Source organism: Corynebacterium mycetoides (assembly GCF_900103625.1).
In the GTDB taxonomy this organism is placed as follows: Bacteria; Actinomycetota; Actinomycetes; order Mycobacteriales; family Mycobacteriaceae; genus Corynebacterium; species Corynebacterium mycetoides.
Window position 1 is genome coordinate 339,014 of record NZ_LT629700.1, and the last position, 55,350, is coordinate 394,363.

53 protein-coding genes (1 of these 53 running past the window's edge) are annotated in these 55,350 nt (G+C 67.4%); 36 read left to right on the top strand and 17 right to left on the bottom strand.

Annotated features, from left to right (window positions below; genetic code table 11):
* From BLS40_RS01725 to BLS40_RS01780, 12 genes are all read left to right on the top strand, one after another.
* The gene (locus tag BLS40_RS01725) at positions 1-243 is read left to right on the top strand and encodes an ATP synthase F0 subunit C (protein ID WP_092147940.1); all 243 of its coding nucleotides are present in this window, start codon (positions 1-3) and stop codon (positions 241-243) included.
* 48 nt (positions 244-291) lie between these two features.
* On the top strand, positions 292-858 hold the full coding sequence (locus tag BLS40_RS01730) for a F0F1 ATP synthase subunit B (RefSeq protein WP_092147943.1): 567 nt from the start codon (positions 292-294) through the stop codon (positions 856-858).
* Between the two features lie 5 nt (positions 859-863).
* Entirely contained in the window at positions 864-1,697 is an 834-nt protein-coding gene (locus tag BLS40_RS01735; RefSeq protein WP_092147946.1) for a F0F1 ATP synthase subunit delta, read from the top strand.
* 9 nt (positions 1,698-1,706) lie between these two features.
* Entirely contained in the window at positions 1,707-3,374 is a 1,668-nt protein-coding gene (gene atpA, locus BLS40_RS01740; protein ID WP_092147949.1) for a F0F1 ATP synthase subunit alpha, read from the top strand.
* Positions 3,375-3,421: 47 nt separating this feature from the next.
* Entirely contained in the window at positions 3,422-4,396 is a 975-nt protein-coding gene (locus BLS40_RS01745) for a F0F1 ATP synthase subunit gamma (RefSeq protein ID WP_092147952.1), read from the top strand.
* Between the two features lie 3 nt (positions 4,397-4,399).
* Positions 4,400-5,908: a F0F1 ATP synthase subunit beta gene (gene atpD, locus BLS40_RS01750; RefSeq protein ID WP_231908487.1), complete on the top strand. Its 1,509-nt coding sequence runs from the start codon at positions 4,400-4,402 to the stop codon at positions 5,906-5,908.
* A 10-nt stretch (positions 5,909-5,918) separates the two neighbouring features.
* Entirely contained in the window at positions 5,919-6,290 is a 372-nt protein-coding gene (locus BLS40_RS01755) for a F0F1 ATP synthase subunit epsilon (RefSeq protein ID WP_092147954.1), read from the top strand.
* Positions 6,291-6,456: 166 nt separating this feature from the next.
* Positions 6,457-6,924, top strand: coding sequence for a DUF2550 domain-containing protein (locus BLS40_RS01760; RefSeq protein WP_092147957.1), 468 nt, complete (start codon positions 6,457-6,459; stop codon positions 6,922-6,924).
* Between the two features lie 38 nt (positions 6,925-6,962).
* On the top strand, positions 6,963-7,655 hold the full coding sequence (nucS, locus tag BLS40_RS01765; RefSeq protein ID WP_092147960.1) for an endonuclease NucS: 693 nt from the start codon (positions 6,963-6,965) through the stop codon (positions 7,653-7,655).
* Between the two features lie 14 nt (positions 7,656-7,669).
* On the top strand, positions 7,670-7,957 hold the full coding sequence (locus BLS40_RS01770; protein ID WP_092147963.1) for a hypothetical protein: 288 nt from the start codon (positions 7,670-7,672) through the stop codon (positions 7,955-7,957).
* Between the two features lie 22 nt (positions 7,958-7,979).
* Positions 7,980-8,288, top strand: coding sequence for a thiamine-binding protein (locus tag BLS40_RS01775; RefSeq protein WP_092147966.1), 309 nt, complete (start codon positions 7,980-7,982; stop codon positions 8,286-8,288).
* Positions 8,288-9,139 (top strand): tetratricopeptide repeat protein, encoded by an 852-nt coding sequence (locus BLS40_RS01780; protein ID WP_092147969.1) that lies wholly within the window; start codon positions 8,288-8,290, stop codon positions 9,137-9,139. Before BLS40_RS01775 ends, BLS40_RS01780 begins: the two co-directional genes overlap by 1 nt.
* Before the next feature lie 6 nt (positions 9,140-9,145).
* On the opposite strand, the gene glgB is transcribed toward BLS40_RS01780, so the two are convergent.
* Together glgB and BLS40_RS01790 are read right to left on the bottom strand one after the other, a co-directional pair.
* Positions 9,146-11,344, bottom strand: coding sequence for a 1,4-alpha-glucan branching protein GlgB (gene glgB, locus BLS40_RS01785; RefSeq protein ID WP_092147972.1), 2,199 nt, complete (start codon positions 11,342-11,344; stop codon positions 9,146-9,148).
* An 88-nt stretch (positions 11,345-11,432) separates the two neighbouring features.
* Positions 11,433-13,457, bottom strand: coding sequence for a maltotransferase domain-containing protein (locus BLS40_RS01790; RefSeq protein WP_092147975.1), 2,025 nt, complete (start codon positions 13,455-13,457; stop codon positions 11,433-11,435).
* A gap of 138 nt (positions 13,458-13,595) precedes the next feature.
* Here BLS40_RS01790 and BLS40_RS01795 point away from each other — a divergent pair, with 138 nt between their 5' ends.
* Genes BLS40_RS01795 through BLS40_RS01805 form a run of 3 tightly spaced genes read left to right on the top strand, consistent with a single transcriptional unit; the run spans position 13,596 to position 16,455 of the window.
* The gene (locus BLS40_RS01795) at positions 13,596-14,459 is read left to right on the top strand and encodes an ABC transporter ATP-binding protein (RefSeq protein WP_092147978.1); all 864 of its coding nucleotides are present in this window, start codon (positions 13,596-13,598) and stop codon (positions 14,457-14,459) included.
* Between the two features lie 18 nt (positions 14,460-14,477).
* The gene (locus tag BLS40_RS01800; protein ID WP_092147981.1) at positions 14,478-15,305 is read left to right on the top strand and encodes an NUDIX hydrolase; all 828 of its coding nucleotides are present in this window, start codon (positions 14,478-14,480) and stop codon (positions 15,303-15,305) included.
* Positions 15,295-16,455, top strand: a complete 1,161-nt coding sequence (locus BLS40_RS01805; protein ID WP_092147984.1) for a THUMP-like domain-containing protein — start codon at positions 15,295-15,297, stop codon at positions 16,453-16,455. Before BLS40_RS01800 ends, BLS40_RS01805 begins: the two co-directional genes overlap by 11 nt.
* Before the next feature lie 5 nt (positions 16,456-16,460).
* On the opposite strand, the gene BLS40_RS01810 is transcribed toward BLS40_RS01805, so the two are convergent.
* Together BLS40_RS01810 and BLS40_RS01815 are read right to left on the bottom strand one after the other, a co-directional pair.
* Positions 16,461-17,795, bottom strand: coding sequence for an MFS transporter (locus tag BLS40_RS01810; RefSeq protein ID WP_231908488.1), 1,335 nt, complete (start codon positions 17,793-17,795; stop codon positions 16,461-16,463).
* A gap of 174 nt (positions 17,796-17,969) precedes the next feature.
* Entirely contained in the window at positions 17,970-19,010 is a 1,041-nt protein-coding gene (locus tag BLS40_RS01815; RefSeq protein ID WP_092147987.1) for a nucleoside hydrolase, read from the bottom strand.
* Between the two features lie 99 nt (positions 19,011-19,109).
* On the opposite strand from BLS40_RS01815, the gene BLS40_RS01820 reads away from it, so the two are divergent.
* The 3 genes from BLS40_RS01820 (at position 19,110) to BLS40_RS01830 (ending at position 21,758) form a co-directional block, all read left to right on the top strand.
* Complete coding sequence (locus BLS40_RS01820) at positions 19,110-20,231, top strand: cysteine desulfurase family protein (RefSeq protein ID WP_092147989.1); 1,122 nt, start codon at positions 19,110-19,112, stop codon at positions 20,229-20,231.
* Positions 20,232-20,296: 65 nt separating this feature from the next.
* Positions 20,297-21,364 (top strand): glycoside hydrolase family 25 protein, encoded by a 1,068-nt coding sequence (locus BLS40_RS01825; RefSeq protein WP_092147992.1) that lies wholly within the window; start codon positions 20,297-20,299, stop codon positions 21,362-21,364.
* 19 nt (positions 21,365-21,383) lie between these two features.
* The gene (locus BLS40_RS01830; protein ID WP_407922410.1) at positions 21,384-21,758 is read left to right on the top strand and encodes a phosphatidylglycerol lysyltransferase domain-containing protein; all 375 of its coding nucleotides are present in this window, start codon (positions 21,384-21,386) and stop codon (positions 21,756-21,758) included.
* On the opposite strand, the gene BLS40_RS01835 is transcribed toward BLS40_RS01830, so the two are convergent.
* Positions 21,670-22,485, bottom strand: a complete 816-nt coding sequence (locus tag BLS40_RS01835; protein WP_092147995.1) for a spermidine synthase — start codon at positions 22,483-22,485, stop codon at positions 21,670-21,672. The two genes, BLS40_RS01830 and BLS40_RS01835, sit on opposite strands and share 89 nt — an antisense overlap.
* A 26-nt stretch (positions 22,486-22,511) precedes the next feature.
* Between BLS40_RS01835 and mnmA the strand changes: the two genes are divergently transcribed.
* Together mnmA and BLS40_RS01845 are read left to right on the top strand one after the other, a co-directional pair.
* On the top strand, positions 22,512-23,591 hold the full coding sequence (mnmA, locus tag BLS40_RS01840; protein ID WP_092147998.1) for a tRNA 2-thiouridine(34) synthase MnmA: 1,080 nt from the start codon (positions 22,512-22,514) through the stop codon (positions 23,589-23,591).
* A gap of 124 nt (positions 23,592-23,715) precedes the next feature.
* Positions 23,716-24,561, top strand: a complete 846-nt coding sequence (locus tag BLS40_RS01845) for a uroporphyrinogen decarboxylase/cobalamine-independent methonine synthase family protein (protein WP_092148001.1) — start codon at positions 23,716-23,718, stop codon at positions 24,559-24,561.
* On the opposite strand, the gene BLS40_RS01850 is transcribed toward BLS40_RS01845, so the two are convergent.
* Positions 24,558-25,229, bottom strand: coding sequence for a 3'-5' exonuclease (locus BLS40_RS01850; protein ID WP_092148004.1), 672 nt, complete (start codon positions 25,227-25,229; stop codon positions 24,558-24,560). The genes BLS40_RS01845 and BLS40_RS01850 overlap by 4 nt on opposite strands.
* Here BLS40_RS01850 and ligA point away from each other — a divergent pair.
* Positions 25,228-27,273 carry an NAD-dependent DNA ligase LigA gene (gene ligA, locus BLS40_RS01855; protein ID WP_407922411.1) on the top strand — a complete coding sequence of 682 codons (2,046 nt, stop codon included), beginning with the start codon at positions 25,228-25,230 and terminating at the stop codon, positions 27,271-27,273. The genes BLS40_RS01850 and ligA overlap by 2 nt on opposite strands.
* A 237-nt stretch (positions 27,274-27,510) precedes the next feature.
* On the opposite strand, the gene BLS40_RS01860 is transcribed toward ligA, so the two are convergent.
* Together BLS40_RS01860 and BLS40_RS01865 are read right to left on the bottom strand one after the other, a co-directional pair.
* Positions 27,511-28,524: a serine hydrolase domain-containing protein gene (locus tag BLS40_RS01860; RefSeq protein WP_092148007.1), complete on the bottom strand. Its 1,014-nt coding sequence runs from the start codon at positions 28,522-28,524 to the stop codon at positions 27,511-27,513.
* Complete coding sequence (locus BLS40_RS01865; RefSeq protein ID WP_092148010.1) at positions 28,524-29,012, bottom strand: ArsR/SmtB family transcription factor; 489 nt, start codon at positions 29,010-29,012, stop codon at positions 28,524-28,526. The genes BLS40_RS01860 and BLS40_RS01865 overlap by 1 nt, the downstream gene beginning before the upstream one ends.
* Before the next feature lie 118 nt (positions 29,013-29,130).
* On the opposite strand from BLS40_RS01865, the gene BLS40_RS01870 reads away from it, so the two are divergent.
* Positions 29,131-29,805 carry a TetR/AcrR family transcriptional regulator gene (locus BLS40_RS01870; RefSeq protein ID WP_197672621.1) on the top strand — a complete coding sequence of 225 codons (675 nt, stop codon included), beginning with the start codon at positions 29,131-29,133 and terminating at the stop codon, positions 29,803-29,805.
* Here BLS40_RS01870 and BLS40_RS01875 read toward each other — a convergent pair.
* Positions 29,729-30,508, bottom strand: a complete 780-nt coding sequence (locus BLS40_RS01875) for a CPBP family glutamic-type intramembrane protease (RefSeq protein ID WP_157672427.1) — start codon at positions 30,506-30,508, stop codon at positions 29,729-29,731. The two genes, BLS40_RS01870 and BLS40_RS01875, sit on opposite strands and share 77 nt — an antisense overlap.
* 74 nt (positions 30,509-30,582) lie before the next feature.
* Positions 30,583-31,257, bottom strand: coding sequence for an ACT domain-containing protein (locus BLS40_RS01880; protein ID WP_092148016.1), 675 nt, complete (start codon positions 31,255-31,257; stop codon positions 30,583-30,585).
* 115 nt (positions 31,258-31,372) lie between these two features.
* On the opposite strand from BLS40_RS01880, the gene gatC reads away from it, so the two are divergent.
* The 7 genes from gatC to gatB are packed head-to-tail and all read left to right on the top strand — an operon-like array spanning position 31,373 to position 38,689.
* On the top strand, positions 31,373-31,678 hold the full coding sequence (gatC, locus tag BLS40_RS01885; protein WP_092148019.1) for an Asp-tRNA(Asn)/Glu-tRNA(Gln) amidotransferase subunit GatC: 306 nt from the start codon (positions 31,373-31,375) through the stop codon (positions 31,676-31,678).
* A 4-nt stretch (positions 31,679-31,682) separates the two neighbouring features.
* Positions 31,683-33,167, top strand: coding sequence for an Asp-tRNA(Asn)/Glu-tRNA(Gln) amidotransferase subunit GatA (gene gatA / locus BLS40_RS01890; protein WP_092148022.1), 1,485 nt, complete (start codon positions 31,683-31,685; stop codon positions 33,165-33,167).
* On the top strand, positions 33,139-34,479 hold the full coding sequence (locus tag BLS40_RS01895) for an MFS transporter (RefSeq protein ID WP_231908489.1): 1,341 nt from the start codon (positions 33,139-33,141) through the stop codon (positions 34,477-34,479). The genes gatA and BLS40_RS01895 overlap by 29 nt, the downstream gene beginning before the upstream one ends.
* A 10-nt stretch (positions 34,480-34,489) precedes the next feature.
* Positions 34,490-35,521, top strand: a complete 1,032-nt coding sequence (locus BLS40_RS01900) for a 6-phosphofructokinase (RefSeq protein WP_092148025.1) — start codon at positions 34,490-34,492, stop codon at positions 35,519-35,521.
* Positions 35,522-35,569: 48 nt separating this feature from the next.
* The gene (locus tag BLS40_RS01905; protein WP_092148029.1) at positions 35,570-36,565 is read left to right on the top strand and encodes a bile acid:sodium symporter family protein; all 996 of its coding nucleotides are present in this window, start codon (positions 35,570-35,572) and stop codon (positions 36,563-36,565) included.
* The gene (locus tag BLS40_RS01910; protein WP_092148032.1) at positions 36,562-37,170 is read left to right on the top strand and encodes a GNAT family N-acetyltransferase; all 609 of its coding nucleotides are present in this window, start codon (positions 36,562-36,564) and stop codon (positions 37,168-37,170) included. Before BLS40_RS01905 ends, BLS40_RS01910 begins: the two co-directional genes overlap by 4 nt.
* A gap of 19 nt (positions 37,171-37,189) precedes the next feature.
* The gene (gatB, locus tag BLS40_RS01915; RefSeq protein WP_092148035.1) at positions 37,190-38,689 is read left to right on the top strand and encodes an Asp-tRNA(Asn)/Glu-tRNA(Gln) amidotransferase subunit GatB; all 1,500 of its coding nucleotides are present in this window, start codon (positions 37,190-37,192) and stop codon (positions 38,687-38,689) included.
* Here the strand turns inward: gatB and BLS40_RS01920 are convergent.
* On the bottom strand, positions 38,686-40,113 hold the full coding sequence (locus BLS40_RS01920; protein ID WP_092152041.1) for a YkvI family membrane protein: 1,428 nt from the start codon (positions 40,111-40,113) through the stop codon (positions 38,686-38,688). The genes gatB and BLS40_RS01920 overlap by 4 nt on opposite strands.
* Before the next feature lie 141 nt (positions 40,114-40,254).
* Here BLS40_RS01920 and BLS40_RS01925 point away from each other — a divergent pair, with 141 nt between their 5' ends.
* On the top strand, positions 40,255-40,728 hold the full coding sequence (locus BLS40_RS01925; protein WP_092148038.1) for a GNAT family N-acetyltransferase: 474 nt from the start codon (positions 40,255-40,257) through the stop codon (positions 40,726-40,728).
* Here BLS40_RS01925 and BLS40_RS01930 read toward each other — a convergent pair.
* The gene (locus tag BLS40_RS01930) at positions 40,725-41,795 is read right to left on the bottom strand and encodes a glutathione S-transferase family protein (protein WP_092148041.1); all 1,071 of its coding nucleotides are present in this window, start codon (positions 41,793-41,795) and stop codon (positions 40,725-40,727) included. The genes BLS40_RS01925 and BLS40_RS01930 overlap by 4 nt on opposite strands.
* 108 nt (positions 41,796-41,903) lie before the next feature.
* On the opposite strand from BLS40_RS01930, the gene BLS40_RS10925 reads away from it, so the two are divergent.
* Entirely contained in the window at positions 41,904-42,758 is an 855-nt protein-coding gene (locus tag BLS40_RS10925; RefSeq protein ID WP_157672428.1) for a DoxX family protein, read from the top strand.
* Here the strand turns inward: BLS40_RS10925 and BLS40_RS01935 are convergent.
* The 4 genes from BLS40_RS01935 to BLS40_RS01950 form a co-directional block, all read right to left on the bottom strand.
* A complete protein-coding gene (locus BLS40_RS01935) occupies positions 42,642-43,901 on the bottom strand; it encodes a glycosyltransferase family 87 protein (RefSeq protein ID WP_092148044.1) in 1,260 nt (419 codons plus the stop codon). The genes BLS40_RS10925 and BLS40_RS01935 overlap by 117 nt on opposite strands.
* 82 nt (positions 43,902-43,983) lie before the next feature.
* Positions 43,984-45,822 carry a dihydroxy-acid dehydratase gene (ilvD, locus tag BLS40_RS01940; RefSeq protein ID WP_092148047.1) on the bottom strand — a complete coding sequence of 613 codons (1,839 nt, stop codon included), beginning with the start codon at positions 45,820-45,822 and terminating at the stop codon, positions 43,984-43,986.
* Positions 45,823-45,828: 6 nt separating this feature from the next.
* The gene (locus tag BLS40_RS01945; RefSeq protein ID WP_092148050.1) at positions 45,829-46,374 is read right to left on the bottom strand and encodes a PH domain-containing protein; all 546 of its coding nucleotides are present in this window, start codon (positions 46,372-46,374) and stop codon (positions 45,829-45,831) included.
* A 9-nt stretch (positions 46,375-46,383) separates the two neighbouring features.
* Complete coding sequence (locus BLS40_RS01950; RefSeq protein WP_092148053.1) at positions 46,384-47,859, bottom strand: mechanosensitive ion channel family protein; 1,476 nt, start codon at positions 47,857-47,859, stop codon at positions 46,384-46,386.
* A gap of 258 nt (positions 47,860-48,117) precedes the next feature.
* Here BLS40_RS01950 and BLS40_RS01955 point away from each other — a divergent pair, with 258 nt between their 5' ends.
* From BLS40_RS01955 to ilvC, 3 genes are all read left to right on the top strand, one after another.
* A complete protein-coding gene (locus tag BLS40_RS01955; RefSeq protein ID WP_092148056.1) occupies positions 48,118-50,010 on the top strand; it encodes an acetolactate synthase large subunit in 1,893 nt (630 codons plus the stop codon).
* Between the two features lies 1 nt (position 50,011).
* Positions 50,012-50,527, top strand: coding sequence for an acetolactate synthase small subunit (gene ilvN / locus BLS40_RS01960; RefSeq protein WP_092148059.1), 516 nt, complete (start codon positions 50,012-50,014; stop codon positions 50,525-50,527).
* Between the two features lie 85 nt (positions 50,528-50,612).
* Positions 50,613-51,629, top strand: a complete 1,017-nt coding sequence (gene ilvC, locus BLS40_RS01965; protein WP_092148062.1) for a ketol-acid reductoisomerase — start codon at positions 50,613-50,615, stop codon at positions 51,627-51,629.
* A gap of 621 nt (positions 51,630-52,250) precedes the next feature.
* Here ilvC and BLS40_RS01970 read toward each other — a convergent pair.
* Positions 52,251-52,679 (bottom strand): hypothetical protein, encoded by a 429-nt coding sequence (locus tag BLS40_RS01970; protein WP_092148065.1) that lies wholly within the window; start codon positions 52,677-52,679, stop codon positions 52,251-52,253.
* 256 nt (positions 52,680-52,935) lie between these two features.
* Here BLS40_RS01970 and BLS40_RS01975 point away from each other — a divergent pair, with 256 nt between their 5' ends.
* Together BLS40_RS01975 and BLS40_RS01980 are read left to right on the top strand one after the other, a co-directional pair.
* Positions 52,936-53,841, top strand: coding sequence for a cation diffusion facilitator family transporter (locus BLS40_RS01975; protein WP_092148068.1), 906 nt, complete (start codon positions 52,936-52,938; stop codon positions 53,839-53,841).
* A gap of 30 nt (positions 53,842-53,871) precedes the next feature.
* On the top strand, positions 53,872-55,350 hold the 5' portion of the coding sequence (locus BLS40_RS01980; protein ID WP_092148071.1) for a DUF262 domain-containing protein. Its footprint extends 264 nt past the window's final position; 1,479 of the gene's 1,743 nt are visible here — the first part of the coding sequence; it begins with the start codon at positions 53,872-53,874; its stop codon lies beyond the right edge, outside the window.

Consider the following 55,350-nt stretch of genomic DNA (forward strand, 5'->3'; position numbering starts at 1 on the left):
ATGAACGAGATCATCCTCGCCCAGGCCGATACCACCACCACCTTCGACGGCCTCCAGTCCATCGGCTACGGCATTGCCACCATCGGCCCGGGCATCGGCATCGGCATGCTCGTTGGCAAGACCGTAGAGGGCATGGCTCGCCAGCCCGAGATGGCCGGCCAGCTGCGCACCACCATGTTCCTGGGTATCGCCTTCGTCGAGGCACTCGCCCTGATCGGCCTCGTTGCCGGCTTCCTGTTCTAAGAGTCGACGAACATATACCCCGTAAACCTTTTAGATCAGGAGCAACCTATGACAAACGTCACTATCTTTAACGTGGCAGCTGAAGGTGCTCTCCCGCTCGAATCCGAGCCGTCCATCCTTCTGCCTCCCATGTACGACGTGGTTTGGTCGTTGGTTGTCTTCGTCGTCGTTTTCCTGCTCTTCTGGAAGTACGTCCTTCCGAAGTTCCAGGAAGTGCTGGCGGAGCGCGAAGACCGAATCAAGGGCGGCATTGAGCGTGCTCAGGTTGCCCAGGCGGAAGCAAAGGCTGCCCTGGAGAAGAACAACGCAGAGCTCGCCGAGGCGCGCGCCGAGGCCGCCGAGATCCGCGAAGCTGCCCGCGCGAAGGGCAAGGAGATCGAGGCGGAGGCACGCGTCAACGCCGAGGCTGAGTCCCGCCGCATCATCGAGGCTGGAGAGAAGCAGCTGCTCGCCTCCCGCGAGCAGGTCGTGTCCGAGCTGCGCAACGAAATGGGCCAGAACTCGATCACTCTCGCCGAGCGCTTGCTCGGCACCGAGCTGTCGGATTCGACCCGTCGTTCCTCCACCATCGACGACTTCCTGTCCACTCTCGACAACGTTTCCACGAGGAAGTAGGCGAGATGAAGGCAGCTAGTCGCGAAGCACAAGAGCAGGTCTCGGGTCAGCTCGACGAGTTGATCCGCAACTCCGACAATTCCGTCGCCACCGCCGCGCAGATCGGCACCGAGCTGTTCCTCGCAGTGGACCAGCTGGACCGGGAGCGCGCGTTGCGTGTCGCCGTTGCGGATCAGTCCCTCGACCCCGCCCAGCGCGAAGGCATCATGAACGACGTGCTCGGCAACAAGGTCGCCGAGCCGACGAAGCAGGTGCTGGCGGAAGCGGCGCGCCACGAGTGGTCCTCCCCGCGCGAACTGCGCCAGGGGCTGGTCAATCTCGGGCGCCGCGCGCTGCTCAACGGCGCGCGGGAGCAAGGGCAGCTGGAGCAGGTCGAAGAAGAGCTCTTCGGCCTGTCCGTGCTGCTGGAGCGCGAGAAAGAGCTGACCCAGCTACTGTCCGACCGCACCGCAACCGCGGACAAGAAGCGCGGGCTGCTGGCTAGCGTGATTTACGGCAAGGTGACGGTGTTCACCGAGGCCTTGGCTTTGCAGGTGATCGGCCGGCCGGTGTCCGGCCCCGTTGACGACCTCGCCGCCGTCGCCACCGAGGTGGCGGAGCTGCGGGGCAAGACGGTCGCGCGCGTCGCAACCGCTGAGGAGCTCAACGACTCTCAGCGCGAGACGCTCGCCGGGAAGCTTGCACAGATTTACGGTCGTGAGATGGCCATCCACTCTGAGGTTGACCCCAGCCTCCTCGGCGGAATGGTTATCCGGGTCGGCGACGAGGTCATCGACGGTTCCACGCGCGGTAAGATCACGCGCATGCGGGCCGACCTCGCCGCCACGACGGCCTACTAGACAATACATATGCTGGAACAATCTACCGAGAGCAGGAAGAACATGGCGGAGCTGACGATCTCCTCCGATGAGATCCGTAGCGCGATAGCGAACTACACCTCGAGCTACTCTGCGGAGGCCTCCCGTGAGGAGGTCGGCGTGGTGACTTCGGCCGCAGACGGCATTGCCCAGGTTTCCGGGCTGCCGGGCTGCATGACGAATGAGCTGCTCGAGTTCCCCAACGGTGTCATCGGCGTTGCACAGAACCTTGAGACCGACTCCATTGGCGTCGTGGTCCTGGGCAATTTCGAAACCCTCACCGAGGGTGACCAAGTCAAAAGGACCGGAGAGGTCCTGTCCATCCCGGTCGGGGAGAACTTCCTCGGCCGAGTCATCAACCCTCTGGGCCAGCCGATCGACGGCCTCGGCCCGATCGAGTCCGACGAGGAGCGCGCGCTGGAGCTCCAGGCCGCCGGCGTTCTCGACCGCCAGCCGGTCGAGGAGCCCATGGCCACCGGCATGAAGGCGATCGACGCCATGACGCCGATCGGCCGCGGCCAGCGCCAGCTCATCATCGGCGACCGCAAGACCGGCAAGACCGCGGTCTGCATCGACACCATCCTCAACCAGAAGGCTTTCTGGGAGACCGGTGACCCGTCGAAGCAGGTGCGTTGCATCTACGTCGCCATCGGCCAGAAGGGCTCGACCATCGCAGGCGTGCGCCGCACCCTTGAGGAGTACGGCGCACTGGAGTACACCACGATCGTCGCCGCACCGGCGTCTGATTCCGCCGGCTTCAAGTGGCTGGCACCGTTCTCCGCCGCCGCGCTGGGCCAGCACTGGATGTACCAGGGCAAGCACGTCCTGGTCATCTACGATGATCTGACCAAACAGGCTGAGGCCTACCGCGCGATTTCGCTGCTCCTGCGCCGCCCACCGGGCCGCGAGGCGTACCCGGGCGACGTGTTCTACCTCCACTCCCGCCTGCTGGAGCGCGCCGCCAAGCTTAACGACGAGCTGGGCGCCGGTTCCCTGACCGCGCTGCCGATCATCGAGACGAAGGCGAACGACGTGTCCGCCTTCATTCCGACGAACGTCATCTCGATCACCGACGGCCAGGTCTTCCTGCAGTCCGACCTGTTCAACCAGGGTGTCCGCCCGGCGATTGACGTCGGTATCTCCGTGTCCCGCGTCGGTGGCGCCGCCCAGACCAAGGGCATGAAGAAGGTTGCGGGCTCCCTGCGTCTCGACCTGGCCGCGTACCGCGACCTCGAGGCCTTCGCCGCGTTCGCTTCCGACCTGGACTCCGCCTCGAAGCGCCAGCTCGAGCGCGGCCAGCGTCTGGTGGAGCTGCTCAAGCAGGCCGAGAACGCCCCGCAGTCGGTGGAGTTCCAGATCATCTCGATCTGGCTCGCCAACGAGGGTGTCTTCGACGTCGTTCCCGTCGAGGACGTCCGCCGTTACGAGGCCGAGCTCCACGAGCACATCCGTGCCACCGCCCCGGAGGTCTACGAGCAGATCGCCGGCGGCGCCGCACTCGATGACACCTCCAAGGAGACCCTGCTGCGCGTCAACCAGGACTTCGCCCGCGGGTTCCAGACCACCGCAGGCGAGCGCGTCGTGCGCGAACCGGAGCCCGACCCGCTCGACGCCTCGGAAGTTAAGAAGCACACGCTCAACGTCAACCGCTCCAAGTAGTCACCCACTTGGATCACTTCTACAAAAGGAAGGGAGGAGAGTAAACCATGGCAACACTTCGCGAATTGCGTGACCGCATCAGGTCCGTCAACTCCACGAAGAAGATCACCAAGGCCCAGGAACTGATCGCGACATCGCAGATCACCAAGGCCCAGCAGCGCGTCGAGGCGGCCAAGCCGTACGCCGACGAGATGCAGAAGGTCATGGAGCGCCTCGCGGCCGCGAGCTCCCTCGACCACCCCATGCTCCACGAGCGTGAGAACGGTCGGGTCGCGGCGATCCTCGTGGTCACCTCTGACCGCGGTATGGCTGGCGGCTACAACCACAACGTTTTGAAGAAGGCCGGCGAGCTCGAGCGCATGCTCGAGGACGCGGGCTACGAGGTGGTTCGCTTCGTCACTGGCGGCAAGGGCGTGACGCATTACCGGTTCCGCTCCCAGGACATCGGCGGGGCGTGGACCGGCTGGTCCCAGAACCCCTCGTGGGAGTCCACCCACGACGTGCGCACCCACATTGTCAACGGCTTCCTCGCGGGTTCCGCGGGGACGGTCAAGTGGCGCGAGGGCGTCAACGCTCCGGAGGGCGAAGCCGTGCGCGGTTTCGACCAGGTGCACGTGGTGTACACCGAATTCGTCTCCATGCTGTCGCAGGAGGCGAGGGTGCACCAGCTGCTTCCGATCGAGCCGGTGCTGGAGGAGTACACCTACGAGCAGGAGGACATGCTGTCGAACTCCGGTGAGGTCGGACCCGACATGGAGTTCGAGCCGGACCCGGACACGCTCATGGAGAGGCTGCTTCCGGCGTACGTCTCCAGGATCTTGTACTCGTTCTTCCTCGAGGCCTCGGCGTCGGAGTCCGCTTCGCGCCGCACCGCCATGAAGAACGCAACCGATAACGCGACGGACCTTGCCAACACCCTGTCCCGTGAGGCTAACCAAGCCCGTCAGGCACAAATCACCCAGGAAATCACCGAGATTATCGGCGGCGCCGGCGCGCTGGCCGATAGTGGAGAAAGTGACTAAATCATGACAACTGCTCTGTCTACTGATGGACGCGATGAGCCGACGGGCGAGGCCGAGAACCAGGCTGTAACCCGCGAGGCCGTGAACACTCAGAACCCGGCGGGTTCCGAGAACGGCCGCATCGTCCGCGTCATCGGCGCGGTCGTCGACGTGGAGTTCCCGCGTGGCGAGCTGCCCGAGCTGTACAACGCACTGCACACCGACATCGAGCTCGGTGAGCTGTCCCGCACCCTGACCCTCGAGGTCGCCCAGTTCCTGGGCGACAACCTGGTGCGCGCCATCGCCATGGCGCCGACCGACGGCCTCGTCCGCGGTGCCCAGGTGCGCGACTCCGGCAACCCGATCTCTGTCCCGGTCGGCGACCAGGTCAAGGGCCACGTGTTCAATGCGCTCGGCGAGTGCCTCGACGACCCGTCCGTGGGCGTCGACGGCGAGCGCTGGGGCATCCACCGCGACCCGCCCGCCTTCAAGGACCTCGAGGGCAAGACCGAGATCCTCGAGACCGGCATCAAGGTCATTGACCTGCTCACCCCGTACGTCAAGGGCGGCAAGATCGGCCTCTTCGGCGGCGCGGGCGTGGGCAAGACGGTGCTCATCCAGGAGATGATCACCCGTATCGCCCGCGAGTTCTCCGGCACCTCCGTGTTCGCGGGCGTCGGCGAGCGCACCCGCGAGGGCACCGACCTCTTCCTCGAGATGGAGGACATGGGCGTTCTCCCCGACACCGCCCTTGTCTTCGGCCAGATGGACGAGCCGCCAGGGGTTCGTATGCGCGTGGCCCTGTCCGGCCTGACCATGGCGGAGTACTTCCGCGACGTCCAGGGCCAGGACGTGCTGCTGTTCATCGACAACATCTTCCGCTTCACCCAGGCGGGCTCCGAGGTGTCGACCCTTCTGGGCCGCATGCCGTCCGCCGTGGGCTACCAGCCGACCCTGGCCGACGAGATGGGTGTGCTCCAGGAGCGCATCACCTCGACCAAGGGCCGTTCGATTACGTCTCTGCAGGCCGTCTACGTGCCCGCCGACGACTACACCGACCCGGCTCCGGCCACCACCTTCGCCCACCTCGACGCGACCACCGAGCTATCCCGCTCGATCGCCTCGAAGGGTATCTACCCCGCCGTGGACCCGCTGACCTCGACCTCGCGCATCCTCGAGCCGAGCATCGTTGGCGAGCGCCACTACGCGGTCGCGCAGAAGGTGATCGGTATCCTGCAGAAGAACAAGGAGCTGCAGGACATCATCGCCATCCTCGGCATGGACGAGCTGTCCGAAGAGGACAAGCTCACCGTTATGCGCGCACGTAAGATCCAGCGCTTCCTCGGCCAGAACTTCTTCGTGGCGAAGAAGTTCACCGGCGACGAGGGTTCCTACGTGCCGCTCGAGGAGACCATCGAGGCCTTCGACCGTCTGGCTGAGGGCGAGTTCGACGCCTACCCGGAGCAGGCGTTCTCGAACCTGGGTGGCCTGGACGACGTCGAGGCAGCGTACAAGAAGCTGCAGGAGAAGTAGGAGGGCCGACATGGCTGAAATCACCGTGCAACTGGTCTCGGTCGACCGCATGATCTGGACCGGCCAGGCCAGCATCGTCACCGCTCAGACCACCGAGGGTGAGATCGGTATTCTGCCGGGCCACGAACCCATCCTCGGCCAGCTCAAGGACAACGGCGTGGTCACGATCAACCCGGTCGACGGGGATCGCATCATCGCCGCGGTCCAGGGCGGTTTCCTCTCCGTGGTGGGCGACAAGGTCACCGTTCTGGCTGACTGGGCGACGCTCGCCAGCGAGGTCAACTCCACCGAAGCGGAGTCCAACGCCAACCAGGACGACGACGAGTTGAGCAAGTGGCGCGGGCAGGCTGAGCTTGCCGCGGTGCGCCGCGCCGGCCGCTAGCCGCCCCGGCAGTCCGCCGAGTTCTGCGCAAGGCAGCACACCCCGAATTCCTCGGGGGCGTGCTGCCTTTGGCGTTTCACGGCGTTAGCCGCTTTCACTGAGTTTCCCAACCGCACCGCAGCGGATACAATTGGCGCAAAGCCCGTCTTCACAGGTAGGAGAAGGAATGCACTACGTCGCTTACGTGTTCGCCGCGTTCGTCGTGGTTGTCTTCGTGGCGGCTGTGTGGCGTTTCGTCGCCGTGCGCAACACCGGCTCGCAGGGGCTGCTCCGGCATTTGCCCGCGTCGGGTGTGCACGGCTGGCGTCACGGGGTATTCCGCTACACCGATGAAAACCTCAAGTTCTACAAACTGCGGTCGCTCGCGTTTCAAAGCGATGTGGTGCTCAGCCGCCGAGGCACCGAAGTCGACGGTTTCCGGGACATCAACGCTGATGAGCGCGAGATCATGCCAGACGTGGACAGGGTGTTGGTGCTCTCGACGCCGAAGGGCGGCTTCGAGTTCGCCAGCGACAAGCGGGCGCGCATGGCGCTCGTGTCGTGGCTGGAATCCGCGCCGAATGAGCGCCAGCTGCGCCGGGTGGCGTCGATAAGCAGGCAGCGGGGCGGCCGCGCACGGTCCGGCCGGTCCTGAACTATTCGGGCGGGCCCGCCGGCGGTACCCTGGAGGGCATGCGTCTCGTCATTGCCCAGTGCTCCGTTGACTACATCGGACGGCTGGATGCGCACCTGCCGTCCGCTCTCCGGCTCATCATGGTCAAGGCCGACGGCTCCGTATCCATCCATGCCGACGACCGCGCGTACAAGCCCCTGAACTGGATGACGCCGCCGTGCACGCTCCGGGAGGAAGCCGTCATCGACCTCGACGGCGAGGACACCGGCGAGCAGCTGTGGATCGTGGAGAACACCAAGGGGGAGCAGCTGCGCATCACGTTGGAACGGATCGTCAGCGACACCTCGGTGGATCTGGGCGACGATCCGGGCCTGGTCAAGGACGGGGTCGAGGCCCATCTGCAGGAGCTTTTGGCGGAGCACATTCAGACCCTGGGCGCGGACTACTCGCTGATTCGCCGGGAGTACCCGACCGCGATCGGGCCGGTAGACATCCTCGCCCGCGACCCCCAGGGTCACACCGTGGCGGTGGAGGTCAAGCGCCGCGGCGGGATCGACGGGGTGGAGCAGCTCACCCGCTACGTCGACCTGCTCAACCGCGACGAGCTGCTGGCGCCGGTGCACGGGGTGTTCGCCGCGCAGGAGATCAAGCCCCAGGCGCGCACCCTGGCGCAGGACCGGGGCTTCCGCTGCCTCGTGCTCGACTACGACGAGCTGCGCGGCATCGAGTCCACCGAGCTGCGGCTGTTCTAGGGGGGCGTACACGAATGCCTCGCCGCAATCGCCGCAACAACATCACCCCCGGCTACGTCCTGCCACGCGACGGCTCAACGTTCGTGGGTACCCAGTACATGGAGGGCCCGCGCTGGGCCAACGGGGAGATTTACTGCGTGCGGCAGATCGGGTCGGCCGCGGCGACGAAGTTTTACGTCTGCCCCGGGTGCAACCAGAATATCCCGCCCGGGGTCGCGCACGTCGTGGCGTGGCCGCGGGACACGGGCCGCGGCGGGGAGGACAGGCGGCACTGGCACAAGCACTGCTGGCAGCGGCGGTGAGGACGCAGCTAGGCTGGGGGCCATGATTGTCGCCTTCTCTGTCGCCCCGACGACCACGTCCAACCCCACCGCTGAGATGGCGGGGGCCGTCGCCCGTGCCGTGCGCGTCGTGCGGGAGTCCGGATTGCCCAACGAAACAACCGCGATGTTCACCACCGTGGAGGGGGAGTGGGACGAGGTGATGGACGTGATCAAGCGGGCCACGGAGGCCGTCGCGGAGGTCGCGCCGCGCGTCTCGCTGGTGCTCAAGGCCGACATCCGGCCGGGGCACGAGAACATGCTGACAACCAAGATGGAGTCGTTGGACAAGCACTTGGAGGAGAACAACTGATGGCAGATTTCGGTCCTGGCGCCGTAGACCTGGGCAAGCTCGCGCAGCAGCCCGAGGCGCCCGCAGGCGACTTCGAGCCCGTGGTCTCCGTGACGGAGGAGACCTTGGAAGCCGAGGTGCTCCAGCTCTCCACGAGGATCCCGGTGATCGTGCACATCGGCACACAGCGCTCGCCGGACTCCCAGGCGCTGAGCGCGGCGTTTGCGCAGCTCGCGCGCGGGCAGCGCAGCTTCAGGGTGGCCTACGTCGACGCGGACGCGACACCCGCCGTGGCCCAGGCGTTCGGGGTGCGCGTTTTGCCCACGGTGGTGGCGCTCGCCGCCGGCCGCCCCGTGACAAGCTTCGAGGGCAACCAGCCGGCCGAGCAGCTGACGCAGTGGGTCGAGGCGCTGGTGGAGGGCGTCGGCAAGCAGCTGCCCGGGCTGGGGGAGCCTGAGCACGAGCGTGACGACGACCCCCGGCTCGACGCGGCGACCGCCGCGCTTAACGCCGGCGACTTCGACGCGGCGACGAAGATCTACGACGAGATCCTCGCCGAAGATCCCGCCAACGCCGAGATCAAGCAGGCGCGCGCAACCGTCGGGGTGCTCAAGCGGCTCGATCCCACCAACCGGACGACAGATCCCGTGGTGGAGGCCGACGCCGACCCGGGCAACGTGGACAAGCAGCTCGCGGCCGCCGACGCGGAGGTTGTCGCGGGCGCGCCCGAGAAGGCCTTCGATCGGCTGCTGGCGCTGGTCACCACCGACCCGCGGGCCAAGGAGCGGCTCCTGGAGCTGTTCACCCTGTTCGAGGCGGGGGATCCGCGCGTGATCGCGGCGCGGACCCGGCTCGCCTCGGCGCTGTTCTAGGCTGTCCTAGCGGGTGAGCGTGTAGTACTGCACGCTCATCGCGGGCAGGTGCAGGGACACCGAGTGATCGAAGTTGTCCCACTCGACGGGCTCGGTGTGCACAGTGCGCGGCAGCTCGTTGCCGGCGCCGCCGTAGACGGCGTCGTCGGTGTTGATGAGCAGCTGCCAGTTGCCCGCCTCCGGCAGGCCCAGGCGGTAATCCTGGTGCGAGGCCCCGGAGAGGTTGACCACGGCGAGCAGGGGCTGGCCGTCCACGCCCCAGCGCACGTACGCGAGCACGTTGTGCTCGTGGTCGTCGCCCTTGACCCATTGGAACCCCATCGGGGTGTTGTCCTGGCTAAACAGCGCCGGCGTGTCCCGGTAGACGAAGTTCAAGTCGCGCACCAGGCGCTGCACGCCAAGGTGATACTCGTGGGCCCAGCCGCCGCCGATGTTGTCCCAGTTGATGGAGTGCGCCTCGTCCCACTCGGTCGTTTGGCCCCACTCGCAACCCATGAACATCAGCTGCTTGCCCGGGTGGGAGAACATGTAGCCGAACAGGGAGCGCAGGCCCGCGGCTTTGTTCCAATCGTCGCCGGGCATGCGCTGCCACAGCGAGCCCTTGCCGTGGACCACCTCGTCGTGGGAGAAGGGCAGCACGTAGCGCTCGGAGAAGGCGTACACCAGCGAGAACGTGATCTCGTTGTGGTGGTAGTACCGGTGGACGGGATCGAGTGAGAAGTACTCCAGGGTGTCGTTCATCCAGCCCATGTTCCACTTCAGGGAGAAGCCGAGGCCGTCGGCGGCGGTCTGCGCCGTCACGCCGGGCCAGGCGGTCGACTCCTCGGCGATGGTGACCACGCCCGGGTGTGTGCGGTGCACGGTGGCGTTGGTCTCCTGCAGGAATTTCACGGCGTCCCAGTTCTCGCGGCCGCCCTGGCTGTTGGGCAGCCACTCGCCCGGGTTACGGGAGTAGTCGAGGTAGAGCATGGATGCCACCGCGTCGACGCGCAGCCCGTCGAGGTGGAACTCCTCGCACCAGTACAGCGCGTTGGCCACGAGGAAGTTGCGCACTTCGTTGCGGCCGAAGTCGAACACGTAGGTGCCCCAGTCCTTCTGCTCGCCACGGCGCCAGTCGGGGTGCTCGTAGAGCGCGGTGCCGTCGAAGCGCCCCAGCGCCCAGTCGTCCTTGGGGAAGTGCGCCGGGACCCAGTCGACGATCACGCCGATGTCGTGCGCGTGCAGCTCGTCCACCAGCGCGCGGAAGTCGTCCGGGGTGCCCCAGCGGGCCGTCGGCGCGTAGTAGCCGGTGACCTGGTAGCCCCACGAGCCGCCGAAGGGGTGCTCGGCGACGGGGAGGAACTCGACGTGGGTGAATCCGTTGTCCACAAGGTAGGGGACGAGCTCATCTTTTAAGGTGGCGTAGTTGGAGCCCTGCTTCCAGGAGCCGATGTGGCACTCGTAGACGCTCATCGGAGCGTTCGTGGGGTCGATGCCCACCCGGCGCTGCATCCAGTCGGAATCGTTCCACTCGTACGAGCTGTCGGCGGCGACGACGGAAACGGTCTCCGGCGGCGCGAGCGTCTGGCGGGCCATCGGGTCGGCCTTGTCCAGGCGGACCCCGTCCGCTGTCTGGATGGCGAACTTGTAGTGGGCGCCGGCCTCGATGCCCGGGATGAAGACCTCCCACACGCCCGTGGCACCGAGGGTGCGCATCGGGTACTGGTTCGGGTTCCAGCTGCAGAAGTCCCCGACCACGGCTACACCCTGGGCGTTCGGCGCCCACACGGCAAACGATGTGCCGGTGACCTCGCCGAGGGTGGTCTGGTAGGTGTGCAGGTTGGCCCCCAGCACCTCCCAGAGGCGCTCGTGGCGGCCCTCGCTGATCAGGTGCAGGTCGAGCGAGCCCAGGGTGGGCAGGAAGTGGTATCCGTCGGCCACGATGACGCTCTTGCCGAAGGGGTAGTGGATGCGCAGGCGGTAGTCGGGCGCGCGTTCGTCGTCCAGGCCGATGACCCAGATGTCGTCGCCGATCGGCTCCATGTCCAGGTGCTCGTTGTGGATCAACAGCTCCACCTTGGTCGCCCCGAGCTGGCGGGTGCGCACGACGGAGCCCCCCGGAACCGAGTGCCAGCCGTAGAAGTCGTGCGGCGCGTGGTGCTTGCACTCGATCAGGCGTGCGCGGTCGTGGTCGGGGATGAGGAGCTGGGAGGTATTGCTCGTCATGGGAGGAGTCCTTCGTGCTGGTTCGGTGGGGCTAGTAGTGCGTGCTTTACGACGCTACCGAATTTCCATTTGACGCGGGTACGACAGATTACGGCCGGTAGTCGTGATCCGGGATGACGCGGAACGCGAGCTGCTCGCGCCGCTCGGGCGCGACGTTCGGGAGGCGGAAGACGTGGGCGACATTGGCTTCCGGGATGAGGCGCACGAAGTTGTCCGTGCTCCACGTGTAGGTCGCACCGGTAATTAAGTCGTGGACGTCGAAGCTCTCTCCGGGGTTGAGCCCGATTGCCTCCGCATCGATGTGCACCATGGCCTCCTGGGTGGCGGACGGGTCGAGGTTGACCACCACCAACACGGCGTTTCCGGTGACGGCATCGACCTTGGAGTAGGCCATGATCTGGTCGTTGTAGACCTCGTGGAAGTGCACCTGCCGCAGCTGCTGCAGCGCAGGGTTGTCCCGACGCAGCTCGTTGAGCAGGGTGATGTAGGGCTCGAGGGACTCGCCGCGCGCGAGTGCGGACTCGAAGTCGCGGGGGCGCAGCTCGTACTTCTCGGAGTTCAGGTACTCCTCGGATCCGGGGGCGACCGGCTCGTGCTCGTAGAGCTCGAAGCCGGAGTAGACGCCCCACAGCGGGCTGAGCGTGGCCGCGAGCGTGGCGCGGATCGCGAACGCAGCCTTGCCGCCCGTCTGCAGGGACGCGTGGAGGATGTCGGGGGTGTTGACGAAGAGGTTGGGGCGGGAGACGTCCGCGACGTCGACAAGCATCGTGGTGAAGTCCTCGAGCTCGGCCTTGGAGGTCTTCCACGTGAAGTGGGTGTAGGACTGCGAGAACCCGATCTTGGACAGCCCGAACATGCGCGGCGGGCGCGTGAACGCCTCGGCGAGGAAGATGACCTCGGGGTGCGTCTCGTGGACCTCGGAGATGAGCCACTGCCAGAAGTTGACGGGCTTGGTGTGCGGGTTGTCCACGCGGAAGGTGGTCACGCCGAGCTCGACCCAGTACATGATCACGCGGTAGATCTCCGCGTAGAGCACGTCCGGGTCGTTGTCGAAGTTGATCGGGTAGATGTCCTGGTATTTCTTCGGGGGGTTCTCGGCGTAGGCGATGGTGCCGTCGGCAAGCACCGTGAAAAACTCGGGGTGCTGCGTGGCCCACGGGTGGTCGGGGGCCGCCTGGAGGGCGAAGTCGAGGGCGACTTCCAGGCCCAGCTCGCGGGCGTGCTGCATCATCGCCAGGAACTCCGCCTCGCCGCCGAGCTCGGGGTGGAAGGCGTCGTGGCCGCCCGCGGCGGAACCCACCGCCCACGGCGAGCCCACGTCGCCTTCTACGGGGGTCAGCGAGTTGTTGCGGCCCTTCCGGTTGACCTCGCCGATGGGGTGGACCGGCGGGAAGTAGACGGTGTCGAAGCCCATCGCGGCCACGCGGTCGAGCGCGACGGAGGTGGTCTGCCAGGTGCCGTGGACGGGGCGGCCAGCACTATCGACGCCGCCGGTGGAGCGGGGGAACAGCTCGTACCACGAGTTCACAAGGGCCTCCCTGCGCTCGACGAGCACGTCGCACACCGGACCGTGCGTGACCAGCTCGCGCAGCGGGTACTCGGCCAGGATCTCGAGCACCTCCTCGCTCAAGCCCGCCTCGATGCGCTCGCGCAGCGGCGCGGAGGTGTCCGCCAGCAGTGCGGCGACCTCCTCGAGCACCTCGCGGTCGCCCGCGGGGGTCTGGGCCGCGGCGCGCGCGAACAGGTCGATGCCGTGGGCTACGTCGTTGGCCAGCTCGGCCTCGCCCTGGCCCGCGGCCAGCTTCTTGGACACCGCGTTGCGCCACGTCGCCATGACGTCGCCCCACGCGTCCACGCGGAAGCGCCACATGCCCTCGGTGTCCGGGACGAACACGGCGTGGACGTAGTCGGGGCGGTACACCTCCTGCTGCATGTGGATGGAGTACTGCTTCGCGTCCGGCGCGGTGAGAACCAGGGTCGCCGCGACGGCGTCGTGGCCCTCGCGCCACACCAGCGCGGAGACGGGAACTACCTCGCCCACAACGGCCTTGGAGGGTAGTGTGCGCCCGGATACCTGGGGGCGAACGTCATCAATGCCAAATCGTCTGGTCATCTTTTCGCGAAATCCTTACGTTTCCCGTGGGTGCGCTCTTATTCATCCAAAACCAACAGTAGCCACTGCGGGCCAGACGCGCCGGGCGTTACGGCGACACGGAACGCCTGCCGCCCATCGGCGGGTGTTTAGGCCACAATGGGAGGCGTGACTGAACGCGTGCTACCCCCCGAGACCGACGACGTATCCGACCCCGACCTGCTCATCGACTTCCGTGGCGTGGAATTTATCCGGGACGGCGCGACGCTGGTAGGCCCCGTGGACTGGCAGGTCGAGCTGGACGAGCGCTGGGTGGTCATCGGGCCCAACGGCGCGGGCAAGACCACCTTGATCCGCATGGCCTCGGCGCAGGAGTTCCCGTCGGCGGGTGTGGCCTTCGTGCTGGGGGAGCGCCTCGGCCGCACCGACATGCGGGATCTACGCGCGCAGATCGGCGTGACGTCCTCGGCCGTCGCGCAGCGGGTGCCGGCGGGCGAGAAGGTGGGCGACCTCGTGGTCTCCGCCGGCTACGCCATCCTCGGCCGCTGGCGCGAGGATTACGACGAGATGGACTATGAGCAGGCGGTGGAGGTGCTCGAAGAGGTCGGCGCGATGCACCTGGCGGAGCGCACCTGGGGCACCCTGTCTGACGGCGAGCGCAAGCGCGTGCTCATCGCCCGGGCGATTATGACGAACCCGGAGTTGCTCATCATGGACGAGCCGGCCGCGGGCATGGACCTCGGCGGCCGCGAGGATCTGGTGGCCTACCTCGGAGACTTGGCGATGGACCCGGACGCGCCGGCGATCGTCATGATCACCCACCACGTGGAGGAGATCCCGCCGGGGTTCACCCACGCCATGCTTCTCGACGAGGGCAGCGTTGTCGCCCAGGGGCTCATCGACGACGTGCTCACCTCCGATAACGTCAGCCGCGCCTACCACCAGCCCATCGAGGTCATCGTCGACCAGGGGCGCTACAGCGCGCGACGCCGGCGCCGCGGGGGGACGCACCGCGCCGGGTAAGATGCCCGTAGGAAAGAGGTGAGTGATGTGACCGGGTCCGCAGGGCACAACGGAGCGCGCCTCGCCAGCACTGTGATTCTGACGCGCGACGGGTCACACGGCCTCGAGGTGTGGGTGTTCGAGCGCGTCATGACCATGCCCAATTACCCGGGCATGACCGTGTTCCCCGGCGGCGGGGTGGACAGCCGCGACTTCCCGCCTCACGCGGGCACCCCCGACCTGTGGCACGGCCGCAGCGCCCAGTCGCTCGCCGCGCAGCTCGGCCTCGGTGCGGACACGGCGCACGCTCTCCTGTTTGCCGCGGTCCGGGAGCTGTTTGAGGAGACCGGGACGCTGCTGGCCGTCGACAAGCGAGGCCTGCTGCCCGAGGACGCGCGGCCCTATCACAGCCAGCGACTCGGCCTGGAGTCCCACGAGCTGTCGCTGACCGACGTCCTGCACGCGAACAACCTGCGCGTCTCCGCCGACCTCATCGCGCCGTTCGCGCGCTGGGTGGGCCGCTCCGCGCGCGGCACGGCCTTTGACACCTTCACGTGGCTCGCGCAGCTGCCCGAGGGCCAGGAGCCGGACGGGGCGACCGGCGAGGCCGACGACGCCAACTGGTTCCCGCCGGGCCTGCTTCTCGACGGCTGGCGCGTCGGCCTCGTCCGCTTCGCCCCCTCAACCTGGGCCCAGCTTCTCGACGTCTCCGAGTACGCCACGTCAGCCTCCCTGTGGGAGGCCACCAGGCGCGACGGCGGCGCGGACATGTCCCCCGTGATGGACGACGCCGCCGACAACCCGCGCTACCAGGAGTTCTTCACCAAGACCCCCGAGGACCGGATCGGGAGGCCATTTGAGCTTTAGCACCGAAGATGTCCGCTACCTCGCCAGCCACGCGGAGGACATCGCGGAGGCGACCGCCCAGCTGGCGCTGACGAAGAAGTCGCTGTTCGCCGACCGCCGGGTGGTCGCGGAGCGTTTCGGCGACCACGCCCGCGCCGTGATGGAGCTCGCCGCCGCGCGGCGCGCCGGGGCCGGCAAGTTCGACCCGCGCTGGCTCGCGGACGCCGACGCCGCGCAGCAGGCCACGCCTCTTCCCGTCGCGCGGCTGCGGGCGCGCCGCATCGCGGAGCACGGGGCCGAGCTGGTGCACGATGTCACGTGCTCCGTGGGTACGGAGGCCCCCGTGTACGAGGGCGTGCAGTGGATGGGGTCCGACCTCGACGCCTCCCGCCTGCTCATGGCCCGGCACAACCTGGGCGCGCAGTCGTGGCTGGTGCAGGCGGACGCGCTCACCCCTGTGAGCCACGGCGCGGTGATCGTGGCGGATCCCGCCCGCCGGGCCGGCGGGCGCAGAATCTCCGACCCGGCCAAGCTCATGCCCCCGCTGCCTGACCTCATCGAAGCCCACGCGGGCGCAGAGCTGGCGGTCAAGTGCGCGCCGGGCATCGATTACTCCGGGTGGGACGGCCTGGTCAGCGTGGTCTCGGTCGACGGCGCCGTCAAGGAGTCGTGCCTCTACACCCCGGGGTTGGCCGGAGGCCTGGCGCGCGAGGCGGCGGTGCTGCGCGCGGACGGGTTCGAGGAGAGGGTCGTGTCAACCGGCCCGGTGGACGAGGCCGACGTGCCGGTGGGTGGCGCCCAGCGCTACATCATCGATCCTGACGGGGCCGTCGTCCGCGCCGGGCTCGTGCGCAGCTGGGCCGCGCGCCACGGGTTGTCCATGCTGGATGCCCACATCGCGTACGTGACGGGTCCGTCCATTCCTGCCGGCTACAGCGGGTTCCCTTTCATCGAGGCGGTCCCGCTGCGCAAGCTCAAGGCGGCGCTGGCCGCGCACGGGGCCGGCGCGGTGGAGATTCTCGTCCGCGGGGTGGACGTGGACCCCGACCAGCTGCGCGCCAAGCTCAAGCTCAAGGGGGCGCGGCCCATGGCGGCCGTCATCGCGCGGATCGGCGATAGCGCGGTGGCCCACGTGTGCGGGGCGCGCGAGTGGGCGCAGGCCCCTCAATAGAGGCTTTACTCCGCGGCGATGAGGGCGTGGTTGAGTTCCGCGGTGGTCTGCTTCGGGATGAGCAGCGACGCCAGCGCGGACACCGCGAGGATGACCGCGCCAGTGATGAACGCCGTGGTGTATCCGGCGGTGGAGTCCGAGCCCTGCGGGGAGCCCGAGACCATGATCACGGGCAGGATGGCGAACGAGATGCCGGCGCCGAGGTTGAACGCCGCGGAGTTCATGCCGGGAAGGAAACCCTCGTTGTCTTTGGGGGAGTTGACCACGCCCAGGTTGTTGAGCACGATGTTGCCCACGCCGGCGTAGGTCACGCCGATCAGGATGACGGCTGCGACGAGCACCCACAGGCTGCGGACGCCGGCGAAGGCGAGCACCAGCAGCAGGAGCGCGGTGGCGATGTTGGCCGTGCGGATCAGGCGCGCGTAGCCGACACGCGGGGCGTAGCGGCCCGCGAACGGGCCGACGAGCCAGCCCACCAGCGCGTAGGGGGTCAGGAGAATCAGCGCGGCGAAGTCCGCGTTCAGGCCGAAACCGGCCGTGGGGTTCTGTGCGAGGGAGACGGCCACGCCGTTGACGGCCGCGAATACGCCCGTCATGGTGAGCACCGTGGTCAGCAAAAGGCCCCATGTCTGGCGGCGCGCTAGGTGCTTCGGGGCGACGAGCGGCTGGGAGTGCCTCTTCTCGTAGGTCCAAAACGCGGCGAAGACCGCGAGCCCGAGGACGGCCTGGGCCACGACCGCGAGCCAGTTCGCTGCGCCGGCCCTGCCGGCCTCGTTAACGGCGAGGGTGAGCGAGAGCACCGAGACGACGAGCAGCGCCGCGCCGCCCCAGTCCATCCTGACGTCGTCGGACGGCTTGGACTCGGGAGCCCACAGGGCAACCGCGGCGACGGCGACGCAGCCGATGATCGCGATGAGCCAGAACACGGAGCGGAACCCGAAGTTCTCGGCCATCCAGCCCGAGAGCAGCACGTCCAGGCCGGCGACACCGCCGTTAATGGCGGCGATGAGCCCCATGAGCGTGCCGAGGCGCACCTCGTCTTTGACCTGGCTGCGCAGGATGATCAGGGTCAGCGGGATGGTGGGGCCCGCGAGGCCCTGCAGGGCGCGGGCGGCCAGCAGAACCTGGATGTTCGGGGCCAGCGCCGCGAGCACGCCGCCCAGGGACATGACTGCCAGCATCACGAGGAGCACCTTGCGGCGGCCGATGATGTCGGAGAGGCGGGGCAGGAACAGCCCGCACATGGCGCCGCAGGTGAAAAACGCGGTCTGGGTCAGCCCGACCGCGGCCTCGTCGGTGCCCAGCTCGCGCGCCATGGTGGGCAGCACGGGAGACAGCATGGAGGCATTGAGCTAGAACGCCACCGCCGCGGTGATGAGCACCGACATCAGCAAGGTGATGCCGCCGCGCCGGGAGTCCACGGGGTCGGCGGGCTGCGCCGGGTCCGAGGCGGCCGGGAGTTGTGTTGTCATGGGTTGTCCTTGGGAGTGAAGGTGGGGTGAGGGCATAAGGATTTACGCGAAGTTGGTGTTTCCGATGCACGTCAAGGCGTCGACAAGCAACTGCCAGAAGCGCTCGACGTCGACATCGACGCCGACGCGGTGCACACCTGCGCCGCTCACGGCATCGAGTCCGCGCCCGAGCTCGTAATCGTCGGCCACCCCGAGGGCGGAGGGGTCCTTACCCTCGACCGGGTCCCAGGTGCGGCGCAGGTCCACGACCGTCATGCCGCGGGTGAACTCGCCCCGCGTTTCCACCTGGATGGGGGCGGCGACGGTGCGCAGCACCGCGGGGTCGGCGACGGCCGCGACGGCGAGCGGGTCGTGCATCGGCGGGCCGGGGTAGCGGCGTTCCTTCATGTACGAGCCGCCGAAGAACTCCACCAGCTCCGCGATGAAGCGGGCCACATCCGTGCCCACGCCGCTGAGCTGGGCCATGCGCTCGGGCGTGGCCAGAACCTTGTGGGTGACGTCGAGGCCGACCATGGTCACGTCCCATCCGGCGCCGAAGACGATCTGCGCGGCCTCCGGGTCGCCGAGGATGTTGAACTCGGCCGCCGGGGTCATGTTGCCGGTATTGTGGCCACCACCCATGAGCGTGACGCCCGCGACGCGCCCGACGAGCTCGGGATAGGTGCGGGCGAACAGGGCGATGTTGGTCAAGGTGCCGGTGGGCACCAGCGTCACGGTGCCGGCCGGGTGCTGCCGGATGAGGTCGGCGATGAGCTCGATGGCGTGGCGCCCGTCGAGCTCGGCCCCGGGCGCGGGAAGCTGCGGGCCGTCGAGGCCGGAGTCGCCGTGGATCTCGTCGGGGATGAGCTGCGGCCCCACGAGCGGACGGTCGGCGCCGCGGGCGAACGGGACCCTCTCGATCGCCCCGACCCGGGCGAGCGCGAGGGCGTTGGTGGTGACCTTGTCCACGGTCTGGTTCCCGGCGACGGTGGTGACCCCGATCAGCTCGATCGACGGCGTGCCCCATGCGAGGAGCATGGCGATGGCGTCGTCGTGGCCGGGGTCGCAGTCGAGGATGATCTTGCGCGGTGTCTCTGCTGGCATTGTAGGCACTGTAGGCACTGTAGGCACTGTTGGCACTGTGTCTCCCTAGCGTTCGGTGTGTACCTAGGAGTCTAGGCGCAGCGGTCTAGGCTGAGACCCATGGCTTATTTGGACCACGCCGCCACCTCGCCGATGCGCCGCAGCGCGATTGACACCTGGGCCCGGTACGCCGGGGAGCTCAACCCGGGCGGCCAGTACGCGTCCGGCCGTCGCGCGAGCGCCGTTCTCGCCCAGGCCCGCGAGGACGTCGCCGAGCTTCTGGGCGCGGATCCCGTGGAAGTGGTGTTCACGGGCTCGGGTACGGAGGCGAACAACCTCGCGGTGCGCGGGCTGTACCGGTCCTCCCCGCTCGACCGGGTGGTCTCCAGCCCGATCGAGCACCCCGCGGTGCTGGAGACGGTCAAGGCGCTTGCCGTCGACGGGGCGCAGGTCGACTACCTCCCGGTCTCCCCGCAGGGTTTCGTCACCGACCTCTCCGCGCTGGACACCCCCGCCGCGGTGGCCGCGCTCATGTGGGCAAACAACGAGACGGGGGCGATCCAGCCGATCGAGCAGGCCGCGGCTCGGGCGCAGGAATCCGGCACCCCGCTGCACGTGGACGCGGTGCAGGTGGTGGGGAAGCTGCCGGTGGATTTCAGGGCACTGGGCGTGACGACGCTCGCCGCCAGCGCCCATAAGTTCGGCGGCCCCCGCGGCGTCGGCATCCTGCTGGCCAAGCGGTCGCCGGCGCCCGCGCCCGTGCTCACCGGCGGCGGGCAGGAGCGCGGGCTGCGCCCCGGCACTGTGGACGTGGCGGCCGCGGCGGCGACGGCGGCCGCTCTCCGGGAGGCGGTGGCCGAGATGGAGGACGCCGCCTCCCGCGTGGCCGCGCTGCGCGACGAGCTCGTGCGAGCCGTCGTGTCCACGGTTCCGGACACGGTCGTGACCACCGCCGAGCCGGCGCTGCCGTCACACGCGCACTTCAGGTTCCCCGGCGCCAACGGGGATGCGCTGATCATGCTGCTGGATACGCGCGGCATCGAGGCGTCGACAGGCTCGGCGTGCGCGGCGGGGGTCAACCGGGCGAGCCACGTGCTCGAGGCGATGGGCGTGCCCGAGCGGGAGCTGTCCGGGGCGCTGCGGCTTACGCTTGGGCGGACCACGACCCGCGAGGACATCGACCTGGTGGTGCGCGAGATCGCGGATGTTGTGGAGCGGGCACGAGTGGCCGGTTCACTCTGAAGTTGCAGTTGTGATGTGTGTGTCGCGTGTGAATTCGGTGCGACGTATCCGGTAGCGTGCGCTGCATGCATGCACACCGGAGGCTTCACACCGTTTTCGCCGCACTCGTCGCGGCCGTTTTGACCACCGCCCTCGCCGTCGTCGTCCCGTTCAGCCCGACCTCGCGCACCGACGCCGGCGCGCAGAACATCCCCGGCATCGTCCAAGGAGTGGATGTCGCGGGCCACCAGCGCCCGGGAGGGCGGCCGATCGACTGGCGCACCGTCGCCGGCCCGGGCGGCCAGCACTTCGCCTTTGTCAAGGCCACGGAGGGCGAGGGCTGGAAGAACGAGTTTTACTATGAGGACGCCCACGCCGCCGCGGACGCCGGCCTCAAAGTCGGCGCCTACCACTACGCGCGGCCCGCGGAGAGCCCCGTGACCCAGGCGCAGCACTTCGCCGCGACGATCAACGCCGGCCCCGCGCTGTCCCTTCCCCCCGTGCTCGACCTCGAGGTGGATGAGGGATTGTCCCCGGTGGCGCTCGCCGCATGGACCGGCACGTTCTTGAGCGAGGTCGAGCGCGCCACCGGCGTCAAGCCGATGATCTACACCTACCGCTACTTCTGGTACGAGCGCATGGACAACACCTCCGCGTTCACCGGCTACCCGCTGTGGCTCGCCGCCTACCAGAACCAGGCGCCGCACCCGGTCGGCGGCTGGGACAAGATCTCGTTCTGGCAGCGCTCCGATTCCGGCCGCCTGCCCGGCATGCACACCCCGGTGGACATGAACGTGTTCAACGGCTCCGCGGCCGACCTCGGCGCGTTCTCCGTCGGCAACTACTCAGCCGGCGGCGGGGTGCTGGAATCCTTCCAGGTGCCGGAATCGGGCGAGCTTAACGTGCTCGAGCAGGACAACACCGCCCTCGTCGTCGCCATCCTCGGCCTGGCCACCGGAATCCTCGGCTCGCAGCAGATAACCGACGCCGCCGCCCAGTTCGGCTTCAGCCCGGACGACGCGAGCAACATCGCCGCCGCGGTGCAGAAGCTCGCCGCCGACGGCCGCCTGCCTGTCGACGACCTGCGCACCATGATGCTCGGTGAATACTCCGTCGGAGACCTGCTCATCCTGATCAACAACGCGCAGCATTAGGGTTCAGAAAGCCCTACAGTTGGTCTGCTACACCCTCGACTTCATGCGCCGCGACACCGCCGGGTTCCGGCCCACCGTGGAGTTCCTGCTCGCGGAGGCCGCCGCGGTGGCCGCAGATCAGGAGCTGAAATGGGTCTCGCTCTCCAGAGCTCCGCTGGCGCACTCGGACGAGCCGGACTCGCTGCTCGAGGTGCTCCTGGATAGGGCTGGAGCGCGCATCGAGCCCCTGTACGGCTTCCGCTCCCTGGCCGCCTCGAAGTACAAGTTCCACCCCACCCACTCCGGCTGGTACCTGGCCTACGTGGTCAGGGAGTTTCTGGTGCAGTCGGGGAGTCAGTCGGGGGATCGTGGCGGGGCACCGTCGCCAGCGCTCGCGCCCACCGATCGTCCTTGAACTGGGCGGGGACAGCTCCCTGCAGCAGGGCGCGCGTGAGCTGCGGGGACGCCTCTATCGGCTGGTTGGCACCGACCAGGACGATGTTGCCGTAGCGGCGGCCCTTGAGCATCGGCGGATCCGCGATCGCGGCCAGGTGCGGCCACACCTCGCCCATGCCGGCCAGCTCCTCCTTCGCCTCCTTCAGGTCGGCGTGTGCGCCGCAGTTCGCCACGTAGACGCCGGTCTCGCTCAGGCTCTCGCGCGCCGCCCGGAAGAACTCGACCGTGGTCAGGTTGCGCGGGGTGGTGGCGGAGGAGAACACGTCGCGGATGATCACGTCGCGCGTGGCGGGTTTGAACCCGTCGGTGACCTCGCGGGCGTCGCCCACGCGGATCTTCACGGCGGGGGCCCGGGGGACGTCGAAAAGCTCGCGGGCGAGGACGGCCAACTCGCTGTCAATTTCGACGACGGTGTTGCGCGAGCCCTCCCACCGGGAGGCGAAGTACCGGGCGAGGGAGCACGCGCCGCCGCCCAGGTGGGTCAGGCGCGGCTTCTCCCAGCGGGCGTGGTCGTCGAGGAGGTCGGCGATCCAGCGCATGTACTCGAAGTCGAGGCGCTCGGGCTCGCCCGGCACGATCGAGGAGCTGGGCACCCCGTTGACGAGCAGGGTGAGCGACCCGTCGCGCTCGCGGATGACTTCGGCGACTCCGGTGTCAATCTCGTAGAGCTCGCTTTGTGGGGTCATGTCCAGCGAGAGTACACTCACCGGCCATGCGGGTCTTGGCAGCGATGAGCGGCGGCGTCGACAGTTCAGTGGCGGCTGCCAGGCTTGTCGACGCCGGCCACGACGTTGTCGGAGTCCACCTCGCGCTCTCCCGCGACCCCCAGGCCACCCGGGAGTCCGCGCGCGGCTGCTGCTCGCTGGAGGACTCCGCCGACGCGCGCCGGGTGTGCGACAAGCTGGGTATCCCCTTCTACGTGTGGGACTTCTCGGACCGGTTCAAAGAGGACGTGATTGACAATTTCGTCTGGTCCTACGAGCACGGCGAGACCCCGAACCCGTGCCTGCGCTGCAACGAGAAGATCAAGTTCGCGGCGCTGCTCGACCGCGCCCTGGCGCTCGGCTTCGACGCCGTGGCCACCGGCCACTACGCCATCCTCGACAGCGACGGCAACCTGCGCCGCAGCGCCGACCCGCTAAAGGATCAGTCCTACGTGCTCGGCGTGCTCACCCGCGCCGAGCTCGACCACTGCATCTTCCCCGTGGGCGACACGGAAAAGCCGCAGATCCGCGAGGAGGCCAAGCGCCACGGCTTCTCGACGGCCGCGAAACCGGACTCCTATGACATCTGCTTCATCCCCGACGGCAACACCCAGGCCTTCCTCGGCCGGACCATCGGCATGCGCCCCGGCATGATCGTCGACGCGGACGGCACGGAGCTCAAACAGCACGACGGGGCGTTCCAATACACCATCGGCCAGCGCCGCGGCCTGAACCTCCGCGTGCCCGCGGCCGACGGGCAGCCGCGCTACGTCACCGACATCGACTCCGCCACCGGCGTGGTCACCGTGGGCCCGCGCACCGCGCTCGAGGTGCGCGAGATCCGCGCCGACCGCCTCAAGGTGCTCCACCCGGCGATGACCGGGGAGTTCGAGGCGAACGTGCAGATCCGCGCGCACGGGGGCGTGGTCGCCTGCCACGCCTCCGTAACCGGCGACGAGATGACGCTCACCCTGCACGAGCCGCTCGAGGGCGTGGCGCGCGGCCAGGCCGCCGTGCTGTATATGCCCGATCCGGACGGGCTGGGCGACGTCGTTCTGGGTTCCGGCACGATCTGCGCCACCGCGTAGGGCGCCCGCTCCTTCCCCCTAAACTCGGACGGCTCAACTTGCTGCTATTGCGCCTAAACTTGGGGCATGTTGGGGCGTCTGAGTTTAGGGCGAAGGCGAGCCACGCCAGCTCAAGGAGGAAGCAATGACCGCATTCGGCCTCGGTACCCTACCCGGCACCGACTTGGCTAAGGCCGCGGAGATCGTCCTGGGGGAGAGCCCCACCCCGCACATCCCGCAGCTCCCCGAGCGCGGCCTGGGCTCCGACCTCGTCGGGCGCACCGCGGCGCTGCTCGACATCCCCGTCGACCGCGGCCCGCGCGGCTGGCGCGTGGCCACCCAGCACCGCACCGCGCGCGACCAGATGGCGCGCGACCTTGACCACCTTGAAGGGCTGTGGGGCAGCGTCCCCGACGTCAAGGTCCAGCTCGTGGGCCCGTGGACCCTGGCCGCGCAGATCGAGATGGCCAACGGACACCGCATGATCACCGACCCCGGGGCGCTGCGCGACGTCACCGAGGCGCTCCTGGAGGCGGTGCGGGCGCACCGGGCGGACGTCGAGAAGCGCTTTGACGCGCGCACCATCCTCCAGCTCGACGAGCCTGCGCTCGCGGACCTGATGGCGGGCGCGATCGCGGGCGCGACCGACTACGAGACGATCCCGGCGGTGCCCGAGCCCGAGGAGCGGCTGTCGCTTTTCGACGCCCACCTGCTCAACACCACCGCCCTCGTGGACAGCCAGTGGCTCACCGTCGACCTGGACCGAGTCCGCTCCGTGCCCGACAAGGACCGCCTGGCCCAGCTCGTGGAGAGCGGCACCCGGTTGGCCATCGCCCCGGAGGAGCCGAAGCGGGTGTGGCGCTTCCTCGACGAGCTCCAGCTCGACCCGGCCGGAGTGGGGCTGGATGTGTGGGCGCGGCCGGCCGCGACCTTGACGGAGGCGGCCGCGAACTACCGCGGTGCGCGCGAGATGTGGGAGGGGCTGGGCTAACCGGCCATCGGCCAGCTCAGCGAGAAGTCGGAGACGTCGCGGCCTTCCGACTCAAAGTAAGCCTTGAGGTCCATCTGGCACTCGTAGTACTGCACCGCCTGGTACTCCATGAGCTCGTCGTAGGACATCTGGGCGAGCTCCGGCCACATGCGCACCTGCTTCCAGGCGATGCGTGCCGCGGCGGTGGCATCGGCCGTCGCCTCGTGGGCGTTGTCCAGGCGCACGCCGTAGAACTCGCTGAGCACGCCCAGGTTGCGCTTGCCCTTGCGGTAGCGGTCCTTGGCGCGGTCGACGACCAGCGGGTCGTACACGGGGCCGTCGACGGTGAAGTCGCCGGTGAGGGTGCGCAGCACGGTCAGGTCGTAGGGGGCGTTGAACACGATGAGCGTCAGGCCGTCGGACCAGCCGCGCCGGATCGCCGCGACGGTCTCGGCGAGAACCTCGTCGTGGGGGCGGCCCTCGGCGCGCGCCTTCTGCGTGGTGATGCCGTGCACCGCGGCGGCCTTCGCCGGGATGTCCACTCCGGGATCGGCGAGTTCCTCGGTGGACGTGAGCGAGGAGCCGTCGATACGCACGAGCGCCGAGGTTACGATGCGCGCCTCGGCAGGGTTGGCCGAGGTGGTCTCCAGGTCGAAGGAGAGCATGCGGGAGGCGTCGAACGAAGGCATGGCCTTAACTCTAGACTGGCTTGGTGTGAGCGACATTTCCGCAGACCTGCACCGCCAATGGGACGACCTCGCCGAGGAGGTGCGCCACCACCGCGACCTGTACTACAACGGCCAGCCGGTGATCTCGGACAAGGAGTTCGACGAGCTGTACCAGCGTCTCGTGGCATTCGAGGAGGCGCACCCGGAGCTCGCCGTGCCGGAGTCGCCGACGAAGGAGGTCGGCGCGCCGGTCTCGAGCGCGTTCGACGACGTCGAGCACCCCAAGCGGATGATGAGCCTGGACAACGTGTTCTCGGCCGAGGAACTCGCCGATTGGCTGGCGAAGACGCCGGGCCCGTACCTCACCGAGCTGAAGATCGACGGCCTGTCCATCGACCTGATCTACGAAAACGGCGAGCTCACCCGCGCCGCCACGCGTGGCGACGGACGCGTCGGGGAGGACATCACCGCCAACGCCCGCGTCATCCCCGACATCCCGCACACGCTGACGGGGGACTTCCCGGCGCTCGTGGAGGTCCGCGGCGAGGTGTTCATCCGCCCCGAGGACTTCCCGGAGCTCAACGAGCAGCGCATCGCCGAGGGCGGCAAGCCGTTCGCCAACCCGCGAAACACCGCCGCCGGGGGACTGCGGCAGAAGAACCCCGAGGACGTGAAGAAGCGCCGGCTGCGCATGATTTGCCACGGCATCGGCGCCCGCGAGGGGTTCGCGCCCGAGACCCAGCACGAGGCCTACGAGAAGCTCGCCGAGTGGGGGCTTCCCGTATCCGAGTACACGCGCCGGGCGGAGACGGCGCAGCAGGTCCACGAAGCCGTGGAGTATTGGGCCGACCACCGCCACGACGCGATCCACGAGATGGACGGGGTGGTGGTCAAGGTCGACAGTGTCGCGGGCCAGCGCGCGCTGGGTTCGACCTCCCGCGCGCCGCGCTGGGCGATCGCGTACAAGTACCCGCCCGAGGAGGTGACCACGAAGCTGCTGGATATCGAGGTCTCCGTCGGCCGCACGGGGCGCGCGACCCCGTTCGCGGTGCTCGAGCCCGTGTTCGTCTCGGGCTCGACGGTGTCGCTGGCCACGCTGCACAACCAGCATGAGGTCAAGCGCAAGGGCGTGCTCATCGGGGATACGGTGGTGATCCGCAAGGCCGGCGAGATCATCCCCGAGGTGCTGGGCCCCGTCGCGGATCTGCGCGACGGCAGCGAGCGCGAGTTCATCTACCCGAAGGACTGCCCGGCGTGCGGCACGGAGCTTGCGCCGGCCAAGGAGGGCGACGCGGACTGGCGCTGCCCGAACACGCGCTCGTGCCCGGCGCAACTGTCGCAGCGTTTGAAGTACCTGGCATCCCGCGGCGCGTTCGACATCGAGGCGCTCGGGGAGAAGGGTGCGATTGACCTCATCGACTCGGGCGTGCTCGTCGACGAGGGTGACCTGTTCGACCTAACCGAGGAAGACCTCAAAAAGTCCAGCGCCTACACCACCAAGGCGGGAAACGTCAACGCCGCGGGCAAGAAGCTACTGGCCAACCTGGACACCGCGCGCGAGCGCGAACTGTGGCGTGTGCTGGTTGCGCTCTCGATCCGCCACGTTGGGCCCACCGCCGCCCGCGCGCTCGCAGCGCGCTACGCCTCAATGCAGGCGCTTATCGACGCCCCTGTAGCCGACCTCGCCGATACCGACGGCGTGGGGTTGGTTATCGCGCAGTCCTTCAAGGACTGGTTTACGGTGGACTGGCACCGCGACATCGTGGACAAGTGGGCTAAGGCCGGGGTGCGCATGGTCGACGACACCTCCGATGCCGCCCCGCAGACCCTCGAGGGACTTACCGTCGTGGTGACGGGAACCCTGGAGAACTTCTCCCGCGACGAGGCGAAGGAGGCGATCCTGTCACGCGGCGGGAAGGCGGCCGGCTCGGTGTCGAAGAAGACCAGTTACGTCGTGGTGGGAGAAAACGCGGGATCGAAGGAGGACAAGGCGCGCGAGCTTGGCGTTCCCATCCTCAACGAGGAGCAGTTCGAGCAGCTGCTTCAGACCGGGTCGGCGCAGTAGCGGCGTATTTGTACACCGCTAACCCGACGGTTGCGGCGGCGAGGAACGCGAGCGCCGGCCACACCCAAAACGGTACAGCCTCGTACCACATGATAGCGCGCGACAGCAGCAGGACGACGGCCACGGTAAAAACCGGGCTGACCAGGTGGCTCAGCGACCACGTTGGCCGGCGCCACGCCCGGAAGGACTCGTAGGCCAACGCACCTACGCACGTGGCGACAAGAATGTAGCTGATCATCACTTATCTGTCCCTTCGAGTTCTTTGAGCAGGTCCACGGCGAGCCCGTCGACCCACATGCTGCTGGAGTTAGCGACGAACACGGCATCCTCGCCGTCCGGGGACCACAGGAGCATGGTCCTGAATCCACCGGTCCCGCCGTTGTGGAAGGTGTACTCGGTCCCACCTATCTCCCTGTTGCCCCACCCGTACTCGGGGCGGCCGTGGTCGGCGACCCACCGCGCATACTTCGCCATGTCCGCCGGGGTGGAGCGGATGGCGCCCGTCGGGGCCCAGCCGTCCATGTCCCAGGGCTCAACGGTGCGACCCTGCAAGCCGAGTCCTCGGGAGCTGTACTCTCCGGAGCCGGACGTCGCGAGGTACGTCTCATCCATGCCTGCGGGCTCGAGGATTGAGGTGCGCAGCAATTCCTCGTAACTGACGTTCGCGTTGCGGGCCAGAAGCTGCCCGAGAAGGGCGTGGCCGTAGTTGGAGTAGTTGCGCTGGCCGCGATTCTTCAGCTCTGCGTCGCCCGCGTGGGAGATAATCTCATCGGCTGTCGCCTCGCGGTAGGGGTTGCCGTGGAATAAAACCGCAGGTATGCGGTTGCTCAAAAGTTCGGCGGGCACAGAGCTCAACCCGGCGGTGTGGTTGGCGAGCTCTTCCATGGTGACGTCGGCGATCGGGGCGCCGGGGACGTCGATAAGCTCGCCGACTGTTGTTGCAAGCGTGATGTCGCCGCTTGTAATCTGCTGGCGCAGTAGCTCGGCGTTGAAGGTTTTGGTGATGGAGCCGATTTCGAATTCCGTGTGCTCGTCGGCGTCGAGGCCGCCAAAGCGGACGTTGCCGTTGTCGAGGAAGAAGGCGGCGAGGTCGTTGTGCCCGGGTTCGGCGTTGTTGCGAAGCGCGCTGGAGACGGACGCATCGCCCGTGGCGTGCGTGCCCACCGTGATCGGGCGGGGCCCGAGAAGCAGCATCACGGTCAGTGTGGCGATTACGGCGAGGCCGCTGGCGGCCAGAGCAGTCGGTTTCATCAGTGGGCCTCGCACGCTGTGATGATCACCATCAGTGGAATGACGCGGGCGGGGGGAATGGCGTACCCGCCGTCGCGCTTGGTCACCCAACCCGCGGCGTGTAGCGCGCCCAGGTGGTGGTAAGCCGTACCCGTGGAGGAGACGATGCCTTCCGACACGAGCTCGGCAACAGTGGCGGGAGCTCCCAAAAGGCGGCGCAGGATCTCTCCGCGCTGCGGGTGGGCGAGTGCGGACAGGCGCGAGATCTCGTCCTCCCAGGGGCTGTCTGTAACCCAGTGGGTGGGACGGGACCACTCGTATTCGTAGTGGCCGATGCCGGTGTCGACGGCCCCGCCGAACGTGACGGCGCCGTCGATGAGGTCGTCGTTGTCTTTGATCGCCTCGATGAGGGCGAAGGCGGGGGGCTGTTGCTGGGGAGGCGTGAAATGGGCTTCGAGCTGCGCGACGCGCCGCTCGAGGGCGGCGACGCGGTCAATGTCTATGTTCATGATTCTAGAATAACAGAAATATAGAAGCGAAGGCTCCCAACTAACTCTGCGGCCCGATAGCGCATTGAGGTCTTCGCGGTTCGTCCCCAATACACGCGGTACGATCAGCCCATGGCTGGTGGAGCGGGGTCCGAGGGGCGATATCTCCGCCGAGACGATCCTTCTGGCCGCGGAGGAACTTCTCGCCAGCCACGGGCCCGGAGCGCTGACGCAGCGCCGCATCGCGAAACAGGCCGGGGTCAGTCCCACAGCCCTCTACACCTATGCCGCCGACCTGGAGGAGATCCGGATAGAGCTAGGCGACAGGTTCCTCGGAGCAATCGATACAGGGCTGTTGCTTATCGACGATCCCGAAACCGCGCTTGCGACCTTCCTCCAGCACGTGCAGAAGCTCTTCACCGATAACCCCGGTCACGCCCAGCTTCTCGCGCAACAGCGCATCGCGGGACCCAACGCCCTGAAACTCAACGAAACACTACTGACGTTTTTCCAGGTTGCGGTGGGGCACAGTGCCGAGGCTGCGGCCGGCATCACCGGTGTGCACACCGAGTGGGTCTACGGGCATGCCCTCATTGCCGCCGACAACGGTGTCACCCGCGGTTTCGCCCGCGCCCTCGGACGGCAGGAGATGTCGCGATACCCCCTGACGGCGGCGATGATCGGTCAGGCTGGCCCCGGCCTTGATTTTCGGGCCGGAGATGAGATTGTCCGCGGCCTCATGGTGCGGGCGTTGACGTCCCCGCCGACCGGCGGCCGGGGGCAAGCGCAACAGCCGCCAACACGAGAGCTGTGAAGGTGATGCCCGCGACTACCCAATGGTCGGCGGCGCTGGGGCCGGCGGGCAGGCTGATCAGATTCAAAGTGGACAGGGGCAGAGCGTGCGCGAAGGCAGCCGGCCATGGAGAACCGAAACGGTGGGCTGTCGCGCTGAGCAACAAACCGAGCGCGAAGAGCGTAAGCGTCGAGGTCAGCGCAGCATCCAGCGGCAGGACGCCTTGGTAGACCATGGTCCCGTGGAGCGGGAGATGGAAAATCACCCACAGCCCCGAGATTACGGCCGAGGAGCGCCAAACACCGGTATCGCCCAGGCATGAGTGAAGGAACCCGCGCCATGCCACATCCTCGCCGAGAGTGCTCAGTGAGAACAGCAGTGTCGCCGGAGCAATGAACGCCAGCGCCCGCAGGTAGAAGCTGGCAGAATGGGGCTCGCCAACTCCAGCAGCAAGCGCGACGGCCGCCGCGATGGCGTAGGTGCTCAGCAGCACACCCACGGCAACCAGGCTGCCGATGACGGCTCTGCGCCAGGGGGTGCGAAGCCGAAACCAGCCCAGCACGTCGCGCTGGCGATACGCCACGATCACCGTTGCTGCGACAATGGCGGGAATCCACCTGGCGACGATGACGAACCAATTGGGGATAACGACGTCGAGCATGAGGAAAGCCCCGCACACTGCCGTGATGGCCAGCACGACGGCAACGGAAAACGTCAGTGCCATCGACCGGCGTAGTTTATTTGAGCGCTGCACAAATTGGAGCATACCAGGCCGGAGGTCGGGTGGCAGTGGAATACTTAGCGCAGCATCGCGCCGATGATGCGCCCCAGGTCCCCGATCTGCGAGACCTCGGAGGCGAGGAAGTCCGGCCCGCCGATGCGTCCCACCACCAGCACCAAGTCGGTGCCGGCCAGCGGGGAGATGGCCAGGGTGGTGTCCAGCAGCCACCAGGCCTCGGGCACCCACGTGTCGGTTTCGGGGTGGAGGATGCGCGCGGTGGTGACGTCGACAAGCTGCGGTGTCGTTCCGTCGTCGCCGGGGGCGGCCTGGGATGCGGCGATGCGCACGAGGCCGTCGGGGGTCTCGCGCACGACCACGGCCCACGACGAGGTCATGGCCTTCGGCATGACGGAGACCAGCTCGGCCGTCGCGGCAGAGACGTCGTCGGTGACACCCGCGATGCGCGCGAGCATCTGAACCTGCCCGCGGCGGTCCACCCGGCCGGTGAAGGGGCGGATCGAGTCGACTTCCACCCCTTCGACGGAGCTGGCGGCGGTAATCAGAGCGTCGGCAAGCGTGCCCGTGGGAAGTTCCACCACGATGTCGTCGGTGACCACGGCGCCGCGGCCTTCCCGCTCCAGCTGGACGATGTCCACGGAGCGGATGTCGGCGTCGATCATGCCGAACGCTTCCGCGAGTTCGCCGAGGCTTCCCGGGACGTCCGGCAGATGGACGCGGATGAGGTAAGACATGCATCAAGTTATATCACTGGCAGTGACCCAGATCCCTCAACCGGAGTGTCCGGCCGGTGACGTAAGATGAGGGCGTTTGCTAGTTTCAGCCGCAATTACGAGGATAGGAACCACATTGTCGGAGAACTCCATTTCCCGAGACGAGGTGTCCCGCATCGCGCGTCTCGCCCGCATCGCCCTGACAGATGAGGAGCTCGACCAGATCGCGCCGCAGCTCGACCACATCGTCGACGCCGTGTCCAAGGTGCAGCAGGTGGACACCCAGGGAGTCGAGCCGATGAGCCACCCGCACTCCATCGACGCCGGGATGCGCCCGGATGTGGAGAAGAAGACGCTGACGCAGGAGCAGGCGCTCGACCAGGCGCCGGCCGCGCAGGACGAGCGTTTCGTGGTTCCGCAGATTCTTGGGGAAGGGGAGTAGGGCCATGACCGATTACGTGATTCCGTCCGATGGGCTGATTTCCCTCCCGGCCCACGAGCTGTCGCGGAAGATCCAGGCAGGCGAGGTGACCTCCCGCGAGGTCACCCAGGCGTTCCTCGACCGCATCGCGGAGACCGACTCCGAGCTCGGCGCCTTCCTGCACGTGAGCGCGGAGGCGGCCCTGGCCGCGGCCGACGCGGTGGACGCGCAGGTCGCCGCAGGGGAGGCGCCGGCGTCTGCGCTGGCGGGCGTGCCGCTGGCGCTCAAGGACCTGCTCGTGACCACCGACGCGCCCACGACCGCCGCGTCCAAGATACTCGAGGGCTACATGAGCCCGTACGACGCCACCGTGGTGACCAAGCTGCGCGAGGCGGGTATCCCGATCATCGGCAAGACCAACCTCGACGAGTTCGCCATGGGCTCCTCCGGCGAGAACTCCGCGTACTACCCGACGAAGAACCCCCACGATCTCACCCGCGTCCCCGGCGGCTCCGGCTCCGGCACCGCCGCCGCGCTCGCCGCGGGACAGGCGCCGCTGGGCATCGGCACCGACACCGGCGGCTCCATCCGCCAGCCCGCCTCCCTGACCGGCACCGTGGGAGCGAAGCCGACCTACGGCGGGGTGTCCCGCTACGGCGTGATCGCCAACGCGTCGTCGCTCGACCAGGTCGGGCCGTGCGCCAACACCGTGCTGGACACCGCCCTGCTGCACGAGATCATCGCCGGCCACGACGAGTTCGACGCGACCTCCGTCGACCGCCCCGTCCCGGCGGTTGTCGCCGCCGCGCGCGAAGGTGCGTCCGGGGATTTGAGCGGCGTGAAGATCGGCCGCGTAAAGCAGTTCTCCCGCCCCGGCACCCAGGACGGCGTGAACGAGGTCATCGAGGCCGCCTTCGCGCAGCTCGCCCGGCAGGGCGCGGAGATCATCGAGGTCGACTGCCCCAACTTCGACAACGTCATGGGCGCCTACTACCTCATCCAAACCTCCGAGGTGTCCTCCAACCTGGCCCGCTTCGACGGCATGCGCTACGGCCTGCGCGCAGGCGACGACGGCACCCGCTCCGCCGAGGAGGTCATGGCGCTGACCCGCGGCGAGGGCTTCGGCGACGAGGTCAAGCGCCGCATCATCCTGGGCACCTACGCGCTCTCCGTGGGCTACTACGACGCCTACTACCTGCAGGCGCAGCGCGTGCGCAACCTCGTCGCGCAGGATTTCCGGGCCGCGTTCGACCAGGTCGACGTCATCGCCGGGCCCGCGGTGCCCACCACCGCCTTCCCGCTGGGCGACAAGATCGACGACCCGCTGGCGATGTACAACTTCGACCTGTTCACCCTGCCGCTGAACCTCGCCGGCCTGCCAGGCATGTCCGTGCCGGCCGGCACCGCCTCAGACACCAACCTGCCCGTGGGCCTGCAGCTCATCGCCCCGGCGTTCGAGGACGACCGCATGTACCGCGTGGGTGCCGCATTTGAAGCAGGCCGCCGCTAACCGCCCCGGCCACGCGCGGGCGCTGGCGGCGCTTGCCGCCGGATACTTCCTGGTCATGGTGGACCAGGGGGTCACGCCCGTGATCACCCCGCACCTGCCGTTGGGCGTGGGTGAGGCGGTGTGGCTGACCAGCGTCTACCTGATCTGCACGGTCGTGCCGATGCCGGTCGCCGGCCGGCTCGGGGACCGCTACGGCCAGCGCCTCGTCTTCCTGTGCGGGCTCGCCGCGTACACGGCGGCGCTGGGACTGGCGGCGGTGTCGTGGTCGCTGCCGAGCCTCGTGGCGGCCCGCGCCCTCCAGGGCTTGGGCTCCGCGGCGTTCCTGCCCCAGGCCTTCGGCATGATCAACCGCATCATCCCGAACGACCGCCGCGGCCGCGCCTTCGCGGCGTGGGGGGTCGTAGGCTCCGTCGGCTCGCTGCTCGGCCCCATCCTCGGCGGCGTGCTTGTCGGCGGCGGCTGGCGCGCGGCCTTCGCTGCCCAGGCGCTCGCCGGGCTTCTCGCCGTTGTCGCCGCGAGCCGCTGGCTGCCGGCTCTTCCCACCGCCCCCGCGCGTATCGACGCCTTATCCACCGCGCTCTCCCTGGCCGGGCTGGGTGCGGTGGTCTACGGTGTGCAGTTCCTCAACCTGCCCGCCGTCATCGTGGGCGTGGCCCTGCTGGCGGTGTTCCTGGTCATGCAGGCGCGCGGGGGTAAGGACGCTCTCGTTCCCGTGCGCCTGTTTTCGGACGGCAACTTCTCCGCGGGCACCCTCGGCATCGCCGCCATGGGGTTTACGGCCGCGGCCCTCTTCATCCCGGTGATGTACTGGCTGCAGGGTGACGCCGGGGTGGCGTCGTCACGCGCGGGGCTCATCGTGGCCCCGATGTCGCTGGTGGCTCTGGTGCTTACGCCGTGGGCGGGGGAACTCGCCGACCGCGTCAGCCCGCGGGCGCTCTCGGCGGCGGGCTTCGGTGTCATGGCCGCGGGCCTGCTGCTCGGGTGGTGGGTCATCGAATTCGATCGGCCGGCGCTGTGGTTCGCGCTGGTCACTGCGGTTCTGGGGGCGGGCAGCGCGTTCGTGTGGGCGCCGAACGCGACGACGACGATGCGGTTCGTGCCCGAGGACGCCGCGGGCGCGGCCTCCGGGCTCTACAACACGGTGCGGCAGGTCGGCTCCGTCGTGGGCGTGGCGCTCGTCGGGGCCGTGCTCGCCGGCGGGCCGGTGTCGGAGACTGCGGCGCCCGCGCTGCTGGCCGTTCTCGCCGCCACCCTGCTCGGCCTCGCCAGCACCGCTTTCCTGCGCAGGGACGTGGCAGAAGAAAAACGCTAGGGTTGAGGCCATGCGACTAGCCACACTCACATGCGGTGGAGACTGCCCGGGGCTTAATGCTGTCATCCGGGGGATCGTGCGCACCGCGAGCTCCGAGTACGGCTCCACCGTCGTCGGGTACCTGGACGGGTGGAGCGGCCTGCTGAAGGACAGGCGCATCGACCTCTACGACGATGCGTTCATTGATTCCATCCTCCTGCGCGGCGGGACCATCCTGGGCACCGGGCGGCTTCACCCGGACAAGTTCAAGGCCGGGCTGGACACCATCAAGCGCAATCTTGATGACGCCGGCATTGACGCGCTGATCGCCATCGGCGGCGAAGGCACCCTCAAGGGGGCGAAGTGGCTCTCCGACAACGGCGTGCACGTGGTGGGCGTGCCCAAGACCATTGACAATGACGTCGCCGCCACTGACTACACCTTCGGGTTCGACACCGCGGTGTCCGTGGCCACCGACGCCATCGACCGCCTGCACACCACCGCGGAATCCCACAACCGCATCCTCATCGTGGAGGTCATGGGGCGCCACGTCGGCTGGATCGCCCTGCACGCGGGAATGGCCGGAGGCGCGCACTACACCGTGATCCCCGAGGAGCCCTTCGACATCGCGGAAATCTGCAAGGCCATGGAGCGGCGCTTCCAGATGGGGGAGAAGTACGGAATCATCGTCGTGGCCGAGGGCGCGGTGCCCAAGGAAGGCACCATGGACGCGGGCTTGGGCGAGGAGGACGAGTTCGGCCACGTCACCTTCAACGGCATGGGCCAGATCATCGCCGACGAAATCAAGAACCGCCTGGGCTACGACGTGCGCACCACCGTGCTGGGCCACATCCAGCGCGGCGGAACGCCGACCGCCTACGACCGTGTCCTGGCGACGCGTTACGGCATCAACGCGGCTCGGGCCGCGCACGAGGGCAAATTCGACACCTGTGTCGCCCTGCACGGCGAGGATATCGAGCTCGTGTCCTTAGAAAGCGCGGTCGCGCACCTGAAGCAGGTCCCGGAGAGCCGCTACCGCAGCGCGCGCACCATGTTCGGTTAGGGGGCCTCTCTACGCACGTGTCATGTGGTGGAATTAGAATCCCAACGCATGGAACAGAATACGTCTTCACTGCAGCAGCAGCCACCCGAGCGTGATGAGGATCGCTCAGCCTATTTAGCCACCCTCGGATTCCCCCTCCTCGTGCTCGCGGGCGGGGCCGTCGGATACTTCGCCCCGGGCGTCGTGGAGCCCATCTCGGGATGGACCACGTGGCTGCTCGGGGTGGTCATGTTCGGCATGGGCCTGACCCTGCGCCCGGTCGACTTCGCGCTCGTGGCCAAACGCCCGTTGCCGGTTCTCATCGGCGTGGTCGCGCAGTTCGTCATCATGCCCGCCACCGCCGTTCTCGTGACCTATCTGCTCAACCTGCCCCCAGAGCTCGCCGCCGGCGTGATCCTGGTCGGCTGCGCGCCCGGCGGCACGTCCTCGAACGTGGTCACCTACCTGGCCCGCGGCGACGTCGCGCTGTCGGTGACCATGACCTCGGTCTCCACTCTCCTCGCACCCATCATGACGCCGCTTCTCACCCTGTGGCTCGCCGGCCAGCACATGCCGGTCAGCGCCGCGGCCATGGCGGGGTCGATCATGAAAATGGTGCTCATCCCGGTTGCCGCCGGTCTAATCGTGCGGCTCCTGCTCCCCAAGGTCGTCGCACGCATCCTTCCCGCCCTGCCCTGGATCTCGGTTATCGCCATCTCCATGATTGTGGCGATCGTGGTCTTCGGGTCGCGGGAAAAGATCGTCCAGGCGGGCCTCATCGTGCTCGCCGCTGTGGCCATCCACAACATCCTGGGGTACCTGCTGGGGTACCTGACCGGCAAGCTCACCGGCCAGCCGGAATCCGCTTCGCGCACGATGTCGATCGAGGTGGGGATGCAGAACTCGGGCCTGGCGGCGACTCTCGCCTCGACCTATCTCAGCCCGCTGGCGGCCCTGCCGGGCGCGGTGTTCTCCGTCTGGCACAACCTGTCCGGCGCGGTCGTCGCGCTGTTGGCCCGCAGCGCCGACGAACGCGCCGCCCGCCGCGCTAGCATGTCCGCATGACCCACGCCGCATCACGCTCGTCACAACCGCGAGAGGCCGTCGCGATGTCCGGCCCCGTCGTGCGCTTGGAAGCCCTCGGCCCGGCCCACGCCGACGACCTGCGCGCGGCGGTGGGCGACCTCGGGGCGACGTGGTACGTCGACCACGTCCCCGCGCCGGAGGAGGTGGACGCCCAGATCGCGTTTCTCGCGGCCAGCGACAACTACGTCCCGTGGGCCGTCATCGATGCGGAAACGGGCCGCGCGGTGGGCGTGACCTGCATCTACAACATCGACGAGCGCAACAAGCACTGCGAGCTGGGGTACACCTGGCTCTCCAGGGAGTCCCAGGGCACGCTGACCAATCCCGCCCTGAAGCTCCTCGTGCTCACCCGGGTCTTCGATGACCTCGGCTTCATGCGCGCGGAGTTCCGCTGCCATTCCATGAACTGGCAATCCCGGAGGTCCTTAGAAAAGCTCGGCGCCACGCTCGAGGGAACGCTTCGCCGCCACCGGATCATGAACAACGGCACGGTGCGCGATTCCTGCATCTACTCCATCCTGGACTACGAGTGGCCGACCGTGAAGTGCGGGCTCCAGGCACGCCTCGACTCGGCGCGGCACTAGCGGCGATAGACTGTCACCCATGACTGCCTACGATCTGATGGATTTTGATGACGTCCTGGACAAGTACGACCCCGTGATGGGGCTTGAGGTCCACGTCGAGCTGGGGACGGAAACCAAAATGTTCTCCACGTCCTCGGCGCACTTCGGGGCAGCCCCGAACACAAACGTCGACCCGGTCTCGCTGGGCCTGCCGGGCGCGCTCCCCGTGGTCAACGCCAAGGGCGTGGAGTGGGCCATCAAGATCGGCCTCGCGCTGAACTGCACCATCGCGGAAAGCTCACGGTTCGCGCGCAAGAATTACTTCTACCCGGACCAGCCGAAGAACTACCAGATCTCGCAGTACGACGAGCCCATCGCCTACGACGGCTACCTGGATGTGGTGCTGGAGGACGGCACTGAGTGGCGCGTCGAAATCGAGCGCGCCCACATGGAGGAGGACACCGGCAAGCTCACGCACCTAGGCTCGGCCTCCGGCCGCATCACTGGGGCAACTGCCTCGCTCGTGGACTGCAACCGCGCCGGCATCCCGCTCATCGAGATCGTGACCAAGCCGATCATCGGCGCCGGGTCGCGCGCGCCCGAGGTGGCCAAGGCCTACGTGGGCGCGCTGCGCGAGCTGGTCAAGGCCCTCGGGGTCTCCGACGCCCGCATGGACCAGGGCTCGATGCGTTGCGACGCCAACGTGTCCCTGCGCCCGATCGGCCAGGAGAAGTTCGGCACCCGCACCGAAACGAAGAATATCAATTCGCTCAAGTCCGTCGAGCAGGCGGTGCGCTTCGAGATGCAGCGCCAGGCCCAGGTGTTGGATAACGGCGGGGAGATCATCCAGGAGACCCGCCACTACCAGGAAAAGGACGGATCCACGTCGAAGGGCCGCCCGAAGGAGGAGGCCTCCGACTACCGCTACTTCAACGACCCCGACCTGCCGCCGGTGATCGCCAAGAAGGAGTGGGTCGATGAGATCCGCGCCACGCTTCCGGAGCTGCCGTGGGTGCGCCGCGCCCGCATCCAGGAGGAGTGGCAGCTGCCGGAGAAGGAGTTCCGCGATCTGGTCAACGCCGGGGCCCTCGACCTGGTCATCAGCACGGTCGAGGCGGGCACCACGCCGGACGAGGCTCGCGCGTGGTGGGTGTCCTACATCACGGCCAAGGCCAACGAGCAGGGCAAGGACCTGGATGCGATCGGTGTCAGCCCCGCTGACGTCGCCCGGGTTGTCGCCCTGGTTAAGGAGGGCAAGCTGACAACGAAGCTGGGGCGCCAGGCTATCGACGGCGTGATTGCGGGCGAGGGCAGCGTTGACGAGGTCGTCGATAAGCGGGGGCTCGAGGTCGTGCGGGATGACTCCGCGATCGAGAAAGCGGTCGACGATGCGCTGGCCGCGAACCCGGACATCGTGGAGAAGTACCGCGCCGGCAACAAGAAAGTCACCGGTGCGATCGTCGGCGCGGTGATGAAGGCGACGCAGGGAAAGGCGGACCCGGGCCAGGTCAACCAGCTCATCGCGAAGAAGCTGAGCTAGCGCACCGCCGTGGAGCCGCCGGTGTCCTCCGGCGTGACGGCCGGGAAGCTGACGGTCTCGTACATTTCGTCGTAGGCCTCCCAGTCGATGGGGGCGTGCTTCGGCGGTTCGGGCGCGCCCTCGTAGTCGGGGGACTCGGGATCCAGCGCCGGAGTCTCCTCGAGAGAGAACTCGTTTTCCGGGTCGGCGTCCAGGTCGGCGGCGACCTCCTCTTGGACGGACTGCCACAGCTGGGTGTCCTCCACGTGCGACTCGGTGACCAGCTCCTCAACCTCCGCGCGCTGGCGGTCGGTCAGCTCGGTCTCAGCGGGATCGAGGGCCTTTTCCGCGAGCTCGGCGAGGCGCTCGCGGCGCTGTGTCTCCTCGCGGATGAGCGCGCGGTCCTTGATCCACGCGTAGACCATCACCGCGATGAGCACCATGCCCAGGTAGCCGATGATGGGGTACACCCAGCCGAGGAGGTCGGCGAAGCCGATGAAGGACAGGGCGAAGCCGATTAGGACCACGGTGAAGTAGATGGGCCGGAAGCGCTGCGGGTGGTGCGCCGACATGCGTCGCGCCATGGCGTAGAACATGCCGACGGCGGTGTTGTAGATCATCAGGTAGATGATGAGCGAGACGACGACGCCGACCGCCGGGTGCATGTTGTCGAAGACCATGAGCAGCGGGAAGTCTGCGCCGAAGACGCCGTCCATGTTGACGAAGATGACGAAGGCGAGGATGACCAGCAAGACGGAGAAGATGATGCCGCCGATGAGCCCGCCCGTGCCGGCCTCGCGCGGGTTCATCTGGGAGCCCGCGATGACCAGGATCATCGAGACGCCGACGATGACGCACAGCGCCGCGTAGTTCAGTGCGGAGAGCACCCAGTTGTTGGCCACGCCGGAAGCGGGCTCGTTGTGCAGGGCGAGCTCGTTGAGGGCGCCGAGGTTGTCGGGCATGTCGATGATGGTGACCACCAGCGCGCCGATCACCGCGAGAATGAGCAGCGGGGTGATGGCGGAGATGACGTTGGTGAGCCTGTCCACGTCGAGGAAGCCGGACGCGATGAGCGCGATGGCCATGATCACCGACCCGACCCAGGTGGGGAAGCCGAACTGCTGCTCCAGGTTGGAGCCGGCGCCGGCGACCATGACGAATCCGATGGCGAAGAGCGTGAACATGGTGGCGAGGTCCATGAACGCGGCCACCGCGGGGCGCGAGACGGACTTGAACACCGCGCTGTGGTCGTCGGCGAGGAAGTAGGAGCCGAGCTGGAACAGCGTCGTGCCGACGATGACGATGACGATGCCGGCGAGGATGGAGCCGGCGATGCCCCAGTACCCGTAGGCGAGGAAGTACTGGATGGTTTCCTGGCCGGAGGCGAAACCGGCCCCGACGAGGAGGCCCACGAAGGCGAGGGCGACCTTGATAGATTTTTTCATGGAGAATCCCGAATACATCATTGAATAGAAACTTGTTATGAACGAGTTCCTTATGTTAGCAAACGCTTCGCTCAATCGGCGGTCCTCGCGCCCGCGCGATGGTTGGAGCGAAACGCGCGCGGTGCATTATCGTTGACAGCCATGTCAACGATTCGCCCGGCGAAAGCCGAAGATGCAGCAGAGATCCTCGCCATGATCACCGAGCTCGCGGAGTACGAAAAGGAGCGGGACGCGGTCGTGGCGACGCAGCAGGACATCACCGAACACCTCTTCGCCGACAACCCCCGGGTGTTCGCGCACGTCGCGGAGGACGACGGCCGCATTGAGGGCATGGTCATCTGGTTCGTCAACTTCTCCACGTGGGAGGGGCGCCACGGGATCTGGGTCGAGGACCTCTACGTCCGCGAATCCTCCCGCGGCAAGGGGCTGGGCACTCAGCTACTCCAGGCGCTGGCGCGCATTGCGGTGGACAACGACTACCGCCGCGTGGAGTGGTCGGTGCTGAAGTGGAACGCGCCGTCGATAGGCTTTTACTCCTCGCTGGGGGCCAAGGACATGGGGGACTGGCAGACGATGCGTCTCGACGGCCAGGCCCTCAACGTCATGGGCAGCTAGCGCTGGAACGGCTCCGGGTTCTTTACTTCCTCGCCCGCGCGCACGGGCCGCGGGTCGGTCACGCCGGAGGCGTAGGGGGAGCCGCCGAAGCGCCCGCGGTCGTGCTTCTCGGCCAGCCACGCCAGGTCGGGGCCGAGTGGCACCACGCCGGTGGGGTTCACCTCGGCGTGCGTGATGTAGTAGTGCTGTTTGATCTCGGTGAAGTCGGTCGTGTCGCCGAACCCCGGGAGCTGGAAGAGCTCCTGCAGGTAGCCGCGGAGGTTGACCGTCTCGGAGATCTTGGTGCGCGAGGCCTTGAAGTGCCCGTAGTAGACGGGGTCGAAGCGCACGAGGGTGGGGTAGAGGTAGATGTCGGCGAGCGTGATCTGGTTGCCCACAAGGTAGCGCTGCTGCCCGAGGCGTTCCTCCAACCAGTCCAGGTTCTCCCACAGTTCGTGGTACGCCTCCTCGTAGGCCTCCTGGGTGGCGGCGAAACCGCAGCGGTAGACGCCGTTGTTGACGTACGTGTACACGCGGTTGGACACCTCGTCGATCTCAGCGCGCAGGTGCTCGGGGTAGAGGTCCGGCGCGCCCTCGCGGTGGAAGTCGGTCCACTCGTTGTTGAAGTCGACTGGGATCTGCCGAAACCAGTTGGTGACCACCTTGTTGGTGCCTACCTCGACGATCGCGGGCACGGTGATGCCCTTGGGGTAGCCGGGGAAGCGGTTCTCGTAGGCGTCCTTGAGACGGTGCAGGCCGGTCACGGGGTCCTTGTCGCCGGGGTCGACGTCGAACACCCAGGAGTCGGCGTCGTGCGTGGGGCCGGCGAGCCCGAGCGAGATCGCGTCCTCGAGGCCGAGCAGGCGGCGCGTGATCATCGTGCGGTGCGCCCACGGGCAGGCCCGCGCGGCCATGAGCCGGTAGCGGCCGGCCTCGACGGGCCAGAGTTCGCCGTTACCGTCATGCTGTGTGCCACGCTGCTTATCGACGTCTTTGACGATGCGGTCCTCAATATACGTGGTGTCGCGCTCGAAGGCGCCGTCGGCGGAGGCGTTCTGGGGCGGCTTCTTCCAATCTTTTTTGTCCATAGGCTCGAGTATCCACCAAAAACGATGACATGTCAACGAAAACCGGGGTCGGGGGCGCGCCGGTCGTGCTCCCGCGCAATGCGCGTGGACTGCAATAAGTTGCTCAGTATGGCAAACAACAATCACCGTGACGTGACCCCGGACGACTTCACCAACTTCGAGGACGTGCCCACCTACAACGAGGCGGGCTCCACTTCCCACATCCAGGCTGACCGCCGCCCCAACATCCCCAACATCTACGAGCGCACCGGGAAGGCGGCGCCGACCGAGGTGTTCCCGCGCTCGGCGCCGCAGGCACCAGCGGCGCCAGTGTCGCCAGCGGCGCCGGAGACCACCGTGCACGAGACTGTGACTATCGACCGCCACCCGGTGGGGATCGACCCCGCGGCCGCACCCGGCGAGACACCCACCTACGCCGAAGTGCCCGCCACGACCGTGGAGCCCGTGCGCCGCGGAACCATCGACCTCGGACTACTCCTTCTGCGCCTCGTCCTCGGCGGCTACCTGGTGTTCCAATCCATCCAGACGTTCTTCCGCCTCGGTACCTCCGCAGGGATCACCGGGCTCGAGAACGCGTTTAGCGCCTACGCCTACGGCGACGTCCTCGCGGTCGTTGTCCCCACGCTCGAGCTCGCCGCCGGGGTGTTCATCCTCCTCGGTCTACTCGGCCCCGCCGCGGCGATGGTGGCCGTGGCCGTGACCGGGTTCATGGCCGCGCACGCCGTCGCATCCTCAGGGGCGGGAGCGAACCCGCTCAACTGGGAGGCGGCGGTATGGCTGCCCGTGCTCCTGCTCGGCATTTCGCTGGTGCACCAGTTCACGGGCCCCGGCCTCTACGCCGTGGACTCAGGACGCGGCTGGGCTCGCCGCCCGCGCGCGTCCTCGTGGATCTTCGCTGTCCTCGGCATCGTCGCCGCGGCGCTCCTGTGGTGGTTCGGAACCGGCATCAACCCCTTCGCCTAGGCGCGGGACCCTGCGCAAGGCCACGGCCAACGCGGCGAGAAGGGCGAACGACAACCACACGTAGTCGGAAACGAGGAACTTCTCCCACAGCGCGATATTGTGGACGGGAATCTTCTCCCCGAACCACCACTTCGGCGGGTAGGTCACCACGGCGAGGGTGTACAGCGCCATCACGGCGGTCAATCCCACGGGCCAACGCAGCACGGTGGCGCAGCGCAACCACGCCACCGGCAGGATCAGCGCGAGCCAGACCCAGTGGTGGGACCAGGAGACGGGGGAGATGAGGAGCATCACCACGGCGTTGACCAGGGTGGCGTCGACAAGCAGGCCCCGGCGGATGCACGCCACCATGAGCCAGGCACCCAGGCCGATGGTCGCAAGCGCGAGGGTGAACCAAATGAGGTTTGATTCCAGCGCATGCGCCTCGAGAGAATCCGCGCTGCCGTAGAAGCGCATCACCATGCTCTTGAGCGAACTGTTGGACTGGTAGGTGGTGTCCACGCCGAACCTGGACGTTGTGCCCATGCCTAACAGTGTGCCGCCAAAATACTCCACGGTCGCGTCCCACCGAACAAGCGCGGCCAGAAGCGTGGCGGACGCGCAGGACACCCCGGCGGCGACAATCGCGCGCACGTCCCTGCGCAGCAGGAAATACAGCAGCATGGCCAGCGGGGTGATCTTGATCGCGGCCGCAATGCCGATGAGGCTGCCCTGCGGGAGCCAGCGCCTGCGGGGCACGAGATCGAGCACGACAAGCGCCATGATCGCGATGTTGATCTGCCCGTACATCGCGTTGAGGCGCACGGGCTCGGAGCTCACACCCAAAGCCCACGCGACTGCCGTACCTGCGACGAGTTCCCGGCGGGTGAGTCTGCCGCCGGCCGCGGCGCGCAGCACGAACCACATGCACGGCAGCAGCAGCGCCGCCGACAGGCCGATGACGAAGTTCCCGGCGGCGTCGTCAGGCAGCCAGCTGGCCAGCGCCAGCGGCGAGAGGACAAGCGCGCCGAACGGGGGGTAGATGAACGGCAGCGCGATGCTCCCCGCGTACATCGGTTTCGAGTACACGGGGAGCCCGTCCAGGAAGGCGCGGGCGCCCTCCCGGTAGATGATGGTGTCCAGCGGGAAGGTCGTGGACAGCATCAAAGCGACAGCCGCCGCGCATCCGAGGAGCGCGGAGGCAACTGTCAGGGCAGTCAGCAGGTGGGTTCTCCCCCGCGTCAGCCTAGTCCACCTGGCGCACGGCTCCCTTATCGGCGGAGGTGGCCATCTTGGCGTAGGCGCGCAGCGCCTTGGACACCTCGCGGGTGCGGTTCGGGGTCCACGGGCGCTCGGAGGCCTCCATAGCCGCGCGTCGCTCGGCGAGGACCTCGTCGTCCACATCCAGGCGGATCTCGCGGTTTGCCACCGAGATGGAGATGATGTCACCGTTCTCGATCAACGCGATCGACCCGCCGTGCGCCGCCTCAGGGGAGATGTGCCCGATGGACAGGCCGGAGGTTCCGCCGGAGAAGCGGCCGTCGGTGATCAGCGCGCACTTGGTGCCCAGACCGGCTCCCTTGAGGAAGGAGGTCGGGTGCAGCATCTCCTGCATGCCCGGCCCGCCGGAGGGGCCCTCGTAGCGGATGACCACGACCTCGCCCTCCTGCACCTCTCGGTTGAGGATGATGGAGACGGCCTGCTCCTGGGAGTCGACCACGCGAGCGGGGCCGCTGAACTCCCACAGGCCTTCCTCGACGCCGGCGGTCTTCAACACGGCGCCGTCCGGCGCGATGTTGCCGCGCAGGACCACCAGGCCGCCGTCGGAGGTGAAGACGTGGTCGGCGTCGCGGATGACACCCCTGGCCGAGTCTGTGTCCAGGGAGTCCCAGCGCGAGGACTGGGAGAACGCCTCGGTGGTGCGCTGCCCGCCGGGAGCGGCGTGGTAGAGCTCGACGGCCTCATCGAGCGGGGACTCGGCGCGGATGTCCCAGTCGGAGAGCCACTCGTCGAGGGAGGGGTAGGCAACCGTGTGGACGTCCTTGTTCAACAGCCCCGCGCGGTTGAGCTCGCCCAGGATCGCGGGGATGCCGCCGGCGCGGTGCACGTCCTCGACGTGCGCGTCGCCGTTGGGCGCGACCTTGGACAGGCAGGGGACCTTGTGGGAGAGCTCGTCGATGTCGGCCAGGTCGAAGTCGATGCCGCCTTCCTGGGCGGCGGCGAGGACGTGCAGGATGGTGTTGGTCGACCCGCCCATGGCCATGTCCAGGGCCATGGCGTTGCGGAACGCCTGCTGGGAGGCGATGGAGCGAGGCAGGACCGACTCGTCGCCCTCCTTGTAGTAGCGGTTGCACAGCTCCACGATGGTCTCGCCAGCCTTCTCGAACAGGGCGCGGCGTGCGGTGTGGGTGGCCAGGGTGGTGCCGTTGCCGGGCAGCGACAGCCCGAGGGCCTCGGTGAGGCAGTTCATGGAGTTGGCCGTGAACATGCCGGAACAGGACCCGCAGGTGGGGCAGGCGTTGTTGGCGATGGAGTCGAGCTCGGAGTCGCTGACGGAGTCGTCGGCGGACAGCGAGATGGCGTCGATGAGGTCGGACTTCGGCTTGGTCACGCCTCCGACGGAGAACGCCTTGCCGGCCTCCATCGGCCCACCCGAGACGAAGACGGCGGGAATGTTCAGGCGCATCGCGGCGTTGAGCATGCCCGGCGTGATCTTGTCGCAGTTGGAGATGCAGACCATCGCGTCGACGGTGTGGGCGTTGATCATGTACTCCACCGAGTCGGTGATGACCTCGCGCGACGGCAGGGAGTAGAGCATGCCGGAGTGGCCCATGGCGATGCCGTCGTCCACGGCGATGGTGTTGAACTCTTTGGGGACGCCGCCGGCGGCGCGGACGGCCTCGGCGACGATGTCACCGACGTTTTTCAGGTGAACGTGGCCGGGCACAAACTGGGTGTAGGAGTTTACGATGGCAACGATCGGCTTGCCGAACTCTTTTTCTTGGGTGCCTGTTGCGCGCCACAGAGCGCGAGCACCCGCGGCCTGGCGGCCGACGGTGGTAACCCGTGAGCGGAGGGGGATCATTGCGCTTTACTCCTCGGTGATTGAATTGCTGTCTGACTTGTGTGTGCTGGTGGGCCTAGGTCCCGGGATATCCGGATGGCCGCTGAGGTACTCCTCGTACTCGTCGGTGCTGAGCAGTACCTTGCGTCCTTCACGGTTGATAATCTCGTACTTACCATCGGCGGCTTCGGCGGCGCCGGTGATCACATCGGTGATGCGTCCTCCGGAGGCCTCGGAAAGCTCAGGGATGGTGTTAAACACTACGCCCGGCATGGAGATTTTATTCCTGCCGTGTGTGGCGGCGGATGCCGTAGCGCCGGTGAACGCGATGCCGGCGAGATCGTCCCACGCGATCGAGACTGCCGGGCGCAGGGGGCGTTTTACCCGGATTCCCGTGCCGTCGACCGTGGTGGACGAGCCGTAGACCCACACGAGGTAGGCCGCGGGGATGATGAGGAACCAGCCGAGTACGAGCGGGGCCCAGGCGATCCCGATGAGCGCGATGCCCGTCATGAGCACGATCGCGAGGACGTGTTCGCGGGAGGGCCGGAAAACCCGGGGGGAATCTGTCATGTGTACATGCTAGCCAACGGGAGTTTGCGCCTGCGAAGTGGGAGCCTCGCTTGTCGACGCCCCCTCCGACGCGCCCGTCAGCTCAGCCGGCGTTTCCGTGGCCGCAGGCGCCCGGGGTGTTTCCTCCGCGTCCGGCGCATCCGTGGGTGCGGGGGTCTGCGACCTGTCAGCCGGAGGCGTTGTGGGCGCAGGTTCCGTCGCCGAGGTCCGCGCGGTCGACGGGCGCACAGGGGTGGGTGTCGCGCTCGGCTGCGGTTGCTCCTGCGTCGTCTCCTCGGCGGGGGTGTCGCGTGGCGGGGCCAGCCATCCCCGCCCGGTGCCTGAGCCGTCGGGGTCGAGCGTGAGCCCACGGAGCACGAGCAGGACGGCGAAGGCGGCGAGCAGGAGGAACGTCGACAAGCGCATGGCTCCCCCGAAGGCCATGCGCGGCATCGGCTTGTCGCCCGCGGAATCGACGATGGCATCGGTGTCGTCGGTGGCGGGGTCGTGTTCCGGCTCGACGGGGGAGACGACGTCGTCATCGTTGCGCACGGGTCTGATGGGGTGCATGAACTCGGTCGGCGGGAAAGCGTCGGCGGCCTCAAACTGCTCCGTCAACTCCGTGTGGTCGACGACGTGGTCGAGCCGCGTGCCCTCTATGGTGGTCGCGGAGCCGTACTCCTCCCAGAATTCGTTGAGGATGGACACGCGGATGGCACGCTCGACCATCCACTGGCTCAACGGCTCGACGCGGACGATGAACCGCATGTCCACCGTCCACGGCATACCCACGGTTGTCGGCGGGTTGACGTCCACGGCGGGGTGGACGGAGAGCTCGCCCAAGACCTTCGGGCGGATGTCCGCCCGGTTCAGCGCGCGTCGCGCGGCGGACTCCGAGCGCGCCACGGCCTCGTCCGCGCTGGAGGAGCCGAGTAGCGGCACGGGGATGACCACCACAGCGTTCGACCAATAGTTTGACTGATTGATGCAGATCCGCGCCGTGGAGTTGGGGATGTTGATCGTGGCCTGCTCCATCGTGCGGATCTGGGTGGCGCGCATGGTGATCTGGATAACGTCGCCGGACACCTTGATGCCGTTGCCTTCGAAAGTGACGAAGTCGCCCACGCCGTACTGCTTTTCGGTGAGGATGAAAAAGCCCGCCAGGAAGTCGGCGATGATGCTCTGCGCGCCAAAACCGACGGCGGCCGAGACCACGGTCGCCGGGATGGCCGCCCCGGCGAGGGAGAACCCGACCTGCTGCAGGAAGAAGATGAGAATGAGGAAGAACGCGATGCCCTGGGCGATGTAGATGCCCACGCCGGCGAGAGCGAGTTGGCTCTTCGATTCGTCCGCGTCGGGCAGTGCGTCGGCGCGGCGCTCGGCGACGCGGCCGAGGAAACGCCCCGCGCGGGGCACGAGCATGGCGAGCAGGATGAGCAGGGCGAGGTTGATGCCGGTGTCGGCGAGCCAGCGCCACGCCTGAACGGCGATGTATTCGAAGAGCATAGTGCTTCCCTAGGGTAGCGGGGGAGGCCAACCTGTTGAGTAACAAATATCTGGGCAATGTGTATGATGTGGGCATGATCAATATGCGACTAGTAGTAATTATTCCGGTGCGGCGCTTGCCGTAGCGGTCTGATCTTCTGCTCAGTCCCACAACAAGCGCCCTCGACAGCACACGCGTGCTGGCACGAGGGCTTTTGTTTTGGTCTCCCTCTCCAGTCTCCCCCCTCCACCCGCTGAACCTTAAAGGAGCTATCTCACGTGGCAGCTTCCAAAAAGCCCTCCAAGAAGGCGCCGCACAAACACGACGAGGTTGTCGGCCCCGAACGCATGACCGGCGCCGACGCCGTGGTGCGCAGCCTCGAAGCGCTGGGTATCGACACCGTCTTCGGACTCCCCGGGGGCGCGGTGCTTCCGCTCTACGAGTCCCTCTTCGCCGCCGAGAAGCTCCGCCATGTTCTCGTGCGCCACGAGCAGGGCGCGGGCCACGCGGCCTCCGGGTACGCCCAGGCGTCGGGCAAGGTCGGCGTGTGCATCGCCACCTCCGGCCCGGGAGCGACGAACCTGGTCACCCCGCTGGCCGACGCCTACCTCGACTCCGTTCCCGTGATGGCCATTACCGGGCAGGTCGGCTCTCCGTTGATCGGCACCGACGCCTTCCAGGAGGCGGACATCCGCGGCATCACCATGCCGATCACCAAACACAACGTCATGGTCCGCAGCCACGAGGAGATCCCGGCAGCCATCGCCGAGGCCCACCACATCGCCTCGACGGGGCGCCCGGGTCCGGTTCTGGTGGACATTCCCAAGGACGTCCAGAACGCCGAGTTCGACTTCACGTGGCCGCCGGCGCGCGACCTGCCCGGCTACAAGCCGAACACCAAGCCGCACTCCCGCCAGATCGTGCAGGCGGCGAAGATGATCGCGGCCGCCAAGCGCCCCGTCCTCTATATCGGCGGCGGCGTGGTTAAGGCGGGAGCGCACGAGGAGCTGCTGGCGTTCGCGAACGAGACCGGGGTGCCGGTGGTGACCACGCTGATGGCGCTCGGCGTGTTCCCACAGTCCCACCCGCTCTACATGGGCATGCCGGGCATGCACGGCTCCGTGCCCGCGGTGGGGGCCCTGCAGGAGGCCGACCTGCTCATCGCCATCGGCACGCGTTTCGACGACCGCGTCACCGGGGACACAAGCACCTTCGCGCCGGGGGCGAAGACCATCCACGCGGACATCGACCCCGCCGAGGTGGGCAAGATCCGCGCGGTCGACGTCCCGATCGTCGGCGACGCGAAGCGTGTCCTGGAGCAGCTGCGCGACGTGTTCAAGGACGGCAAGGCCCACGCGCCGTCGATTAGCGGCTGGATCGACCGCCTCAACGAGCTCAAGGAGCACTTCCCGCGCGGCTACGACCCGCAGTCGGACGGTTCGCTGTCGCCGCAGTTTGTCATCGAGACGCTCGCGGCGCAGGTGGGTACGGACGCCATTTACGTCGCGGGCGTCGGCCAGCACCAGATGTGGGCGGCGCAGTTCCTCAACTTTGAAAAGCCGCGCACCTGGCTCAACTCCGGCGGCCTGGGCACGATGGGCTACGCCATCCCGGCCGCGCTCGGCGCGAAGGCCGCCGCCCCGGACAAGGAAGTCTGGGCGATTGACGGCGACGGCTGCTTCCAGATGACCAACCAGGAGATCACCACCGCCGCCATCGAGGGCTTCCCCTTCAAGGTCGCCCTGATCAACAACGGCAACCTGGGCATGGTGCGCCAGTGGCAGACCCTCTTCTACGACGGCCACTACTCGCACACCAAGCTCGGCGGGGAGACATACGTGCCGGACTTCGTCAAACTGTCCGAGGCGCTCGGCGCCGAGTCGATCCGGGTGACCACCGAAGAGGAGGTCATCCCCGCGATCCAGCGCGCCCGCGAGATCAACGACCGCCCCGTCGTCGTGGAGTTCATCGTGGGGGAGGACGCCCAGGTGTGGCCGATGATTTCCGCGGGGGCCTCCAACTCCGACATCCAGTACGCGCTGAACATCCGCCCCTTCTTCGACCTCGAGGAGTCCGCGGGCGAGGCGCCGGAGGACATCGACGACGTGGTTGACGTCGAGGCCGCCGAGAAGTCCGAGACCGAGAAGTGCGAGACCGAGAAGGGAAACTGACATGAACCACGATGAGACCACCCGCAACATCTTGTCCGTCCTCGTGCTCGACACGGACGGCATCATCACCCGCGTGACCGCGCTGTTTACCCGCCGCGGCTACAACCTGGTCTCCCTGGTCTCCGCCAACACGGAGACGGAGGGTGTCAACCGCCTCACCATCGTCGTCGACGCGACCGAGTACCACATCGAGCAGATCACCAAGCAGCTCAACAAGCTCATCCAGGTGCTCAAGGTCGTTCGGCTTGACGACGACAACACCATCGCGCGCTCCCTTCTCCTGGTTAAGGTCAACGCCGACAACTCGAACCGCCCGCAGGTGGTGGACGCGGCGAACATCTTCCGCGCGCGCGTGGTGGACGTGGCGCCCCAGTCCGTCGTCATCGAGGCCACCGGAACCCCGTCGAAGTTGCGCGCCTTCCTAGACGTGATGGAGACCTTCGGCATCCGCGAGCTGGTGAGCTCCGGTCAGGTGGCGCTAAACCGCGGGCCCAAGGCTCTCGGCACGTCCAAGTAGCGCGAACCGGCCGCGGGGCCGGGGGCGCGTATGGCATAATTTGAAATATCCGTCTCACATACTAAGAAAGGTACGTGGTTCATCCATGGCAATCGAAGTCTTCTACGACAAGGACGCCGACCTCTCCCTCATCCAGGGCAAGAAGGTCGCCGTGATCGGCTACGGCTCCCAGGGCCACGCCCACGCCCAGAACCTCCGCGAGTCCGGAGTCGAAGTCGTCATCGGGCTGCGCGAGGGCTCCAAGTCCGCAGAGAAGGCGAAGGAGGCCGGCTTCGAGGTGAAGTCCAACGCGGACGCCGCCGCGTGGGCCGACGTGATCATGCTGCTCGCCCCGGACACCTCCCAGGCGGAGATCTTCACCAACGACATCGAGCCGAACCTCAACGACGGCGACGCTCTGTTGTTCGGACACGGTCTGAACATCCACTTCAAGCTCATCAAGCCGGCCGACAACATTACGGTCGCCATGGTCGCCCCGAAGGGCCCGGGCCACCTGGTGCGCCGCACCTTCGTCGACGGCAAGGGCGTGCCCGCGCTCATCGCCGTCGAGCAGGACCCGACCGGCGACGGCCAGGCGCTCGCCCTGTCCTACGCCGCGGCGATCGGCGGCGCCCGCGCCGGCGTCATCCCCACCACCTTCGAGGCCGAGACCGTCACCGACCTCTTCGGCGAGCAGGCTGTCCTTTGCGGCGGGCTGGAGGAGCTGATCATGAACGGCTTCGACGTCCTCACCGAGGCCGGTTACGAACCGGAGATGGCCTACTTCGAGTGCCTGCACGAGATCAAGCTCATCGTGGACCTGATCTACGAAGGCGGCATCGCCAACATGAACTACTCCGTGTCGGACACCGCGGAGTTCGGCGGCTACCTCTCCGGCCCGCGCGTCGTGGACGAGGGTGCGAAGGAGCGCATGCGCGACGTGCTCAAGGACATCCAGTCCGGCGAGTTCACCCGCCGCCTGGTCGCCAACGTGGAAAACGGCAACACCGAGCTCGAGGGTCTGCGCGAGCGCATCGCGCAGCACCCGATTGAGAAGACCGGTGCGCAGCTGCGCGACATGATGAGCTGGGTCAAGAACCCGCTCACCGACACCGCTCAGTAAGAATTGCTGCACATACCCGTCGCCCTTCGTGGGTGGCGGGTTTCGTCGTTGGTGGGGGTGTGGGGGTTCCCGGGTGGAGTCCGCAATGCGGAGTGGTCACTCTGCCGCTGCGGAGTTTGTAGAGTAGTCACTCTGGCGCTGCGGAGTTTGTAGAGTCCGTAATGCGGAGTCGGGACGACCGTGAAGTTGAACATCGGCAACCAGGGCTGCGTGTGGAGTCCGCAATGCGGAGTTGGGGTGGGGTTTGATTGAGTGTTGGTTAGCGGGGGCCGGGTGGAGTCCGCAATGCAGAGTGCGCGGGATCCGTCAACACCCAGGTGGCTTTCTGTGCAGTGTTTTCACAGTTTGCCTTTACTGCTGCAGAGTCCGCAATGTAGAGTCCGCAATGCGGAGTCGGGGCGACCGTGAAGTTGAGCGTCGGCAAGCAAGGCTGCCGGCAGAGTCCGCAATGCGGACTGGCCACTCTGCCGCTGCAGAGTGCGTGGAGTCCACGGAGTTCGCAATGCGGACTCACATCCGCGCAAATCGCGCCCACCTCACGCGCCCACAACAAAACCCCGCGCCCTGCGCGAGCAGGATGCGGGGTCGAGTTCTACGGGCCGGGGTGGCCACGGCTAGAAACTAGTTGGTGGGAGCTGCGCTCTCGACGGCGTCGCCAGCGTTTTCGGCTGCGCTCTCAGCGGCGTTGCCAGCGCTCTCGGCCGGGTTAGCCGGCTCGGACTCGCCGCTGACCACTGCGGTCTCGGTGACGTTCTCGGTCTCGGTGGCGACAACGGAGGTGGAGGTCTCGCCGGTGGTGGCGGGCTCGTCGTCGTTGTTGCTGAACAGGGACCACAGCAGCCAGCCGATGAGCAGCAGGGCCAGGAGGCCGAGCAGCCACTTCCACCAGCCACCGCCCTCGTTCTCGGTCACGGCGGTGGAGCCGGCGGTGGCGCTAGTGGTAGCGGGGGTGGTGGTCTTCTCGACACGGGTAACGTCAGCGTTCGCGACGGCATCCTTGTCCAGGTTACGGGGGTCCTTCGGATCCGGGGTGGGGTTCTGGTTAGTCATGAAAATGTCCTTCCGTCTAAAGCGATTTATCGTGTCCGCTAGGGCAATCGTCCGACTGCGATCTTCCAGTTGAATAACTGTCCGCCCGCAGTGGACTGCCTAACTAGGCTAACAAAATCTTAAGCACCTCTGCGCTCACGGTTGTGTAACGAAGCCGCAATAGGCAGTATTCGCCCTACTCAGGAAAGGTTTCCTGGACAAAGTGACATTTTCAATAGCTTGTCATTTACCGTGTTTTCCATCTAGAGTGTGTCGCATGAGCCACACACACGAGCACTCGCCAGCACACGCGCCGCGTCGCGCTCTGCTGACGGCGCTCGCGATCACCGCGACAGTGTTCTTCGTTGAGTTCGTCGGTGGCTACCTCTCCGGCTCCATGGCTCTGATGGCGGATTCGATGCACATGCTCTCGGATTCGGCGGGCCTGATGATCGCGGTCATCGGCACACTGATCAGCCAGCGCGCCTCCACCGCCGTGGCCACGTACGGCTTCGCCCGCGCCGAGGTTCTCACAGCGCTCGTCAACGCGGTCTCCGTCATCGCCGTGACGGTGTGGATCGTCGTCGAGGCGCTGTCGCGATTGCGCGACCCAGCCCCGATTCACACGCGCACGATGATGCTCGTCGCACTGATCGGCCTCGTCGCCAACGCCGCCTCAGCCGTCGTCCTGCACCGCCACAAAGAGGGATCGATCAACGTCCGCGGCGCCTTCCTGCACGTCATCGTCGACCTGCTCGGCTCCGTCGCAGTCCTCGCAGCAGGCGCCGTGATCGCGCTCACCGGGTTCACCCCGGCCGATGCGATCGCCTCGCTACTCATCGCCGTGCTTGTTGTGCCGCGCGCCTGGCAGCTGCTCCTCCAATCGCTACGCGTCCTTTTGGAACAAGCCCCGCGCGGCTTCGCGACGCAGCGCATCGAGCCCACCCTGCGAAGCATCGACGGCGTCATTGATGTCCACGACGTTCACGTCTGGTCCCTCGGCGGCTCCGACGTCGTGGTCACGGCCCACCTCGTCGCGCACGAAGACGCGCCCCGCGGCCCGCTTCTCGACGCCGCCCAGCAGCGCCTCACCGACCTCGGCGTCGACCACCCGACAATCCAGGTGGAGCTGCCAGGCCACACCGATCACGAGCGCGCGTGCGGCGCCTCGCTTGGCAGGTAGAGCTGTCCCTTTTGTCTTAGAGTGTGGGGCATGGGCTTTACCACGCCGAGCTACTCGCTGTCCGACCTTTTCGCACGCGTTCACCGCGGCGAGCTTCAGTTGCCCGATTTCCAGCGCGAATACACTTGGGACGTCGACCGCGTCCGCACCCTCGTCACCTCTGTCCTGCGCGGCTACCCGATCGGGTCGCTGCTCGCCCTCGACACCCGCAACGTCGCCCCGCGCTTCAAATCGCGCCCGCTCGACGGCGCCCCGCAAGCCCAGGTCCAGCCGGGGCTTTTGCTTCTCGACGGTCAGCAGCGCCTGACGTCGCTCTTCCACGCTTTCAGCGGCGACGGTGTCGTACCCACCGTCGACTTTCTAGGAAACCGCATCTCGAGGCGCTTCTTCGTTGACATCCGCCGCGCCGTCTCCGCGCAACCGCTGCCGGTGGAGGCCGTCTTCGCCGTGGATACTAACGGCGACGTCCGCTCCCACTTCGGCCCGGCGATTAGCGGCGGGCTCAACACCCGCGAGGGCATGCTCGAGCACGGCGTTATCCCTGTCTCGGCGCTGCTCAACGACGACGCCAACACCCTGCTGTTTGATCTCGCGGCCGCCACGGAGGACCCGCAGATGCGCGAGGCCGCCGCGGCGTTCGAATCGCGCGTGGTCAGCCAGCTTCCCGCCTACGACATCCCCCTGGTGCGCATCGACCGCGACACCTCGCTCGTGGGCATCGGCCAGATCTTCGCCCACGCCAACTCGGCGGGCGTGCAGATGGACGTTTTCGAGCTTCTGACAGCAACGTTTGCGCTCCAGGACCCTGAGTTTGTTGTAGTGGAGCACTGGGCGGGCGTCGAAAAGCAATTGCGCGAACACCCAGCGCTGGACAACATCGGCCGAATTGAGTTTCTGCGCGCAATGTCGCTGTTGATTACCGGACGGCGCGGCCCCGCCCGCGGGCACCGCGGGGACATCCTCAGCATCGACCTCGAGGGCTACCTCGCCCACGCCGACGAGGTCGCTGCCGGTTTCGCGGCCGCGGCCGAGTTCCTCGCCGAGCGCAGGATGCTCACCACCGACCAAGTCCCGTACACCGCGCAGCTGGTCACCCTCGCCGTCCTGCTCGCGCGGCTGGCGGATCGCCCCGGGGTGCTAGACAACGAGCAGTCGCGCGACCGCCTCAACCGCTGGTTCTGGTCGGGCGTGTTCGGTGAACTTTACGGCGCGCATTCGCCCATCATCCGCGCCGGGGCGGATGTCGACGAAGTTACGCCCTGGGTGATGGGGGAGACAGACACCACCCCGCGCACCGTCGAGGACGCACGCTGCACTCGCGCGCGCATCGTCTCCGCGGGGCCCGATTCCGGCGTCTACCGCGGCCTGTTTGCGCTGCTCATGGCCCGCGACGCGCGTGATTGGCGCACCGGCCAAGCCTTCGAATGTGACACCATGGAGCGGCTCGAGCCCACCTTCGAACTGGTCTTTCCGCGCGGGGTGTGTGACACCCGCGGGGTCGATCCGCAG

What these genes read in the sequence shown, in the direction of transcription:
- BLS40_RS01725 (WP_092147940.1), top strand. Translation starts at nt 1, where the DNA reads ATGAACGAGATCATCCTCGCCCAGGCCGATACCACCACCACCTTCGAC.
- BLS40_RS01730 (WP_092147943.1), top strand. Translation starts at nt 292, where the DNA reads ATGACAAACGTCACTATCTTTAACGTGGCAGCTGAAGGTGCTCTCCCG.
- BLS40_RS01735 (WP_092147946.1), top strand. Translation starts at nt 864, where the DNA reads ATGAAGGCAGCTAGTCGCGAAGCACAAGAGCAGGTCTCGGGTCAGCTC.
- atpA (WP_092147949.1), top strand. Translation starts at nt 1,707, where the DNA reads ATGCTGGAACAATCTACCGAGAGCAGGAAGAACATGGCGGAGCTGACG.
- BLS40_RS01745 (WP_092147952.1), top strand. Translation starts at nt 3,422, where the DNA reads ATGGCAACACTTCGCGAATTGCGTGACCGCATCAGGTCCGTCAACTCC.
- atpD (WP_231908487.1), top strand. Translation starts at nt 4,400, where the DNA reads ATGACAACTGCTCTGTCTACTGATGGACGCGATGAGCCGACGGGCGAG.
- BLS40_RS01755 (WP_092147954.1), top strand. Translation starts at nt 5,919, where the DNA reads ATGGCTGAAATCACCGTGCAACTGGTCTCGGTCGACCGCATGATCTGG.
- BLS40_RS01760 (WP_092147957.1), top strand. Translation starts at nt 6,457, where the DNA reads ATGCACTACGTCGCTTACGTGTTCGCCGCGTTCGTCGTGGTTGTCTTC.
- nucS (WP_092147960.1), top strand. Translation starts at nt 6,963, where the DNA reads ATGCGTCTCGTCATTGCCCAGTGCTCCGTTGACTACATCGGACGGCTG.
- BLS40_RS01770 (WP_092147963.1), top strand. Translation starts at nt 7,670, where the DNA reads ATGCCTCGCCGCAATCGCCGCAACAACATCACCCCCGGCTACGTCCTG.
- BLS40_RS01775 (WP_092147966.1), top strand. Translation starts at nt 7,980, where the DNA reads ATGATTGTCGCCTTCTCTGTCGCCCCGACGACCACGTCCAACCCCACC.
- BLS40_RS01780 (WP_092147969.1), top strand. Translation starts at nt 8,288, where the DNA reads ATGGCAGATTTCGGTCCTGGCGCCGTAGACCTGGGCAAGCTCGCGCAG.
- glgB (WP_092147972.1), bottom strand. Translation starts at nt 11,344, where the DNA reads ATGACGAGCAATACCTCCCAGCTCCTCATCCCCGACCACGACCGCGCA.
- BLS40_RS01790 (WP_092147975.1), bottom strand. Translation starts at nt 13,457, where the DNA reads ATGACCAGACGATTTGGCATTGATGACGTTCGCCCCCAGGTATCCGGG.
- BLS40_RS01795 (WP_092147978.1), top strand. Translation starts at nt 13,596, where the DNA reads ATGGGAGGCGTGACTGAACGCGTGCTACCCCCCGAGACCGACGACGTA.
- BLS40_RS01810 (WP_231908488.1), bottom strand. Translation starts at nt 17,795, where the DNA reads ATGCTGTCTCCCGTGCTGCCCACCATGGCGCGCGAGCTGGGCACCGAC.
- BLS40_RS01815 (WP_092147987.1), bottom strand. Translation starts at nt 19,010, where the DNA reads ATGCCAGCAGAGACACCGCGCAAGATCATCCTCGACTGCGACCCCGGC.
- BLS40_RS01820 (WP_092147989.1), top strand. Translation starts at nt 19,110, where the DNA reads ATGGCTTATTTGGACCACGCCGCCACCTCGCCGATGCGCCGCAGCGCG.
- BLS40_RS01825 (WP_092147992.1), top strand. Translation starts at nt 20,297, where the DNA reads ATGCATGCACACCGGAGGCTTCACACCGTTTTCGCCGCACTCGTCGCG.
- BLS40_RS01835 (WP_092147995.1), bottom strand. Translation starts at nt 22,485, where the DNA reads ATGACCCCACAAAGCGAGCTCTACGAGATTGACACCGGAGTCGCCGAA.
- mnmA (WP_092147998.1), top strand. Translation starts at nt 22,512, where the DNA reads ATGCGGGTCTTGGCAGCGATGAGCGGCGGCGTCGACAGTTCAGTGGCG.
- BLS40_RS01845 (WP_092148001.1), top strand. Translation starts at nt 23,716, where the DNA reads ATGACCGCATTCGGCCTCGGTACCCTACCCGGCACCGACTTGGCTAAG.
- ligA (WP_407922411.1), top strand. Translation starts at nt 25,228, where the DNA reads ATGGCCTTAACTCTAGACTGGCTTGGTGTGAGCGACATTTCCGCAGAC.
- BLS40_RS01850 (WP_092148004.1), bottom strand. Translation starts at nt 25,229, where the DNA reads ATGCCTTCGTTCGACGCCTCCCGCATGCTCTCCTTCGACCTGGAGACC.
- BLS40_RS01860 (WP_092148007.1), bottom strand. Translation starts at nt 28,524, where the DNA reads ATGAAACCGACTGCTCTGGCCGCCAGCGGCCTCGCCGTAATCGCCACA.
- BLS40_RS01865 (WP_092148010.1), bottom strand. Translation starts at nt 29,012, where the DNA reads ATGAACATAGACATTGACCGCGTCGCCGCCCTCGAGCGGCGCGTCGCG.
- BLS40_RS01875 (WP_157672427.1), bottom strand. Translation starts at nt 30,508, where the DNA reads ATGGCACTGACGTTTTCCGTTGCCGTCGTGCTGGCCATCACGGCAGTG.
- BLS40_RS01880 (WP_092148016.1), bottom strand. Translation starts at nt 31,257, where the DNA reads ATGTCTTACCTCATCCGCGTCCATCTGCCGGACGTCCCGGGAAGCCTC.
- gatA (WP_092148022.1), top strand. Translation starts at nt 31,683, where the DNA reads ATGACCGATTACGTGATTCCGTCCGATGGGCTGATTTCCCTCCCGGCC.
- BLS40_RS01900 (WP_092148025.1), top strand. Translation starts at nt 34,490, where the DNA reads ATGCGACTAGCCACACTCACATGCGGTGGAGACTGCCCGGGGCTTAAT.
- BLS40_RS01905 (WP_092148029.1), top strand. Translation starts at nt 35,570, where the DNA reads ATGGAACAGAATACGTCTTCACTGCAGCAGCAGCCACCCGAGCGTGAT.
- BLS40_RS01910 (WP_092148032.1), top strand. Translation starts at nt 36,562, where the DNA reads ATGACCCACGCCGCATCACGCTCGTCACAACCGCGAGAGGCCGTCGCG.
- gatB (WP_092148035.1), top strand. Translation starts at nt 37,190, where the DNA reads ATGACTGCCTACGATCTGATGGATTTTGATGACGTCCTGGACAAGTAC.
- BLS40_RS01920 (WP_092152041.1), bottom strand. Translation starts at nt 40,113, where the DNA reads ATGAAAAAATCTATCAAGGTCGCCCTCGCCTTCGTGGGCCTCCTCGTC.
- BLS40_RS01925 (WP_092148038.1), top strand. Translation starts at nt 40,255, where the DNA reads ATGTCAACGATTCGCCCGGCGAAAGCCGAAGATGCAGCAGAGATCCTC.
- BLS40_RS01930 (WP_092148041.1), bottom strand. Translation starts at nt 41,795, where the DNA reads ATGGACAAAAAAGATTGGAAGAAGCCGCCCCAGAACGCCTCCGCCGAC.
- BLS40_RS10925 (WP_157672428.1), top strand. Translation starts at nt 41,904, where the DNA reads ATGGCAAACAACAATCACCGTGACGTGACCCCGGACGACTTCACCAAC.
- BLS40_RS01935 (WP_092148044.1), bottom strand. Translation starts at nt 43,901, where the DNA reads ATGCTGTCCACGACCTTCCCGCTGGACACCATCATCTACCGGGAGGGC.
- ilvD (WP_092148047.1), bottom strand. Translation starts at nt 45,822, where the DNA reads ATGATCCCCCTCCGCTCACGGGTTACCACCGTCGGCCGCCAGGCCGCG.
- BLS40_RS01945 (WP_092148050.1), bottom strand. Translation starts at nt 46,374, where the DNA reads ATGACAGATTCCCCCCGGGTTTTCCGGCCCTCCCGCGAACACGTCCTC.
- BLS40_RS01950 (WP_092148053.1), bottom strand. Translation starts at nt 47,859, where the DNA reads ATGCTCTTCGAATACATCGCCGTTCAGGCGTGGCGCTGGCTCGCCGAC.
- ilvN (WP_092148059.1), top strand. Translation starts at nt 50,012, where the DNA reads ATGAACCACGATGAGACCACCCGCAACATCTTGTCCGTCCTCGTGCTC.
- ilvC (WP_092148062.1), top strand. Translation starts at nt 50,613, where the DNA reads ATGGCAATCGAAGTCTTCTACGACAAGGACGCCGACCTCTCCCTCATC.
- BLS40_RS01970 (WP_092148065.1), bottom strand. Translation starts at nt 52,679, where the DNA reads ATGACTAACCAGAACCCCACCCCGGATCCGAAGGACCCCCGTAACCTG.
- BLS40_RS01975 (WP_092148068.1), top strand. Translation starts at nt 52,936, where the DNA reads ATGAGCCACACACACGAGCACTCGCCAGCACACGCGCCGCGTCGCGCT.